Source organism: Streptomyces flaveolus (assembly GCF_014648815.1).
Classification (GTDB): domain Bacteria; phylum Actinomycetota; class Actinomycetes; order Streptomycetales; family Streptomycetaceae; genus Streptomyces; species Streptomyces flaveolus.
This window is the reverse complement of the sequence record NZ_BMRV01000009.1, coordinates 1-57,055: the sequence shown is the minus strand read 5'-3', so window position 1 is coordinate 57,055 and position 57,055 is coordinate 1. Positions and strand designations below refer to the sequence as shown.

49 protein-coding genes, 1 tRNA gene, 1 rRNA gene and 1 pseudogene (1 of these 52 cut by a window edge) are annotated in these 57,055 nt (G+C 71.8%); 19 read left to right on the top strand and 33 right to left on the bottom strand.

Annotation, left to right across the window (positions count from 1 at the left end; translation table 11 throughout):
* The 5 genes from IEZ05_RS21385 to miaA all read right to left on the bottom strand — a co-directional run.
* On the bottom strand, positions 1–483 hold the 5' end (the start) of the coding sequence (locus tag IEZ05_RS21385) for a M1 family metallopeptidase (RefSeq protein ID WP_189231800.1). The gene continues 1,044 nt to the left of window position 1, outside the view; the window shows 483 of its 1,527 coding nt (coding positions 1–483); the start codon lies at positions 481–483; its stop codon lies off the left edge, out of view.
* A gap of 115 nt (positions 484–598) precedes the next feature.
* Complete coding sequence (locus tag IEZ05_RS21380) at positions 599–2,770, bottom strand: RelA/SpoT family protein (RefSeq protein ID WP_189231799.1); 2,172 nt, start codon at positions 2,768–2,770, stop codon at positions 599–601.
* A 216-nt stretch (positions 2,771–2,986) separates the two neighbouring features.
* Positions 2,987–3,856, bottom strand: a complete 870-nt coding sequence (gene dapF, locus IEZ05_RS21375) for a diaminopimelate epimerase (RefSeq protein WP_189231798.1) — start codon at positions 3,854–3,856, stop codon at positions 2,987–2,989.
* Between the two features lie 143 nt (positions 3,857–3,999).
* Positions 4,000–4,500 (bottom strand): hypothetical protein, encoded by a 501-nt coding sequence (locus tag IEZ05_RS21370; RefSeq protein WP_189231993.1) that lies wholly within the window; start codon positions 4,498–4,500, stop codon positions 4,000–4,002.
* Positions 4,501–4,607: 107 nt separating this feature from the next.
* A complete protein-coding gene (gene miaA / locus IEZ05_RS21365; protein WP_189231797.1) occupies positions 4,608–5,546 on the bottom strand; it encodes a tRNA (adenosine(37)-N6)-dimethylallyltransferase MiaA in 939 nt (312 codons plus the stop codon).
* 182 nt (positions 5,547–5,728) lie between these two features.
* On the opposite strand from miaA, the gene IEZ05_RS21360 reads away from it, so the two are divergent.
* Positions 5,729–5,998, top strand: a complete 270-nt coding sequence (locus IEZ05_RS21360; RefSeq protein WP_189231796.1) for a hypothetical protein — start codon at positions 5,729–5,731, stop codon at positions 5,996–5,998.
* A 24-nt stretch (positions 5,999–6,022) separates the two neighbouring features.
* Positions 6,023–6,313, top strand: coding sequence for an antitoxin (locus tag IEZ05_RS21355; protein WP_189231795.1), 291 nt, complete (start codon positions 6,023–6,025; stop codon positions 6,311–6,313).
* Between the two features lie 219 nt (positions 6,314–6,532).
* On the opposite strand, the gene IEZ05_RS21350 is transcribed toward IEZ05_RS21355, so the two are convergent.
* The 4 genes from IEZ05_RS21350 to IEZ05_RS21335 form a co-directional block, all read right to left on the bottom strand.
* The gene (locus IEZ05_RS21350; RefSeq protein WP_189231794.1) at positions 6,533–7,258 is read right to left on the bottom strand and encodes a class III extradiol dioxygenase subunit B-like domain-containing protein; all 726 of its coding nucleotides are present in this window, start codon (positions 7,256–7,258) and stop codon (positions 6,533–6,535) included.
* A 50-nt stretch (positions 7,259–7,308) separates the two neighbouring features.
* The gene (gene miaB / locus IEZ05_RS21345; RefSeq protein WP_189231793.1) at positions 7,309–8,826 is read right to left on the bottom strand and encodes a tRNA (N6-isopentenyl adenosine(37)-C2)-methylthiotransferase MiaB; all 1,518 of its coding nucleotides are present in this window, start codon (positions 8,824–8,826) and stop codon (positions 7,309–7,311) included.
* A 77-nt stretch (positions 8,827–8,903) separates the two neighbouring features.
* A complete protein-coding gene (locus tag IEZ05_RS21340) occupies positions 8,904–9,563 on the bottom strand; it encodes a response regulator (RefSeq protein WP_189231792.1) in 660 nt (219 codons plus the stop codon).
* Positions 9,563–10,780, bottom strand: coding sequence for a HAMP domain-containing sensor histidine kinase (locus IEZ05_RS21335; RefSeq protein ID WP_373298819.1), 1,218 nt, complete (start codon positions 10,778–10,780; stop codon positions 9,563–9,565). The genes IEZ05_RS21340 and IEZ05_RS21335 overlap by 1 nt, the downstream gene beginning before the upstream one ends.
* Positions 10,781–10,892: 112 nt before the next feature.
* On the opposite strand from IEZ05_RS21335, the gene IEZ05_RS21330 reads away from it, so the two are divergent.
* The gene (locus IEZ05_RS21330) at positions 10,893–11,378 is read left to right on the top strand and encodes a cation:proton antiporter regulatory subunit (protein WP_189231791.1); all 486 of its coding nucleotides are present in this window, start codon (positions 10,893–10,895) and stop codon (positions 11,376–11,378) included.
* A 4-nt stretch (positions 11,379–11,382) separates the two neighbouring features.
* Positions 11,383–12,615 (top strand): cation:proton antiporter, encoded by a 1,233-nt coding sequence (locus tag IEZ05_RS21325; RefSeq protein ID WP_189231790.1) that lies wholly within the window; start codon positions 11,383–11,385, stop codon positions 12,613–12,615.
* Between the two features lie 13 nt (positions 12,616–12,628).
* Here IEZ05_RS21325 and IEZ05_RS21320 read toward each other — a convergent pair whose 3' ends face one another.
* On the bottom strand, positions 12,629–13,042 hold the full coding sequence (locus IEZ05_RS21320) for a pyrophosphohydrolase domain-containing protein (RefSeq protein ID WP_189231789.1): 414 nt from the start codon (positions 13,040–13,042) through the stop codon (positions 12,629–12,631).
* A 108-nt stretch (positions 13,043–13,150) separates the two neighbouring features.
* On the opposite strand from IEZ05_RS21320, the gene IEZ05_RS21315 reads away from it, so the two are divergent.
* On the top strand, positions 13,151–14,146 hold the full coding sequence (locus IEZ05_RS21315) for a TAXI family TRAP transporter solute-binding subunit (RefSeq protein ID WP_189231788.1): 996 nt from the start codon (positions 13,151–13,153) through the stop codon (positions 14,144–14,146).
* Here IEZ05_RS21315 and IEZ05_RS21310 read toward each other — a convergent pair.
* A complete protein-coding gene (locus IEZ05_RS21310; RefSeq protein ID WP_189231787.1) occupies positions 14,143–15,567 on the bottom strand; it encodes a HAMP domain-containing sensor histidine kinase in 1,425 nt (474 codons plus the stop codon). The two genes, IEZ05_RS21315 and IEZ05_RS21310, sit on opposite strands and share 4 nt — an antisense overlap.
* Positions 15,568–15,576: 9 nt before the next feature.
* Positions 15,577–16,263 carry a response regulator transcription factor gene (locus IEZ05_RS21305; RefSeq protein ID WP_189231786.1) on the bottom strand — a complete coding sequence of 229 codons (687 nt, stop codon included), beginning with the start codon at positions 16,261–16,263 and terminating at the stop codon, positions 15,577–15,579.
* Positions 16,264–16,588: 325 nt separating this feature from the next.
* Between IEZ05_RS21305 and IEZ05_RS21300 the strand changes: the two genes are divergently transcribed.
* From IEZ05_RS21300 to IEZ05_RS21270, 8 genes are all read left to right on the top strand, one after another.
* Complete coding sequence (locus IEZ05_RS21300; protein WP_189231785.1) at positions 16,589–17,365, top strand: amino acid ABC transporter ATP-binding protein; 777 nt, start codon at positions 16,589–16,591, stop codon at positions 17,363–17,365.
* Between the two features lie 97 nt (positions 17,366–17,462).
* On the top strand, positions 17,463–18,299 hold the full coding sequence (locus tag IEZ05_RS21295; RefSeq protein WP_189231992.1) for a glutamate ABC transporter substrate-binding protein: 837 nt from the start codon (positions 17,463–17,465) through the stop codon (positions 18,297–18,299).
* An 84-nt stretch (positions 18,300–18,383) separates the two neighbouring features.
* Positions 18,384–19,049, top strand: coding sequence for an amino acid ABC transporter permease (locus IEZ05_RS21290; RefSeq protein WP_189231784.1), 666 nt, complete (start codon positions 18,384–18,386; stop codon positions 19,047–19,049).
* A complete protein-coding gene (locus IEZ05_RS21285; protein ID WP_189231783.1) occupies positions 19,046–19,951 on the top strand; it encodes an amino acid ABC transporter permease in 906 nt (301 codons plus the stop codon). The genes IEZ05_RS21290 and IEZ05_RS21285 overlap by 4 nt, the downstream gene beginning before the upstream one ends.
* Positions 19,952–20,126: 175 nt before the next feature.
* On the top strand, positions 20,127–21,758 hold the full coding sequence (locus tag IEZ05_RS21280) for an FAD-dependent monooxygenase (protein WP_189231782.1): 1,632 nt from the start codon (positions 20,127–20,129) through the stop codon (positions 21,756–21,758).
* A gap of 178 nt (positions 21,759–21,936) precedes the next feature.
* Complete coding sequence (locus IEZ05_RS37095; protein ID WP_309506048.1) at positions 21,937–21,984, top strand: hypothetical protein; 48 nt, start codon at positions 21,937–21,939, stop codon at positions 21,982–21,984.
* A gap of 77 nt (positions 21,985–22,061) precedes the next feature.
* Positions 22,062–22,607, top strand: a complete 546-nt coding sequence (locus tag IEZ05_RS21275) for a cupin domain-containing protein (RefSeq protein WP_189231781.1) — start codon at positions 22,062–22,064, stop codon at positions 22,605–22,607.
* A complete protein-coding gene (locus IEZ05_RS21270; RefSeq protein ID WP_189231780.1) occupies positions 22,604–22,996 on the top strand; it encodes a rhodanese-like domain-containing protein in 393 nt (130 codons plus the stop codon). The genes IEZ05_RS21275 and IEZ05_RS21270 overlap by 4 nt, the downstream gene beginning before the upstream one ends.
* 97 nt (positions 22,997–23,093) lie before the next feature.
* On the opposite strand, the gene recX is transcribed toward IEZ05_RS21270, so the two are convergent.
* Both recX and recA read right to left on the bottom strand, forming a co-directional pair.
* A complete protein-coding gene (recX, locus tag IEZ05_RS21265; protein WP_189231779.1) occupies positions 23,094–24,002 on the bottom strand; it encodes a recombination regulator RecX in 909 nt (302 codons plus the stop codon).
* A 3-nt stretch (positions 24,003–24,005) separates the two neighbouring features.
* Positions 24,006–25,133 (bottom strand): recombinase RecA, encoded by a 1,128-nt coding sequence (recA, locus tag IEZ05_RS21260; RefSeq protein ID WP_189231778.1) that lies wholly within the window; start codon positions 25,131–25,133, stop codon positions 24,006–24,008.
* A gap of 282 nt (positions 25,134–25,415) precedes the next feature.
* Between recA and IEZ05_RS21255 the strand changes: the two genes are divergently transcribed.
* A complete protein-coding gene (locus IEZ05_RS21255; protein ID WP_189231777.1) occupies positions 25,416–25,616 on the top strand; it encodes a DUF2191 domain-containing protein in 201 nt (66 codons plus the stop codon).
* 112 nt (positions 25,617–25,728) lie between these two features.
* Entirely contained in the window at positions 25,729–26,553 is an 825-nt protein-coding gene (locus IEZ05_RS21250) for a hypothetical protein (protein ID WP_229869791.1), read from the top strand.
* Between the two features lie 4 nt (positions 26,554–26,557).
* Here the strand turns inward: IEZ05_RS21250 and IEZ05_RS21245 are convergent, their stop codons facing one another.
* Both IEZ05_RS21245 and IEZ05_RS21240 read right to left on the bottom strand, forming a co-directional pair.
* Entirely contained in the window at positions 26,558–27,862 is a 1,305-nt protein-coding gene (locus IEZ05_RS21245) for an AI-2E family transporter (protein WP_189231776.1), read from the bottom strand.
* A gap of 60 nt (positions 27,863–27,922) precedes the next feature.
* Positions 27,923–28,117 (bottom strand): DUF3046 domain-containing protein, encoded by a 195-nt coding sequence (locus IEZ05_RS21240; protein ID WP_189231775.1) that lies wholly within the window; start codon positions 28,115–28,117, stop codon positions 27,923–27,925.
* An 81-nt stretch (positions 28,118–28,198) separates the two neighbouring features.
* On the opposite strand from IEZ05_RS21240, the gene IEZ05_RS21235 reads away from it, so the two are divergent.
* Entirely contained in the window at positions 28,199–29,143 is a 945-nt protein-coding gene (locus IEZ05_RS21235) for a hypothetical protein (RefSeq protein WP_189231774.1), read from the top strand.
* 9 nt (positions 29,144–29,152) lie between these two features.
* Here the strand turns inward: IEZ05_RS21235 and IEZ05_RS21230 are convergent, their stop codons facing one another.
* From IEZ05_RS21230 to IEZ05_RS21220, 3 genes are read right to left on the bottom strand one after another with little or no spacing between them, the layout of a single operon-like run.
* Positions 29,153–29,461, bottom strand: a complete 309-nt coding sequence (locus tag IEZ05_RS21230; RefSeq protein WP_189231773.1) for an AzlD domain-containing protein — start codon at positions 29,459–29,461, stop codon at positions 29,153–29,155.
* Entirely contained in the window at positions 29,458–30,261 is an 804-nt protein-coding gene (locus IEZ05_RS21225; RefSeq protein ID WP_189231772.1) for an AzlC family ABC transporter permease, read from the bottom strand. Before IEZ05_RS21225 ends, IEZ05_RS21230 begins: the two co-directional genes overlap by 4 nt.
* Entirely contained in the window at positions 30,258–31,124 is an 867-nt protein-coding gene (locus tag IEZ05_RS21220; protein WP_189231771.1) for an AraC family transcriptional regulator, read from the bottom strand. Before IEZ05_RS21220 ends, IEZ05_RS21225 begins: the two co-directional genes overlap by 4 nt.
* Before the next feature lie 133 nt (positions 31,125–31,257).
* Here IEZ05_RS21220 and IEZ05_RS21215 point away from each other — a divergent pair, with 133 nt between their 5' ends.
* Together IEZ05_RS21215 and IEZ05_RS21210 are read left to right on the top strand one after the other, a co-directional pair.
* On the top strand, positions 31,258–36,228 hold the full coding sequence (locus IEZ05_RS21215) for an ATP-dependent helicase (protein WP_189231770.1): 4,971 nt from the start codon (positions 31,258–31,260) through the stop codon (positions 36,226–36,228).
* An 18-nt stretch (positions 36,229–36,246) separates the two neighbouring features.
* Positions 36,247–37,083, top strand: coding sequence for an Fpg/Nei family DNA glycosylase (locus tag IEZ05_RS21210; protein WP_189231769.1), 837 nt, complete (start codon positions 36,247–36,249; stop codon positions 37,081–37,083).
* A 25-nt stretch (positions 37,084–37,108) separates the two neighbouring features.
* Here IEZ05_RS21210 and IEZ05_RS21205 read toward each other — a convergent pair whose 3' ends face one another.
* The 11 genes from IEZ05_RS21205 to IEZ05_RS21155 form a co-directional block, all read right to left on the bottom strand.
* Positions 37,109–37,594, bottom strand: coding sequence for an SRPBCC family protein (locus tag IEZ05_RS21205; RefSeq protein WP_189231768.1), 486 nt, complete (start codon positions 37,592–37,594; stop codon positions 37,109–37,111).
* Positions 37,591–37,965: an ArsR/SmtB family transcription factor gene (locus IEZ05_RS21200; RefSeq protein ID WP_189231767.1), complete on the bottom strand. Its 375-nt coding sequence runs from the start codon at positions 37,963–37,965 to the stop codon at positions 37,591–37,593. The genes IEZ05_RS21205 and IEZ05_RS21200 overlap by 4 nt, the downstream gene beginning before the upstream one ends.
* A gap of 364 nt (positions 37,966–38,329) precedes the next feature.
* On the bottom strand, positions 38,330–38,800 hold the full coding sequence (locus IEZ05_RS21195; protein WP_161164859.1) for a Dps family protein: 471 nt from the start codon (positions 38,798–38,800) through the stop codon (positions 38,330–38,332).
* A gap of 185 nt (positions 38,801–38,985) precedes the next feature.
* Complete coding sequence (locus tag IEZ05_RS21190; protein ID WP_161164858.1) at positions 38,986–39,366, bottom strand: helix-turn-helix domain-containing protein; 381 nt, start codon at positions 39,364–39,366, stop codon at positions 38,986–38,988.
* 109 nt (positions 39,367–39,475) lie between these two features.
* Entirely contained in the window at positions 39,476–40,021 is a 546-nt protein-coding gene (locus IEZ05_RS21185; protein ID WP_189231766.1) for a CinA family protein, read from the bottom strand.
* A complete protein-coding gene (gene pgsA / locus IEZ05_RS21180; protein WP_189231765.1) occupies positions 40,018–40,791 on the bottom strand; it encodes a CDP-diacylglycerol--glycerol-3-phosphate 3-phosphatidyltransferase in 774 nt (257 codons plus the stop codon). The genes IEZ05_RS21185 and pgsA overlap by 4 nt, the downstream gene beginning before the upstream one ends.
* Positions 40,788–42,257, bottom strand: coding sequence for a 30S ribosomal protein S12 methylthiotransferase RimO (gene rimO, locus IEZ05_RS21175; RefSeq protein WP_189231764.1), 1,470 nt, complete (start codon positions 42,255–42,257; stop codon positions 40,788–40,790). The genes pgsA and rimO overlap by 4 nt, the downstream gene beginning before the upstream one ends.
* Positions 42,258–42,349: 92 nt before the next feature.
* Positions 42,350–43,201 carry a helix-turn-helix domain-containing protein gene (locus IEZ05_RS21170; RefSeq protein WP_189231763.1) on the bottom strand — a complete coding sequence of 284 codons (852 nt, stop codon included), beginning with the start codon at positions 43,199–43,201 and terminating at the stop codon, positions 42,350–42,352.
* A gap of 262 nt (positions 43,202–43,463) precedes the next feature.
* Positions 43,464–46,205 (bottom strand): DNA translocase FtsK, encoded by a 2,742-nt coding sequence (locus tag IEZ05_RS21165; protein WP_189231762.1) that lies wholly within the window; start codon positions 46,203–46,205, stop codon positions 43,464–43,466.
* A gap of 141 nt (positions 46,206–46,346) precedes the next feature.
* Positions 46,347–47,021: a response regulator gene (locus IEZ05_RS21160; RefSeq protein WP_189231761.1), complete on the bottom strand. Its 675-nt coding sequence runs from the start codon at positions 47,019–47,021 to the stop codon at positions 46,347–46,349.
* Between the two features lie 325 nt (positions 47,022–47,346).
* Entirely contained in the window at positions 47,347–52,821 is a 5,475-nt protein-coding gene (locus tag IEZ05_RS21155; protein WP_189231760.1) for a HAMP domain-containing protein, read from the bottom strand.
* Positions 52,822–53,213: 392 nt separating this feature from the next.
* Here IEZ05_RS21155 and IEZ05_RS21150 point away from each other — a divergent pair.
* A pseudogene (locus IEZ05_RS21150) lies at positions 53,214–55,965 on the top strand (SpoIIE family protein phosphatase).
* Positions 55,966–56,021: 56 nt separating this feature from the next.
* Here IEZ05_RS21150 and IEZ05_RS21145 read toward each other — a convergent pair.
* The 3 genes from IEZ05_RS21145 to rrf all read right to left on the bottom strand — a co-directional run.
* Positions 56,022–56,097 (bottom strand) — tRNA-Thr (locus tag IEZ05_RS21145).
* 78 nt (positions 56,098–56,175) lie between these two features.
* Positions 56,176–56,838, bottom strand: a complete 663-nt coding sequence (locus IEZ05_RS21140) for a DegT/DnrJ/EryC1/StrS family aminotransferase (RefSeq protein WP_189231990.1) — start codon at positions 56,836–56,838, stop codon at positions 56,176–56,178.
* A 115-nt stretch (positions 56,839–56,953) separates the two neighbouring features.
* Positions 56,954–57,055, bottom strand: a 5S ribosomal RNA gene (rrf, locus tag IEZ05_RS21135); the annotation flags it as partial.

Here is a 57,055-nt window from a genome sequence, read left to right as displayed (position 1 = left end):
GGCCGTGCGCACCCAGCCGCCCTGCCGGTCCTCGGGGTACACGGGGTCGCTGCTGTGCCGCACGGTGATCCGCGTCCGCTCGCCCGCGTCGAGGGGCTCCCCGGGCGTGACCACGAGATCCTCGCCGGCCGTGGCGAAGCCGGCGGGCTCGCCGTCGACCTCGACCGACTCGACCTTTCCGTGGGCGAAGTCGAGGTTGACCCGGTCCAGGCCGGCCGTCGTCCGGGCGTCGATGGTGGTGACAGCCTTCAGCGGCTTGCCGTTGCTTCCGGAGTAGATGAAGGACAGGTCGTAGGCGGTCACGTCGTACCCGGGATTGCCCAGGTGCGGGAAGAGCCGGTCGCCGACGCCCAGCGGGACCGGCGGCGCGCTCGCGGCGACCAGGGAGACGGAGACGGCCGAGGCGAGCAGCGCCGCGGCCCTGAGCCGGCGGCGGGCATGCGCGCGGGGGCGGGAAGCCGGGGTGTGAGGGGTGTACAGCATCCCCCACGGCTATCAGCGCGCACGCGGGCCGCGGCGACGGCGCGCGCCCGGAGCACCCGAATGGACACGCCGTACCGGCACCGCACCCTGACGGCCGGTCCGGCAACGCTGCGGCTCAGGCGCCCGTCGGCTGCGGTTGCGCCCTGCTCACGTCGTAGACGCCGGCCACGTCGCGCATCGCGCGCATGAGGGCGGGCAGCCGGGCGGCGTCCGGCAGCAGCACGGTGTAGCTGTGGCGGACCCGCTGCCGGTCGGGGGGTTCGACGGTGGCGGAGACGATCTCGGCGCCTTCGAGGGCCATGGCCTCGGTGAGGTCGGCCAGGAGATGCGGCCGGCCGAACGATTCGGCGAGCAGCGTGACCCGGCACTCGGTGGTCTCACCCCAGCGCACTCCGACCTCCGGGCGCCCCCCGCTCTTCATGCGCGCCACCACGGCACACTCCGCGCGGTGCACGGTCACCACTCCCCCGCGCACCGCGAAGCCGGTGATCTCGTCGGGCGGTACGGGGGTGCAGCAGCGGGCCAGCCGCACGGTCGCGCCGGGCCGGTCGACGAGCACGTCGGCGGGCGCGGGGCGGGTCGCCGGTCCGCCCGCGGTCGGACGCGGGGCGGGCGTCTCCGGTGCCGGCGGGGAGGGCCGACCGCGGGTCGTTTCCTCGGTGTCGGCCGGTGCCGGACGGGCCGCGAGCCGACGCTGGATGGCGATCCGGGCGGCGGGTGTGTGGGCGTGCTCCAGCCACTCCCGGGAGGGCTCGGAGGCGGGGTCCTGCCCCATCAGGAGCTGCACGGTGTCGCCGTCCCGGAGCACCGTGCTCATCGTGGCCAGGCGGCCGTTGACGTAGGCGCCCATGGCCGCGTGCGCGTCCTCGCCGTACTGGGCGTACGCGGCGTCCACGCAGGTCGCGCCCTCGGGCAGGCCGAGGGTGCCGCCGTCGGGGCGGAAGACGGTGATCTCCCGGTCCTGGGCGAGGTCCTCGCGCAGGGTGGACCAGAAGGTGTCGGGGTCGGGTGCGCCCCGCTGCCAGTCGAGCAGCCGGGAGAGCCAGCCGGGCCGGGTGGGGTCGACGCGCTCCTCGTCGCCCGTGCCCTGCTCCTCCGCCGGTGTGGCGTAGGGGTTGCCGAGCGCGACGACTCCGGCCTCGGCGACCTTGTGCATCTGGTGGGTGCGGATGAGGACTTCGACGACCTGGCCGTCCTGCGCGCGGGCCACGGCGGTGTGCAGCGACTGGTACAGGTTGAACTTGGGTACGGCGATGAAGTCCTTGAACTCGGAGACGACGGGCGTCATGCAGGTGTGCAGTTCGCCGAGGACGGCGTAGCAGTCGGCGTCCTCCTGGACGAGGACCAGCAGACGGCCGAAGTCGGCGCCGGAGAGCGGGCCGCGCTTGCGGGAGACGCGGTGCACGGAGACGAAGTGCCGGGGCCGGATGAGGACCTCGGCGGTGATGTCGGCCTCGCGGAGCACCTTGCGCACCTCGTCGGCGACGGCGGCGAGCGGGTCGTCCGTGCGGGCCGCGTTCTCGGCGATCAGCTCCCGGGTGTGCGCGTGCTCCTCGGGGTGCAGCACCGCGAAGACGAGGTCCTCCAGCTCCGACTTGAGCGCCTGGACGCCGAGCCGTTCGGCGAGCGGGATGAGGACGTCCCGGGTGACCTTGGCGATGCGCTCCTGTTTCTCCTGGCGCATGACGCCGAGGGTGCGCATGTTGTGCAGCCGGTCGGCGAGTTTGATCGACATCACGCGGACGTCGTTGCCGGTGGCGACGAGCATCTTGCGGAAGGTCTCGGGCTCGGCGGCGGCGCCGTAGTCGACCTTCTCCAGTTTGGTGACGCCGTCGACGAGATAGCGGACCTCGGCGCCGAACTGCTCGCCGACCTGATCCAGCGTCACGTCCGTGTCCTCGACGGTGTCGTGGAGGAGGGAGGCGGTCAGGGTCGTGGTCTCCGCGCCGAGTTCGGCGAGGATCAGGGTCACGGCGAGCGGGTGGGTGATGTACGGCTCGCCGCTCTTGCGCATCTGGCCGCGGTGCGAGGACTCGGCGAGCAGATAGGCACGGCGCAGGGGGTCGAGGTCGGCGTCGGGGTGGTGGGCACGGTGGGCCTCGACGACGTGGCCGATCGCGTCGGGCAGCCGGTCGCGGGCGGCGGTGCCGAGGAGCGCAGCGCGGCCGAGACGGCGCAGGTCGATACGGGCCCGGGCCTTCCTGCGGGGCGCCGCCGGTGTGGCGGCACCGGCGACCGGCGGCGTCACAGGGCCTGGGCTCGCGGGATTCACGGCCTCCGCATTCATGGGCACCTCCGGCTGCACGGACCGGCGGACGGGGTGCCCCAGGGCGGACACGGCTCAGGGGATGGCATCGATCCCCCGTCCGGGCCGGTGCTTGATGCTATCGAGCCCATCACGTACCGCCGACCGCCTCTCGCCGAGCGTGAAACGGATCACCCATTCGAGCGAAGGCCCGAGGGTTTACGTTTTCGCACTGAGTGTCATGGACCGGGCTGTGGTTCAGCTCAGGACCTCCTCCAGCCATGTCGTGTCGATCTCGCCCTCGGCCACGATCACCGCGGGGCCGGTCATCTCGATCTCGCCGTCGGGTCGTTCGGTGATCACCAGGGTGCCGCCGGGCACGTCGACGGTGTACGTCACCGGGGTGCCGGTGACGGCCGGGTCGACGCCGTCCCTGCGGGCGGCGGCGACGGCGACGGCGCATGCGCCGGTGCCGCACGAACGGGTCTCACCGGAACCGCGCTCGTGCACGCGCATCGCCACGTGACGGGGGCCCCGGTCGACCACGAACTCGACGTTCACCCCGTCGGGGTAGGCCGCGGCCGGGCGGTACGGAGGCGGGTCGTACAGCAGTCCCGCGTGCTCCAGGTCGGCGACGAACGCCACGGCGTGCGGATTGCCCATGTTCACGTTCCGTGCGGGCCAGCTGCGCTCGCCGACGCTCACCTCGACGTCGCCCTCGGGGAGCAGTGCCCGGCCCATGCCGACGGTGACGTCGCCGTCCTTGGAGAGGTGCACCCGCTTCACGCCCCCGCGGGTGGCGACGGCGAGGTCGCCGGCGGTGACGTGGCCGGCGTGCTGGAGGTAGCGCGCGAAGACCCGCACGCCATTGCCGCACATCTCGGCGACCGAGCCGTCACCGTTGCGGTAGTCCATGAACCACTCCGCCTCGGCCGCCATGTCCTTGGCCTCGGGGTGCGCCGCGGACCGCACCACGTGCAGCAGTCCGTCACCGCCGATGCCCGCGCGGCGGTCGCACAGGGCGGCGACGGCGGCGGGCGGCAGGTCGACGGCGTTCTCCGGGTCCGGGACGATCACGAAGTCGTTCTCGGTGCCGTGACCCTTGAGGAAGGCGATCCGCGTGCTCATTCCTCGATCGTACGGCGTACCGGCGGCACGACGACGAGCGCTCCGTTCCTCGGGACGGCAGCCGCCCGCACGCGGGCCCCGACCGGCACCGGCGGCAGGGCCGCGCAGGGGTGTCGGGGGACGGTGCCGGCGGGGCGGGGGCGTCAGCCGCGCAGGCGGGCCACCCGCCACACGGCCAGGACGACGACGGCGGCGACCGCGACGGCGTACGCGAGGATCACCCGCCAGTCGGCACGGCGTCCCGAACCGCGCTGCGGCAGGCCCGGCCAGGTGTGGCCGACCCGGCGGGCGGCCATCATGCCCCAGCCTGCGGCGCAGGAGCAGATCAGCAGCCCCAGCATCGCGATCACGGCCCCGCTGTCGCCGAAGTCGAAGGCGAGCGGGAAGGCGAACATCAGGGAGCCGAGCGAGGCCAGGCACACGATGGGCGCGAGCTGCCAGATCCGCAGCCGCCGCTGCGGGCGCAGCTCCACCTCGACCTCGTCCCCGTACATCTCGTCGGGCTCGGGGCCGTCGGTGACCACACCGTCCGGCGTCTCGTCGGGACCGTCGGGGCTCAGGCGGGCTCCGTCCGGCTCCGCCTCGCCGGGGTCGGCGGTGCCGTGCTCGGTGCTCGGTGCGGTGTCACGAGGGCCGGCCTCCATCGCCACGCGCCCTCCCAACTAGGACTCACTCGGTCGATCGAAGCTCGATGATGGCACGGCGCCGAAGGCCGCGATGACGGCCGGGGCGTCCCGATGCCATCACGTGATCAGGCTGTAACCGGTCGTTCGACCAACGACAGCGCGAGGCGCGGAAGTTCCGTGCGATCCGCCACAGCCCCACTCAACCAGTGCACCCGCGGATCGCGCCTGAACCACGAATCCTGACGGCGCGCGAAGCGCTTGGTGGCACGGACGGTCTCGGCCCGCGCCTCCTCCAGCGTGCACTCGCCGGCGAGCGCCCCGAGCACCTGCTGGTAACCCAGCGCGCGCGACGCCGTACGCCCCTCGCGCAACCCCTGTGCCTCCAGCGCCCGCACCTCGTCCACCAGGCCTGCCTCCCACATCCGGTCGACCCGGCGCGCGATGCGCTCGTCCAGTTCGGGGCGGGCCACGTCTACGCCGATCTGCACGGTGTCGTAGACCGAGTCGTGGCCGGGGAGGTTCGCGGTGAAGGGCTTGCCGGTGATCTCGATCACCTCCAGGGCCCGCACGATCCGGCGCCCGTTGCTCGGCAGGATCGCCCGCGCGGCGCCGGGGTCGGCGGCGGCGAGGCGCGCGTGCAGCGCCCCCGAGCCGCGCAGCGCGAGCTCTTCCTCCAGCCGGGCCCTGACCTCGGGGTCGGTGCCGGGGAACTCCAGGTTGTCGACGGCGCCGCGGACGTAGAGACCCGAGCCGCCGACCAGGATCGGCCAGCGTCCCTCGGCGAGCAGCGCGTCGATCCGCTCCCGCGCGAGGCGCTGGTACGCGGCGACCGAGGCCGTGACGGACACGTCCCAGATGTCGAGCAGGTGGTGCGGGACACCGTCGCGTTCCTCGGGCGTCAGTTTGGCGGTGCCGATGTCCATCCCTCGGTACAGCTGCATGGAGTCGGCGTTGACGACCTCGCCGCCGAGTCGCTGGGCCAGGAAGACGCCCAGATCGGACTTTCCGGCCGCGGTGGGACCGACGACGGCGATGACGCGGGGGGCGGGGGGTGCGCTGCTCACCGCCCCAGTCTCCCAAACCTCGCGCCCCGCTCTCGAACGAGTTACGTGACGGTGCCGGACGGGACTCGTTGCCCGTTGCGGGGTTCTCACCCCCGACGCACCGGGGCGCCGGCCGCGACCGCGCGAGCGGACGCACCGGATGCCGCGGGATTTCGCCCGCACGAGTAACGTATGGAGTTGATATGGGCGTTTTTGCACGGCTTTTTCGGAGGTCGAAGACCACGGAGGAAGCGTCGGCCGCCGAGACGCGGGCCGAGACACCGGCCCCCGGGAGCACGGCGGACGAGAAGGTGGCCGAGGCGAACGGACCGGCCGACACCGGCGTCGGGGAGACGGCACCGGCGGTGACGGACACCGCGGAGGACGCCGACTCCGAGAGCGTCGGGATCCCCAAGCAGCAGTCCGCGGGGGAGGCCGTCGACAACGAGGCCGACAAGGGCGCCCGCACCTGACCGCCCCGTGAGGGAAGGCGAACCATGGGTCTGCTGGACAACTTGAAGGCCAAGCTGGGACCGGCGAAGGGCAAGGTCTCCGACCTCGCGCAACAGCACGGGGACAAGATCGACCGCGGTCTCGACAAGATGGCGAAGACCGTCGACGAGAGGACCAAGGGCAAGTACAGCGACCGGATCCAGTCGGGTACGGGCAAGGCCAAAGGTGCCATGGACCGCCTCGCCCACAAGGACGACGGAGGTGCTCCGGGCACCCCGCCCGGTGGCACGCCTCCGGCCGGGCCACCGCCGGCGGGCCCGCCGCCGGCTTCCTGACGCGCCCGCGCGCCTCGGCACGAACGGGACGCGCATCGGCGTGAACGGGCCGACCACCGGGACGCCGACCGGCACACTGACGGACGGCCGCGGAGCGGATCAGCTTCGCGGCCGTCCGCCGTCGCGTTCCCGGCACGCTCGGGGTCTCTTCCCCGCTTCGTACGGCGACCCGTTCGCGGTCCGTCCGGCCGGTCCGTCCCCACGGTTCGGTACCCGTGCCTACGTCCAGGCGGCCGCCACGTATCCCACTCCGTACGGCGCGTCCTCGTACAGCAGCGCGCCGGTGAGGGCCGTACCCTCTGCCGCGCCCGCGAGGACCTGCCAGGGGGCCCGCCCGGACACCTTCAGCTCGCGGGCCAGTCCGGCGTCCAGCGCCGCGAGGGCGGCCACGTCGGCCGTCCCCAGGGCACGCCCGGCCGCCGCGTCGAAGGGCGCCGCCCGCTCGTCCAGGTATCCGGGGGCCTTGAGGGTGCGGCACGCGCTGGCGTCTCCCAGCACCAGCAGCGCCACCCGCGGTGCCCGCGTGGCGATGTCGCGGCCGAGGGCGGCACACCGCTCGGCCGGGAGGTGCTCGCCGACGCCGAGTCCCTCGACGGGGGCGTCGGCCCATCCGGTCCGCCGCAGCAGCCAGGCGCCCACGGCGAGTCCGTACGGCAGCTCGATCCCGGGCCGCGGGTCCTCGCGCGGAGTCTCGTCCGGGCCGAGGCGCACGTCCAGCTCCACACCGAAGCCCCGGAACGAGCCGCGCGTGCCCGCCGGATAGACCTCGGGCCCGGCGTCCGGCGCGGGTCCGACGACCACGAGCCGGTCGGGCCGGGCCGCGGCGAGCACGCCCAGCGCGTCCGTGCACGCGGCGCGCGCGGCGTCCAGCTCGGGGGCGGCACCCGCGGCGACCTCCGGCACGAGGAGCGGCGGACAGGGGCAGACAGCGGCGGCGACAAGCATGATCGGCAGCGTAACCCCGTCCGGCCGGGGCCGGGCACCGCGCCCTGCGGTCAGTCGCAGCCGCAGCCGCTCGCCACGGCGGGCTGGGGCTCGGGCACGCCGATCTTGGGCAGGCCCAGCATGACGCCGGCCGGCTTGGCCTGCTCGGCGGCGTTGCGCTTCTCCCAGGCGTCGCCCGCACGCGTACGGCGCACGTCGAGCACCGCGCCCTCGGCGAGGAGGTGGTGCGGGGCGGCGTAGGTGATCTCCACGGTCACCACGTCGCCGGGGCGGACCTCCTGCTCGGGCTTGGTGAAGTGCACGAGGCGGTTGTCGGGGGCACGGCCGGAGAGGCGGTGGGTGGTGCCGTCCTTGCGGCCCTCGCCCTCGGCGACCATCAGCTCCAGCGTGCGGCCGACCTGCTTCTTGTTCTCCTCCCAGGAGATCTCCTCCTGGAGGGCGACGAGACGCTCGTACCGCTCCTGCACGACCGCCTTGGGGATCTGGTCGTCCATCTCGGCGGCCGGGGTGCCGGGGCGCTTCGAGTACTGGAAGGTGTAGGCCTGCGCGAACCGGGCCTCGCGCACCACGTGCAGGGTCTGCTGGAAGTCCTCCTCGGTCTCGCCGGGGAAGCCCACGATGATGTCGGTGGTGATCGCCGCGTGCGGGATGGCGGCCCGCACCTTCTCGATGATCCCCAGGTAGCGCTCCTGCCGGTAGGAACGGCGCATCGCCTTCAGGACCGGGTCCGAGCCGGACTGGAGCGGCATGTGCAGCTGCGGCATCACGTTCGGCGTCTCGGCCATGGCGGCGATGACGTCGTCGGTGAAGTCGCGCGGGTGCGGGGAGGTGAAGCGGACGCGCTCCAGGCCCTCGATGTTCCCGCAGGCGCGCAGCAGCTTGCTGAAGGCCTCGCGGTCGCCGATGTCGGAGCCGTAGGCGTTCACGTTCTGCCCGAGGAGGGTGATCTCGCTGACGCCCTCGGCGACCAGGGCCTCGACCTCGGCGAGGATGTCGCCGGGGCGACGGTCCTTCTCCTTGCCGCGCAGCGCGGGGACGATGCAGAAGGTGCAGGTGTTGTTGCAGCCGACCGAGATGGAGACCCAGGCCGCGTAGGCGCTCTCGCGCCGGGTGGGCAGCGTGGACGGGAACGCCTCCAGGGACTCGGCGATCTCGACCTGCGCCTCCTCCTGCACGCGGGCGCGCTCCAGGAGCACGGGGAGCTTGCCGATGTTGTGCGTGCCGAAGACGACGTCGACCCACGGCGCGCGCTTCACGATGGTGTCGCGGTCCTTCTGCGCCAGGCAGCCGCCGACCGCGATCTGCATCCCGGGCCGGCTCGCCTTCTTCGGGGCGAGGTGGCCGAGGTTGCCGTACAGCTTGTTGTCGGCGTTCTCCCGCACGGCGCAGGTGTTGAAGACGACGACGTCCGCGTCGCCGTCGGCGCCCTCGGGGGCGCGGACGTAGCCCGCGTCCTCCAGCAGCCCGGACAACCGCTCGGAGTCGTGGACGTTCATCTGGCACCCGTAGGTGCGTACTTCGTAGGTGCGCGTGCCGCCCACTGACTGGCTCCGGTCGATGCTGCTCATGGCAATAAGGGTAGGCGGTCCGCGACGGTGGCCCGGGCCGCCTGTGGACAACCGGGGTCACGGCAGGTCAGGGCTGGTCAGGGCTCGATGAGGCCCGCGCGGATCGCGTACCGGGTGAGTTCCAGGCGGTCGCGGACGCCCAGTTTCTGCAGGAGGTTGGCGCGGTGGCGTTCGACGGTCTTGGCGCTGATGAACAGCAGCTCCCCGATCTCCTTGGAGGTGTGGCCCTCGGCGACGAGCTTGAGGATCTCCTCCTCGCGTTCGGTGATGGGCCGCTCGGGCAGCCCGCCGCCGCCGTGCAGGCGGTCCAGGTAGGAGCGGACGAGCGCCCGCTCCGCGCCCGGGTAGATGAACGGCTCGTCGCGCACGGCCGCGCGGCACGCCTCGACCAGGTCGCGGTCGGCGACGGACTTGAGGACGTATCCGCAGGCCCCGGCCTTGAGGGCCTCGAAGAAATACTGCTCGTTGTCGTACATGGTCAGGATGAGGATGCGCAGCCGTGGCAGGCGGCGGGAGAGTTCGCGGGCCGCCTGGAGGCCGGTCATGCGGGGCATGGCGACGTCCAGGACGGCGAGGTCGACCTCGGTGGCCCGGGCCGCCGCGACGGCCTCGGCGCCGTCCCCGGCCTCGGCGACGACCGTGAGGTCCGGTTCGCCGTCCAGGATGAGGCGCACTCCGCGGCGGACGAGGGTGTGGTCGTCGGCGAGCAGGACGCGGATCGGGGGCCGTGCGGACATCAGGTGCGGTCTCCGGGGCGGTCTGCGGCTGGGTCCGTGGCCGGGGCTGCGGTTCGGTCCGTGGCCGGGGCTGCGGCTGGGTCCGTGGCCGGGGCTGCGGTTCGGTCCGTGGCCGGGGCTGCGGCTGGGTCCGTGGCCGGGTTCGCGTCCCCGGGCAGGTGCGGGGACGGAACGTGCGGCTCCCCGGCCGGGACCGGGATGCGCAGGCGTACGGCGGTGCCCCGGCCGGGGGCGGGTTCGAGGTGGATCTCGGCTCCGATCAGCAGGGCCCGTTCGCGCATCCCACGGATGCCGGCGCCCTCGGGGGCCTCGCCGAGGCCGGCGCCGTTGTCGCGGACGAGCAGTTCGATGCCGCCCGGCAGCGGCCGCAGGGTGAGGTCGGCGCGGCCGGCGGCGGAATGGCGGGCGGTGTTGGTCAGGCTCTCCTGGGCGACCCGGTAGATCACGAGTTCGGCCTCCGGGGTGAGCGGGGGGAGGTCGCCAGGGACGTGGTGGGCGACGGTGAGCCCGTGGTGCGTGAACTCGGCGGCGAGCGCGCGCAGGGCGCTGGCGAGGCCGAGCTCCTCCAGGACGCCGGGGCGCAGCCGGCGCGCGATGCGGCGGATCTCGTCCAGACCGGCGCGGGTGGCCTCCTGGGCGAGGGACACCTCCTCGCGCAGCTCGCCGGGCACCCGGTCGGCGACGCGCTTGAGCTGGAGCAGGACGGCGGTGAGGGTCTGGCCGACCTCGTCGTGCAGCTCGCGGGCGATGCGGTGGCGCTCGCGCTCCTGGGCGTGCAGCGCGCGGCCGGCGCCGGCGGCGCGTTCGGCCTGGAGCCGGTCGAGCATCGTGTTGTACGTCGCGATCAGCTCGGCGGCCTCGGCCGGCCCGGCGACCTCCGGGCGGGTGCCGGGCACCAGAAGGTCGGCAGTGCTCATGGCGCGGCCCAGCCGGTGCAGCGGGGTGAGTCCCAGGCGCAGGACGACCGCGTTGCCGGCCAGCAGGGCGGTGAGGCCGGCGAGCAGGATCAGGGCCTCGTGCGGCAGGACCGGCGTCGAGACGGTGACCGGTCCCAGCAGCAGCGCGGTGGCCACGACCAGGCCCACGGCGTTGAGCGAGAAGATCCGCCAGAACAGCGACACGGTCCGCTTTCCGCTCCTCCCGGCCCTCGCACGCAACACGGCCGGAACCAGTCTCGCCGCCCACGACCGGCCGCGTATATCCGTCACGACACCCATACCGCCACCGTACGTGCGGGTGACAGCATGGCGAGGTCGCGCGCACGTCCCGGACGTGCGGAAACGCGCAGCAAGACACGCAAGACATGCAGGACGACTGAGGGGAAGACTCGTGTCCGCTCCACGCCTGAGGGCGACGCCGCTACCGGGTATCGGGGTCCAGTACGACCTGGTGACCCGGGAACACCGCCATCTCTCGGTGGTGGCGCACCGCGACGGCGCCCGCACGGTGAACGTGTACCGGGCCGACGACCCCGACTCCTGCGCCCACTCGCTCCGGCTCACCGGGCAGGAGGCGGGTGCGCTGATCGACACGCTGAAGCCGTCCCACCACAGCGCGAGCCTGCTGTACACCACCGATCTGGGGCTGGTCGCCGAGCGGATCGAGGTGTCCGCCACGTCCCGCTGGAACGGGCGGGTGCTGGGCGACACCCGGATGCGCACCGACACGGGCGCGTCCATCGTGGCGGTGCTGCGCCGGGCCGAGGCGATTCCGTCGCCCGCGCCGGACTTCCGGCTGTCCGGTGGTGACATCCTGATCGTCATCGGCACCCGTGAGGGCGTCGACTCGGCCGCGGCGATACTCGGGCAGGAGTGAGCCGGTGCACTCCGCGGTTCTGCTGATCGAGTTCGGTTCCATCATCCTGGGGCTCGGGCTGCTCGGCCGGTTCGCCGGCCGCTACCGCCTCTCCCCCATCCCGCTGTACCTGCTGGCCGGCCTGGCCTTCGGCGAGGGCGGGCTGCTGCCGCTCGGAGCGAGCGAGGAGTTCGTGGCGACCGGCGCCGAGATCGGCGTCATCCTCCTGCTGCTGATGCTCGGCCTGGAGTACACGGCCGGTGACCTGGTCACCAACCTGAAGTCGCACTATCCCGCCGGTCTGGTCGACTGCGCGCTCAACGCGGTGCCCGGTGCGGTGGCCGCGCTGCTGCTGGGCTGGGGTCCGGTGGCCGCCGTCGTCCTGGCCGGCGTCACATGGATCTCATCGTCCGGTGTGATCGCGAAGGTCCTCGGTGACCTGGGCCGGGTCGGCAACCGGGAGACCCCGGTGATCCTCAGCGTGCTGGTCCTGGAGGACCTGGCGATGGCGGTGTACCTGCCGATCGTCACCGCGCTGGTGGCCGGCGCCGGGCTGATGACCGGCAGCATCACGCTGGCGGTCGCGCTGGCCGCCGCCGGGCTGGTCCTGTTCGTGGCGGTCCGCTACGGCCGGCTGATCTCCCGGTTCGTCTCCAGCGACGACCCGGAGAAGCTGCTGCTGGTGGTGCTGGGCCTGACGATCCTGGTCGCCGGCGTCGCCCAGCAGCTCCAGGTGTCGGCCGCGGTCGGGGCGTTCCTGGTGGGCATCGCGCTGTCCGGTGAGGTGGCAGAGGGCGCGCACACGCTGCTGAGCCCGCTGCGGGATCTGTTCGCCGCCGTCTTCTTCGTCTTCTTCGGACTGCACACCGATCCGGCCAGCATCCCGCCGGTCCTGCTGCCCGCGCTGGCGCTGGCCCTGCTGACCGCCGTGACGAAGATCGCGACGGGGTACTGGGCGGCGCGGCGTGCCGGGATCTCCGTCAAGGGCCGCTGGCGCGCGGGCGGTGCGCTGGTGGCGCGCGGCGAGTTCTCCATCGTCATCGCCGGACTGGCGGTGTCGGCCGGGATCGAACCGTCCCTGGGCCCGCTGGCCACGGCCTACGTGCTCATCCTGGTCGTCCTCGGCCCGCTCACCGCCCGCTTCACCGAGCCGCTGGCGATGCGCCTGTTCCGCCGCCGCGACAACCCCGACCGGCCCGCGGACGTGTCCGACGGGACGCCTCGGCCCGCGGAGGCGGAGGCGTCGGTGGGCGACTGAAGCAGATCGGGCGTCAGGCGTCCGGCGCCCCGGAATCCCACCCCTGCCGGCGCAGTACGCCCGTGACGTCCGGGGCCTCGTAGTGGTCGCCCTTGAGCACCTTGCCGTCGGTTCTGCGGCTCACCCGGCCGTCGGGGCCGAGCTTGGTCATGTTGGAGCGGTGGACCTCGGCGATCACCGCGTCCAGGTCGATGCCGTGGACGAGGGCCGTGCCGTAGGCGACGTAGACCACGTCGGCCAGTTCGTGCGCGAGCCGGTCGAGCGGGCCGGTCACCGACACCTCGGCGACCTCCGCGGCCTCCTCGGCGAGCAGCGCGCCCCGCTGGGCGGCCAGGGCCGGCTCGACCTCCGTCGGCGTGCTGCGGGCGTCCAGGCCGAAGGCCAGGTGGAAGGCGCGGACCAGGTCGGCGGGCGAGGAGCTGCTCATGCCGACGACTGTAGCGAGCGGCACTGACACCGCCGCTCGCGCCCGCCCGGCCCCGCCGTGTGAGCCCGGCCCTGGTCAGCGGGGATGCGGACTGGCAGGATCGCGCGCATGTCCACCATGTTCTCCCGCGCCGGCAGCCGCCGGGCCCTCACCGGCGCGGCCGCCGGTGTCGTCGCCCTGGGGCTGTTGCTGTGGTGGCTGCTGCCCCTGGGCGAGAAGCCGCCGAGCGGGACGATCACGTTCAGCACGGGCACGCGCGCCGGGGTCTACCAGAAGTACGGCGAGCTGCTGCGCACCGAGCTGCGCAAGGACATGCCGGGCCTGAAGGTGCGGCTGATGACCAGTGCGGGGTCGCAGGAGAACGTCGAGCGCGTGGCGTCCGGGGAGGCCGACTTCACGATCGCCGCGGCCGACGCGGTGGAGACGTACAAGATCGCCGACCGCGCCGGGGCCGACCGGCTGCGCGGTGTCACCCGGCTCTACGACGACTACGTGCAGCTCGTCGTCCCGACCGGCTCGGACATCCAGTCCGTCGCCGATCTGCGGGGCAAGCGGGTGGCCATCGGGCTGCCGAACTCCGGCGTGCGGCTGATCGCCACCCGGCTGCTGCGGGCCGCCGGCATCGATCCCGAGCACGACATCACGCCACGGTCGGACGGCATCGACACCGGTCCCGGGCGGCTGGGCCACGAGATCGACGCGTTCTTCTGGTCGGGCGGACTGCCGACGGACGGACTCAAGCAGATAGCCGAGATGTCCGCCTTCCGGTTCGTGCCAATAGGTGACGACCTCGTCGCCAAGCTGCACGAATCCGGCGGCGCGACCCGGTACTACCGCTCCACCAACATCCCGGAGTCGGCGTATCCCACCGTCCAGAACGGTGCCGTGGTGCCGACGATGGCGGTGTCGAACCTGCTGATCACGCGCGCCGACATGGATCCGCGGCTCACCGAGTGGCTGACCAGGGCGGTCCTCGACAGCCGCGACGGCATCGGCGCGCACGTGCACTCCGCCCAGCTGGTGGACGTGCGGACGGCGATCTACACCGACCCGCTGGAGCTGCACGAGGGCGCCCGGCGGTACTACCGGTCGGTGAAGCCCTAGGGCTGTCCGGGCCTCTTGCGCGCCCCCGTCCTCGGCACCGTGACCGTCACGGTCAGCCCGTGCGGTTCGTGGTGGCCGAAGGAGATCGAGCCGTCGCCCGCCGCGAGCAGCGCCCGGCAGATGGACAGGCCGAGCCCCGAGCCCTTGATGTTCTGGTGCCGGCCGCTGCGCCAGAAGCGGTCGCCGACACGCGCGAGCTCCTCGTCGGTCAGACCGGGCCCGTTGTCGGTGACCTCGACGGTGGCGGTGGTCCCGGTGGAGGTGACCGTGACCCGGACGGTCTCGTCGGGCGGCGTGAACTTCACCGCGTTGTCGATGACCGCGTCCAGGGCGCTGGAGAGCGTCACCGGGTCGGCCCAGCCCGTGGTCGGCGGGCAGTCCCCGACCAGCCGTACGCCCTTGGCCTCTGCGGTCGGTGACCAGGCGGCCAGCCGTTCGGCGGCCAGCGCGCCGATGTCGGTGACCTTGAGGTCGGCCTCGCTGTGCTCGGCCAGCGCCAGGTCGAGCAGGTCGTCCAGGACCCGGGCGAGGCGTTTGCCCTCGGTCTGGACGGAGGCGATCTCCTCGTTGCCCTCGGGCAGTTCGAGCGCGAGCAGTTCGATGCGCAGCAGCAGTGCGGACAGGGGGTTGCGCAGCTGGTGCGACGCGTCGGCGACGAAGGCGCGCTGCTGCTCCAGCACGTCCTCGACGTGGTCCGCCATCTCGTTGAACGATCTGGCCAGGCGCCTGAGTTCCGGTGGTCCCCCGGACGGTGCGACCCGGGACTTCAGTCGTCCGGTGGCGATGTCGTGGGTGGTGGCGTCGAGGACGCGTACCGGCTTGAGCACCCAGCCGGTCAGCCGGAGCGCGGCTCCCACGGCGAGCAGCATGGCGGCGATCTCACCGGCTCCGATGACGAGCCAGCCGCGCAGGGTCCGGGAACGCATCGCGCCGGTGGGCGAGTCGGTGACCACCACCGCGACGACGTCTCCGTCCCGGATGACCGGCGAGGCGACCACCAGCCGGCCGTCCTCCCACGGCCACACCTGCTGCGGATCGTGGCTGCGGCGGCTGAGCAACGCCTCGTCGAAGGCGGCGCGCACCTCACCGGTCTGGGGGAGGAACCAGGTCGTCGGCGCGTTGGCCATGGGGATCTGGTTGCGGTAGAAGACGCCCGCCCGGATGTCGTAGACCTCGTAGTAGCTGGTGAGCTCGGCCTGGAGGGTCTCCAGGCGCTCGTCCGTCGTGACCGGTCGGGAGCCGCCCGGCGCGGACTCGGTGACGAACTGGGCGAGCGCCGCGAAGCGTGCCGTGTCGTCGATGCGGTCGACGACGACCTGCTGCTGTTCGGCGCGGGCGACGCTGATGGCGAGCGGAACGCCGAGGGCGAGCAGCACGGCCGCCATCAGCACGATGAGCAGCGGAAGCAGGCGTGTGCGCACCCGGACCCGCTACGCGGTGGGGGCGACGAGGCGGTAGCCGACGCCTCGTACGGTCTCGATGAGTGCCGGCATCCGCAGCTTGGCGCGCAGGGAGGCGACGTGCACCTCCAGGGTGCGCCCGGTCCCCTCCCAGCTCGTGCGCCAGACCTCGCTGATGATCTGCTCCCGGCGGAAGACCACGCCGGGACGCTGCGCGAGCAGGGCGAGGAGGTCGAACTCCTTGCGGGTGAGCTGGACGGCCGCGCCGTCGACGGTGACCTGGCGCGTCGGCAGGTCGATGAGCACGGTTCCGAGGCGCACCACGGTCTCGGCGGTGCCCGGGGCGTCCTCGTGGGCGGTGCGCCGGCTGACGGCGTGGATCCGGGCGAGCAGCTCGCCGGTGTCGTACGGCTTGACCACGTAGTCGTCGGCGCCGAGGTTGAGGCCGTGGATGCGGGAGCGGACGTCGGAGCGGGCGGTGACCATGATCACCGGGGTGCTGGTGCGCTTGCGGATCTTGCCGCAGACCTCGTATCCGTCCTGGTCGGGCAGGCCGAGGTCGAGCAGGACGACGCCGAAGCAGTCGCCCTCGGGGACGAGCGCCTGGAGCGCCTCCTCGCCGTTGCGCGCGTGGGTGACGTCGAAGCCGTGCCGGGCAAGGACCGCGGACAGGGCGGCGGCGACGTGGTTGTCGTCCTCGACGAGCAGCAGTCTCATCCGGGCCTCCTTCGGTTCATCGGCCGTACGATCGGGACGGGTACAACGGGGCGGTACGACAGGACGGGTGCACGGCGTGTGCAGGGCGTGTGCACGCGCGCGCGTGCCCTGTGCAGTGACGCCGATGGAGGGGGACGGCGTCAAGAGGGTTCCGGTTGCGGATGCTCGAAGTTATCCGGCCGATATGCTCCCTGCTCATCCGAGCTACGACCCGTGTCCGATTGCTATCGGATCGTGATGCTCAGATTCCCCTCAGATGTAGAGACGCAGGTCGTCAGGCGTTACTACTGTCCTCCGAAACCGAGGAGGACGGAGCCCGAAAGCGATGACCGAAGTATCGGTGGCCAAGGAAGACGTGGCCGCGACCGGCGAACTGGTCGTGCTGAGGAATGTCAACAAGCACTTCGGCGCGTTGCACGTGCTCCAGGACATCGACCTGACGATCACCCGCGGCGAGGTCGTCGTGGTCATCGGGCCCTCCGGGTCCGGTAAGTCCACCCTGTGCCGCACCATCAACCGCCTGGAGACCATCGACTCCGGCACGATCGCGATCGACGGCAAGCCGCTTCCCGCCGAAGGCCGTGAACTGGCCCGGCTGCGCGCCGACGTCGGCATGGTCTTCCAGTCCTTCAACCTGTTCGCGCACAAGACCGTGCTCGAGAACGTCACCCTGGGCCAGGTCAAGGTCCGCAAGGTCGACGCCAAGAAGGCCGAGGAGAAGGCCCGGGCCCTGCTCGACCGGGTCGGCGTGGGCGCCCAGGCGGACAAGTACCCGGCCCAGCTCTCCGGTGGTCAGCAGCAGCGTGTCGCTATCGCGCGTGCGCTGGCCATGGACCCGAAGGTCATGCTCTTCGACGAGCCGACGTCGGCTCTCGACCCCGAGATGATCAACGAGGTCCTGGAGGTCATGCGGCAGCTCGCCCAGGACGGCATGACCATGATCGTGGTCACCCACGAGATGGGGTTCGCCCGGTCCGCCGCCAACCGCGTGGTGTTCATGGCGGACGGCCGCATCGTCGAAGAGGCCGCGCCGGACCAGTTCTTCAGCAATCCGCGCAGCGACCGTGCCAAGGACTTCCTGTCGAAGATCCTCCACCACTGACGCAGTACGGCTCCGACGTCCGCGTCGCCGCTCGGGCTCCAGCCGGCCGGGCGCCTCTCGCATCTGATCGTCTGATCACAGTCAAAGGATGTTCACCATGAAGCTCCTCAAGGTCACCGCCGCCTCGGCCACCGTCCTCGCCCTCGCCCTGACCGCCACCGCGTGCGGTGGCGACGACGACAGCGGCGACAGCGGTTCCGGTGGTGGCAAGAAGATCACCATCGGCATCAAGTTCGACCAGCCGGGCCTCGGCCAGAAGACGCCTGACGGCTACTCCGGCTTCGACGTCGACGTCGCCACGTACGTCGCGAAGAAGCTCGGCTACACCGAGGACCAGATCGAGTGGAAGGAGTCGAAGAGCGCCGACCGCGAGACCATGCTGCAGCGCGGTGACGTCGACTTCATCGCCGCCACCTACTCGATCACGCCCAAGCGTGAGGACAAGGTCGACTTCGCCGGCCCGTACCTGCTCGCCCACCAGGACGTGCTGCTCCGCGCCGACGACGACAAGATCAAGGCGCCGGAGGACCTGAACGACGCGAAGCTCTGCTCGGTCACCGGCTCGACCTCGGCCCAGAACGTCAAGGACAAGCTGGCTCCCAAGGCCCAGCTGCAGAACCTCCCGACGTACTCCGCCTGCCTGAACGGTCTGCAGACCGGAGCCCTGGACGCACTGACCACGGACGACTCGATCCTCGCCGGTTACGCCTCGCAGTCGCAGTTCAAGGGCAAGTTCAAGCTCGGCGGCTTCAAGATGACCAACGAGAACTACGGCATCGGCGTCAAGAAGGGCAGCGACCTCAAGGCGAAGATCAACGACGCGCTGGAGGCCATGGTCGCCGACGGCTCGTGGCAGAAGGCCGTGGACGCGAACCTCGGTCCGGCCAACTACAAGAACGAGCCCGCGCCGAAGATCGGCGACGTCAAGAGCTGAGGCAGCGCCTGACAGGGTGCGCCGCCCTCCGGAAGGGGCGGCGCACCGGGGCGGGCTTCCCTACACGCGAAAGCGCGGGAGATCGTGTTCGACTTTCTTGAGGATTACGACCTGCTGGGAGCCTTCTGGACGACGGTGCAGCTCGCTGCGCTCTCGGCCGTCGGCTCCCTGATCTGGGGCACCTTGCTGGCCGCCATGCGGGTGAGCCCGGTGCCGCTGATGCGCGGCTTCGGGACCGCGTACGTGAACATCGTGCGGAACATCCCGCTGACCGTGATCATCCTGTTCGCGTCGCTGGGCCTGAACCAGACCCTGGGCATCAGCCTCGGCTCCGACGACATCGATACGATCAACTTCCGGCTCGCTGTCCTCGGCCTGATCCTCTACACTTCTTCCTTCGTGTGCGAGGCGCTGCGCTCCGGCATCAACACGGTGCCGGTCGGTCAGGCGGAGGCGGCCCGGGCGATCGGACTCAGCTTCGGCCAGGTGCTCCGGCTCGTCGTGCTGCCGCAGGCGTTCCGCTCGTCCGTCGTCCCGCTGGCGAACGTACTGATCGCCCTCATCAAGAACACCACGGTGGCCGCCGCCATCGGTGTCGCCGAGGCGGCGTTGCTGATGAAGGAGATGATCGAGAACGAGGCGCAGCTGCTGCTGATCTCCGCGGTCATCGCCGTCGGGTTCGTGATTCTGACGCTGCCGACCGGCCTGATCCTGGGCTGGGTCGGCAAGAAGGTGGCGGTGAAGCGATGAGCTCCGTTCTCTACGACGCCCAGGGCCCCCGCGCCAAGCGTCGCAACATCCTGTTCAACGTCGTCTTCGTCGTCGTCCTTGCGGCGCTGCTCTGGTGGGTGTTCAGCACGCTCGCCGACAAGGACCAGCTCGAGTGGGCGAAGTGGAAGCCGTTCTTCTCCGGTTCCGAGGCCTGGTCCACGTACATCTGGCCCGGTCTGGAGAACACGCTGAAGGCCGCCGCGCTCGCAGTGGTCATCGCGCTGCCGCTCGGTGCGGTCCTGGGCATCGCCCGTCTGTCGGACCACGTCTGGGTCCGCGTTCCGGCCGCGATCATCGTGGAGTTCTTCCGGTCCATCCCCGTGCTGGTCCTGATGATCTTCGGTCTGGCCCTGTTCGCCGAGTACACCAACGTCAGCTCGGACGACCGTCCGCTGTACGCGGTCGTCACGGGTCTCGTGCTGTACAACGCCTCGGTCCTCGCCGAGATCGTCCGCTCCGGCATCCTGGCCCTGCCCAAGGGCCAGGCCGAGGGCGCCATGGCGATCGGTCTGCGCAAGGGTCAGGTGATGCGGCTGGTCCTCCTGCCGCAGGCGGTCACCGCGATGCTGCCGGCCATCGTCAGCCAGCTGGTCGTGATCGTGAAGGACACCGCCCTCGGCGGCGCGGTGCTCACCTTCCCCGAGCTGCTCTCCTCCGCCAACACGATGAGCGCCTACTACGGCGCCAACACCATCGCCAGCTTCACCGTGGTGGCCCTCATCTACATCGCGCTCAACTTCGCCCTCACCACGTTCGCGAGCTGGCTGGAGCGGCGACTGCGGCGGGCCAAGAAGTCGACCGGTGCGGTGCTCAAGGTGGACGACGCCGGTACGCCCGGACCGCCGGCGGCCGGCACGGGAATCGGCGTGGCCAAGACCTGACGCTCAGTCAAAGTGTGCGACCATCACGGAGGCAGTGGCATGATCGCCACTGCCTCCGTCGCTTGACGCAAGCAGCGGCAATAGGTTGCATACGTTCTGTGACCGTGCACCCTGCTCCAACTTCCTGTTCACCTACGTCCCCCGGGACGCCGTCACAGGCAGGGGGCATCGCACCGTGGACCCGGTGATCATCGCCGGAGCGGGGCCCGTCGGGCTCGCGCTCGCCCTGGCGCTGGCCCGTCAGGAAGTGCCCTGTGTCGTCCTCGACGAGGGCCCGGGCAAGGACGAGCCGCGCCCCGCGCGCACCGTCGTCCTGCGCGAGGACGTCGTCGCCCTCGTCGAGAGACTGACCGGCACCTCCCTGGACGAGGCGGGTTTCCCTTGGGCCGGATGGCGGTCGATGCGGCGCAAGCAGGTGACGCGCGAGGTCGCGTTCGACGACGCCGACCCGGCGCCGCTGCACATCGCCCAGCACGTGCTCACCGGTGCTCTGCGCACCGCCCTGGCCCACGAGCCCCTCGTGAAGGTCGCGGTGGACAGCCGGCTGGACGGCGTCGAACAGGAGACGTCCGGCGTCACCGCCCACACCCGCGGCCCCAAGGGCACCTGGTGGCGCGGCAGTTACCTGGTCGGCTGCGACGGTCCCCGCTCGACCGTGCGCAAGCTCCAGGACATCCGCTTTCCCGGCCGTACGGCGGTGGAACGATACGCCGTCGCCGCCCTGCGCACCGAACTCCCCTGGACCGACGAGGCACTGCTCCACCGGGCGCCGCCCTGGCGGACGACCGGCCCGTCGGGCGGCGAGATCGTCGGCCGTCCCCTGCCGGACGGCGTGTGGCGCCTGGACTGGCTGCTGCCGCCCGGCAAGGACCTGGTCACGCCCGAGCTGCTGGTGAACCGGGTCCGGGAGACCCTCACGGGCTGGCGGGCCGGGGCCACTCCGTCGTACGAACTGCTCGACACCGGCGTCCACACGGTCCACCACCGGCTGGCCCGTCGCTGGCGGGTGGGCCGCGTGTTCCTCGCCGGGGACGCGGCGCATCTGCTCGGCGCGCTGGGCACGCAGGGTCTCGACGAAGGGCTGCGGGACGCCGACAACCTGGCCTGGAAACTCGCCCTGGCCTGGCACCACGGGCCCCACGAGGCGCTGCTCGACAGCTACCAGAAGGAGCGGCGCACGGCCGTCGCGGGGCGGTTGCGCGCCGCCGACCAGGTACTGCCGCTGCTGCGCGGCGGCGGGGGCCTGCGGTCCTACGTCCCCGGCTCGGCCCGCGGTCACGACGCGCTGCTCGCCGACGGTCACCTGGGGCGTGGGGCCCTGGGGGCGCCGGGGGCGTACGTCGATTCGCCGCTCATGCCCGCGCCCCTCGACGGCGAGGTGGCCGTCGGTACGGCGCCGGGAACTCCTGTCACCGACGTGCGGGTCACGGCGGAGGACGGCACGTTCGTGCGGCTGCGGGACCGGCTGGGGCGCGGTGCGCTGCTGGTGGTGCTGATCGCGCCGGGCACGGGTGTGTGGGACCGCAAGCACTGGGTGACCGCCGGCGTCATGCCGCGGCTGGCGGCGGCGGTGACGGCGCTGCCGCACCATGCCGAGCTGCTGGTCGCCGAGAGTTACCCGGGGGCCGCGGCACACACGGTGCTGCTGGTCCGCCCCGACGGCGATCTGGTCACGGCGCTGAACGGGGTGCGCCCGGCCGACCTGTACACGGCGGCGGAGGCGGCGCTGGGCGGGGCGAGGAAGGCGGCCGCGGAGGCGGGAGCCGGGGCGGAAGCCGGGGCCGGAGCTGCTGCCGGGGCCCGTTGAACGGCCGCCCGGTGGGGATCGCCCTCGGCCGGAGCGGGCGGTGGTTCGGTGGGCGGTTCCGCGATCGTCGGCCGCTGTCCGCCGTCCGCATGGTGACGGTGAGTTGACCGGCCCCCGCCCTCATGGTCTACTCCGGAACGTGACCGACACCGACGTGCGCCTGTGGCGGAGGGTCCATATGGACCTCGTCCGCTATGCGGGCTGCGTGTGTCGTCCGTCCTGCTGACTTCGCCTCCCTCCCTTCGCGCGCCCCGCTTCGCCGTGCCGCCGCGCGCCTCCTCGCGAACTTCCAGGACGGTACCCGTGTCTGTGTCCTCCCCTGCCCCCACCCCCTCCTCGACGGCCACGAGCGCGCCCGCGCCGACTCAGGCCGACCTCCTCGACTTCGTCCAGCGCATCGCCGACGACGCCGCACTGATCGCATCGCTTCCCCTCGACCCCGAGGGCCGTACCTGGGTGCGGCTGGAGGGGCCCGGCGGGAGCGAGGCCTGGCTGATCGGCTGGCCGCCCGGCACGGGCACCGGCTGGCACGACCACGCCGAATCGGTGGGCGCCTTCGTGACCGCGGCCGGCGAGCTCAAGGAGAACGCGCTCGCCGCCCGGCTGCCCACCGACGGCTGGAAGACGCTGGAACTCACCGACGGTGTGGACCGGGAGCGTCGTCTGCCCGCCGGGAAGGGGCGCGCCTTCGGGCAGCATCACGTCCACGAGGTGCTCAACGAGTCTCCCGACCGACACGCGATCTCCGTCCACGCCTACTACCCGCCCCTGCCGCGGATCCGTCGCTACAGTCGCAGCGGCCAGGTCCTGCGCCTGGAGGAGGTCGAGCGCCCGGAGGACTGGCAGTGAGCGAGCCGATCGGAATCGACACGGTGCTGGAACGGGTGCGCCAGGGCTACACGCGCATCGAGCCGCGCGCGGCGTACGACGCTGCCGAGGCCGGTGAGGCCTTGCTGGTCGACATCCGGTACGCCGCCCTGCGGGACGCGGACGGTCTGATCCCGGGCGCCCTGGTGATCGAGCGCAACGAACTCGAGTGGCGCCTGGACCCGCAGGGGAGCCACCGCGTTCCCGAGGCCACGGGCCACGATCTGCGTGTCGTGGTGGTGTGCAACGAGGGCTACGCCTCCAGCCTTGCCGCGGAGTCCCTGCACCGCCTGGGCCTGCACCGAGCCACCGACCTGGTCGGCGGCTTCCAGGCGTGGCGGACGGCGGGACTGCCGGTGGCCGTGCCGTAGCCCGTCCGGAGTCAGAGGCCGGAGGGGCGGTACAGCGGTGCCGTGTCCGCGTTGCCCCGGACGACGCCCCCACCCCCGCGGGCGGCGTCGTGTCCGGTCAGAAGCCCTCGTCGCCGAGGAACTCCGTGTCCTCGCCCTCCTCTTCCAGCGCCTGCCGGACCACCCGCAGGGCCATGCCCTCGGGGTAGCCCTTGCGGGCCAGCATGCCGGCGAGGCGGCGCAGTCTCTTGTCGCGGTCGAGGCCGCGGGTGGCGCGCAGCTTGCGGGCGACGAGGTCCCGTGCGGTCTCCTCCTCCTGCTCGGAGTCCAACTGGGAGACCGCCGCGTCGATGAGGGTGGAGTCGACGCCCTTGGTCCGCAGTTCCCGGGCGAGAGCGCGCCGGGCCAGTCCGCGGCCGTGATGCCGGGATTCCACCCAGGCGTCGGCGAAGGCGCTGTCGTTGATCAGGCCGACCTCCTCGAACCTGGACAGCACCTCCTCCGCGGCCTCGTCCGGGATCTCCCGTTTGCGCAGGGCGTCGGCGAGTTGCTTGCGGGTGCGCGGGGTCCCGGTGAGCAGGCGCAGGCAGATCGCCCGTGCCTGCTCCACCGGGTCCCGCGGAGGCTCCCCCTTCTCGGCCCTCGACGAGGAAGTGGCACCTCCGTCCTCGGTGAACGGCTCCTCGCCCTCGCGCCGACGGCGCCCGCGGGAGCCGCCCGCCCCACGAGCCCGGCCGCCGCCTCGACGTGCCCCGTCGCCGCGGCGTGAACCGTCACCGCGGTACGGCTCGCCGGTGTCGTGCGGCCCGGAAAGGCCGCCCCTGCCGTCCATGCCGTCCATGCCGTCCACGGCGAAGCGTGTGTCCGTCCCGTACGGAGCCGCCGCCGCTCCGTACGCGTCGTCGTCCGCCCCGTGTCCGTCGCCGTCCGCCCGGGCGGGGCCCGCGTCACCCGGTCTCCGCCGCTCACGCTCCCGCGCGGCGGCGTCCGGGTAGGCGTACTCGGCCCAGTCGGTTCGTCGTGTCACGGGTCAGCTCTTGGCTGCCGCGGCCTTGGACTTGGTGGCCTTGGCCGTCGCGGGGGCGGGCACCGCCGGTGCGGCGTCGGCCGGGGCGGCGGAGACCGCGGCGTCCGTGCCCGGCTCGGTGGCCGGCTCCTCGGGACGCACGCCGACGCCCAGCTTCTCCTTGATCTTCTTCTCGATCTCGTTGGCCAGGTCGGGGTTGTCCTTCAGGAAGTTGCGCGCGTTCTCCTTGCCCTGGCCGAGCTGGTCGCCCTCGTACGTGTACCAGGCGCCGGCCTTGCGGACGAAGCCGTGCTCCACGCCCATGTCGATCAGGCCGCCCTCGCGGCTGATGCCATGGCCGTAGAGGATGTCGAACTCGGCCTGCTTGAAGGGCGGCGCGACCTTGTTCTTGACGACCTTGCAGCGGGTGCGGTTGCCGACCGCCTCCGTGCCGTCCTTCAGCGTCTCGATGCGGCGGATGTCGATGCGCACGGAGGCGTAGAACTTCAGCGCCCGGCCACCGGTCGTGGTCTCCGGGGAGCCGAACATCACACCGATCTTCTCGCGGAGCTGGTTGATGAAGATCGCGGTGGTCTTGGACTGGTTGAGCGCGCTGGTGATCTTCCGCAGCGCCTGGCTCATCAGCCGGGCCTGGAGACCCACGTGGCTGTCGCCCATCTCGCCCTCGATCTCCGCGCGCGGGACGAGCGCGGCGACGGAGTCGATGACGATGAGGTCGAGGGCGCCGGAGCGGACCAGCATGTCCACGATCTCCAGGGCCTGCTCGCCGTTGTCCGGCTGGGAGAGGATCAGGTTGTCGATGTCGACGCCGAGCTTCTTCGCGTACTCGGGGTCGAGGGCGTGCTCCGCGTCCACGAACGCGACCTGGCCGCCGGCCTTCTGCGCGTTCGCCACGGCGTGCAGGGTCAGGGTCGTCTTGCCCGAGGACTCGGGGCCGTAGACCTCCACGACCCGGCCGCGGGGGAGGCCGCCGACGCCGAGGGCCACGTCGAGCGCGGTCGATCCGGTCGGGATGACCTCGATGGGCTCGTTCGGCCGCTCGCCCATGCGCATGACCGCGCCCTTGCCGAATTGCCGTTCAATCTGTGCGAGCGCGGCGTCCAGGGCCTTCTCGCGGTCGGTTCCTGCCATGGGTTCCACCCGGTTTGCTTGATTCGATCGCTTCACGTCAAAGACGCTAATGCCTGCCACTGACAATGCGCCTCGGTGCGGGTCCGGCCTGTGGATAACTCGGGCACTTCTCCGTCCAAACCCAGTCGAATCACCCGTCACGAGCCTCGCCGGAGCCTCCATAAGAATGGATGTTCGATTTTCGTGTCAAGCGCACCACGCGGCACCTCCGAGCGTACGTCTCCGGTGCCGAGGGCCCGGCCGACGGCTAGAGTGCGCGCACGCGATGCGAGGAGGGGACCCATGGCCAAGGTCAGCATCAGTCTCGACGCCGAACTGGTGGTGGAGGTCATGGTCCTGGCCGGCATCGGCTCGCCCCAGGACGCCGTCGAGGCGGTGGTCCGGGACTACATCGCCCGCGGTCACCGCACGGAGACCCGTACCGAGGCGAGAGACCGGAACCTGCGTGAGGTCGACGCCGAGCCGCAGGAACCGCAGGGCTGACCCCCTGGGGGCTTTCCGTCAGCCGGACCGAGGTCCCCTGCTCCCCCGGGCGTACGGCAGGTGTCTCCGGACGGACGACGACCGGGCGGCGGGTCCGCGACAGGGTCGTCCCATGCAGCACGAGGGGACCGCCCGCACCGCCGCCGGAACCGCCCACCAGGCCGCACCGGACCCACCGCCCGCGCACCCCCTGCCGCCCGGCCGGTCCCCGGTGACGCGCGCGTGCCGCACGACCGGCCTCCTCCTGATCCTCTCGGGCCTCGTGCACCTGGTGGTGTTCGCCGTGGACGGCGGCCCCTGGGACGGGCCCGTCTCCTGGCGCAAGCCGGTGACGTTCGGGCTGTCCTTCGGCATCACGCTGATCGCGGTCGCCTGGATCACCTCGTACCTGCGCGTCCGGCCGGGGCCGCGCGCCGCGCTGCTCGCCGTGTTCGCGGCCGACTGTGTCCTCGAGGTCGCCGGCATCACCCTTCAGGCGTGGCGCGGAGTGCCCTCGCACCTCGACATGGAGACGTCGTTCGACACGGCCGTGTCGATGTCCCTCGCGGTGGGCGGTGGCGTGCTGGTGGTGCTGCTGACCGTGTTCGCGGTCGCGTCGTTCCGCCACCGTCCCACGGGGCCGGCGGGCATGGCCCTCGCCGTGCGGTCCGGGTTCGCGCTGCTGCTGGTCGGGCTCGCTTCGGGTGCCGCGATGATCGCGCGTGGCGTGGTCCTCACCCGGACCGGCCACCAGGAGGCGGCGTACCACTCCACGGCGCCGCTCAAGCCGCTGCACGGGGTGAGCCTGCACGCCGTCCTGGTGCTGCCGGTACTGGCCTGGCTGCTGTCCCTGACCTCGTGGGACGCGACGCCACGGCGGCGGACCGTGGCCGTGGCGGTGGGCTGCTACGCGGCCGCCGTCGTCGCCGCCGGAGTGTGGGCCGCCCTGACGTACTGACCCCTCAGGCGGTGCCACCGCCACCGGAGCCATGGTGCCCGGGTCCGCCGTCCCCGGGGCCGTCCGCCCCGGAGGGCGCCGTGTCCGGTCGCCGGGCCCACAGCTTCCGTATGCGCGTGAATGCCCCGGCCCCCGCCCCGCGGCGGTCGCGGTGCCCGTGGACGCGGGGATCGTCCGTGACGTCGTACCGCTTGACGTACGCCCCGAGGAACGCCTGCAGCGTGGCGACCGCCGGGATGGCGATCAGCGCGCCGACGGCGCCCAGTAGGGCGGTGCCCGCGATGACCGAGCCGAAGGCGACCGCGGGGTGGATGTCCACGGTCTTCGACGTCAGCTTGGGCTGCAGCACGTAGTTCTCGAACTGCTGGTAGACCACCACGAAGCCCAGCACCCACAGCGCGTACCAGGGGTTGACGGTGAACGCGATCAGCATGGGCAGGGCGCCCGCGAGATAGGTGCCGATGGTGGGGATGAACTGCGACACCAGGCCCACCCACACGGCCAGCGCGGGCGCGTAGGGCACCTCCAGGATCTCCAGCAGGACGTAGTGCGCGACGCCGGAGATCAACGCCATCAGACCGCGCGAGTACAGGTAACCGCCGGTCTTGTCCACGGCGATCTCCCACGCGCGCAGGACCTCGGCCTGCCGCGCGGGCGGCAGGACGGAACACAGCCCGCGCCGCAGCCGGGGGCCGTCGGCGGCGAAGTAGAACGAGAACAGCAGGATCGTCAGCAGCTGGAAGAGGCCCCCGAGGACCTGCGCGGACACGTCCAGGACGCCGGAGGCGCTGTTCTGCACGTAGTTGCGCAGCCAGTCGGAGCGGAGCAGGCCCTCCTGGACGTCCACCCTCCTGAGCTCGGTGTGGAAGTGGCCGTTGACCCAGTTGATCACTGAGTCGAGGTAGTCGGGGAAGTCCTCGACCATCTTGACGATCTGGCCCGCGAGCATGGAGCCGAGCAGCGTCACGAACCCCGCGGCGGCGACCAGCACGGCGAGGAAGACGACGAAGGTGGCCAGCCCCCGGCGCATGCCGCGCCCGGCCATCCAGCTCACCGCGGGCTCGATGGCGAGCGCCAGGAAGAACGCGATGAGGATGTTGATCAGCAGGCCGGTGAGCTGGTGGAAGGCCCAGCTGCCCAGCTGGAAGACGGCGATCAGCGACAGGGCCAGCACCATGGCCCGCGGCAGCCAGCGCGGCATACGGGCGCCCGGTCCCGCGCTGCCGCCGGCGGGGGGCGGGGCGGGCGGCGTCGTGCCGGACAGAGGGGTGTGCCGGGTCGCCTGCCCGGTCTCGTCAGTGGATGCCACGGACCAAGTCTCGCCCACGCCACCGACAGCGAACGCACGGTCCGCGATCTTCGTGACCGATCAGCGCTGCTCCTGTGGCACGTTCATGACGGTGCAGACCACTCGCCACACGTCCTTGGCGTCCCAGCCGGCGTCCAGCGCCTCGTGCACCGTACGACCGCCGAGCTCCGTCATCACGTGATCGCGCGCGAAGGTGTCGGCGTACCCCGGACCGAAGTGCTCCGTCATCCGCTCCCAGAAGACCGTCAACCGCATGACCCCAGTATCCCGCCCCTGAGGGTGGGCCCTGAGCCGGGACCGGGTGCTGGGACCGCTTTCCGCCCTACGGTCTGACGCATGGCCGAAAACGGAGCTTCCCCACTCCCCCCGTCGCCCCCTGCGCGCTCCCCGCTCGCGCGCGCGGAGCACTTCGTCTGGCTCACCGCGCGCGTGCTGGAGCAACGCCTGTTCGCCTACCACTTCCGCGACGGCGACGCCGCGCCGGTGGAGACGGCGCTGGACGCCTACCGCAACGAGGACGGCGGGTACGGTCACGCCCTGGAGCCCGATCTGCGCGGCCCCGTCAGCCAGCCGCTGCACGCCGCCCACGCCCTGCGTGTCCTGGACGCCGTCGGGCGCTGCGGCGGGCAGCGCGTGGAACGGGTGTGCCGCTATCTGACCTCCGTCTCCACCGCCGACGGAGCCCTGCCCGCGATCCATCCCAGCCAGCGCGGTTACCCGGCCGCCCCCTTCGTACCCGTGGTGGACGACCCTCCCGGGGAGCTGCTCGCCACCGGTCCGGTGGTCGGTCTGCTGCACCGCAACGAGGTCTGGCACGCCTGGCTGTTCCGGGCCACGGACTTCTGCTGGCGGGCGGTCGAGTCGGTGCGGACCTCCCACCCGTACGAGGTCGAGGCCGCCGTGGCCTTCCTGGACGCCGCCCCCGACCGCCCGCGTGCGCGTGCGGCGGCCGAGAGGCTGGGCCGCCTGGTGCGCGAACAGCGCCTCGCGGTGCTCGATCCGGACGCCCGCGACACCTACCCGGTCTCCCCGGGCTACGCCCCGGGCGAGCACCACTTCCCCCACGACTACGCGAGGGAGCCGCACTCCCTCGCACGCGCGTGGTTCACGGACGACGAGATGGCCCGCTCCCTCGACTTCCTCGCGGCGGAACAGGACGAGGACGGCGGCTGGCCCGTCCGCTGGCGCCACTGGGCACCCGCCCCCGCGCTGGAGGCACGCCCCCGGGTGACGCTCGACGCCCTGCGCACGCTCCGGGCGTACGGCCGCCCCATCGGCTGACCGGCGCCCTCAACCGCCCATGGCGCGCACACCCGCGGTGACCACCACGGCCGCCGCGACGACCAGCAGGAACGGAGCCCGCAGCACCAGGGCCACGGCGGCCGCGGCGACCCCCGCGGCCCGCGCGTCCAGGACGAGCGCCTGCCCGTCGGCGAAGGTCTGCTGGGCGGTCAGCGCGGCGAGGAGGGCGACGGGCAGCAGGGCGGCGAGACGCCTGACCAGGGGCCGCTCCAGGGCGCCCGCGGGCACCAGCAGCCCGAGGAGTTTGACGGCGTAGCAGCCGAGTGCGGTCACGCCGATCGCTATCCAGATGCTCAACGCTCTCCCTCCGTCCCGGAGCCCCGGCCGGGGCTCCGTGCGCTGTCTGGTGCACGGTCCTGTGGGTCGTCGTCCTCGCCGTGCCGTGGGGAAGCCCGGCGGCGTCCCTCCGCCCACAGGACGGCCGGCGCGGCCAGCGCCGCCACCAGGACGGGCACACCGGCGGGCAGGACGGGCAGCAGACCGAGCCCCAGCAGGACGGCCAGGGCGGCGACCACACGCTCGGTGGTGGTCTTCAGCATCGGCGCGAGCAGCGCCAGGAACACCGCGGGGCCGGCCGCGTCGAGGCCCCAGACGTCGGTGTCGCCGATGGCCTCCGCGCCCAGTGCGCCGAGCAGGGTGGTGAGGTTCCACAGCACGTACAGGGTGAGACCGGTGACGGTGAACCCGATCCGTACGCTGCGTCGCGTCGGCTGCGCCAGTGCCACGGCCGTCGTCTCGTCGATGACCCAGTGGGCGGCGAACGGCCGCACCGCGCGCGGGAGGGCCAGCAACTGCGACAGCCGCAGCCCGTAGAAGGCGTTGCGCACGCCCAGGAAGAAGGCCCCCGCCGCGGCCGTGAGCGGGTTGCCGCCGGCCGCGAGCGCTCCCACGAGCGCGAACTGGGAGGCCCCGGTGAAGACCAGCAGGCTGAGCGCGCACGTCTGCGGCAACGTCAGCCCACTGCCCGCCGAGGTCACCCCGAAGGCGAACCCGGACAGTCCGACGGCGACTCCTACCCCGAGGGCGTCCCGTACGACGGCGGCGTCCGGCTTGCCTTCGACGGCGCTCGTGTCGGGTACGGCTGTCTGTTCTGTCACGCCTCGGACGGTAGGAGCAGTCGCCGCCGCGCGTCTTGTACGTTCTTGCGCTCGCGCTGGTAGGCGCCGGGCGGCACGCCCACGATCCGTGCGAAGTGCCGGTTCAGGTGCGGCTGGTCGGTGAAGCCCACGGCGACGGCGGCCTCGGCCGGTGTGGTCCCGGCGTCCAGCATCCGCCGCGCCCGGCGCACCCGGGCGTCCGTCAGCCAGGTGTGGGGCGGCATCCCGTACGCGCTCCGGAAGGCCCGCAGCAAGGCGAACGGGCTGCTCCCGAGCTCCGCGGCGAGCGTCTCCAGGCTGGGGGGATCGGCCATCCGCTCCTCCAGCACGGCACGCGCGCGTGCCGCCACCCGGGCCCCGGCGGTCCGCACCTCCCGCCGTGGCAGCGGGCCGCCGTTCAGCCGCAGCAGCCGGGTCACGGCCACCCGCAGCAGGGTGTCGGCGGCGAGCGCGTTCCCCTCGTCGGCGGCCCGCAGCACCCGGTGCACCAGCTCGACGGTGTACGGGTCGTCGAGCACCGGCCGGACGAATCCCGGCGTACCGCGCAGGGTGGTCGTCTCCGCCGCGATCGCGGCCACCAGCTCGGGCGCCGGATAGACCGCCCCGTACCGCCAGCCCTCCGGCACCCCGGCCCGTCCCGTGTGCGGGGTGTCGGGATTGACCAGCGCGAGCGACCCGGCACCGGCGTACTGGTCGCTCCCGCCGTGGTGGAAGACCTCCACGCCGTCGGCGATGGCGGCGATGACGAAGTGCTCGTGGGTGTGCCGGACGAAGGTCTTCCGTATGTACTGGGCGCGCAGCAGATCGACGCCGGGCAATTCGGCGTACTGCCAGTGCCGCGCCCGCTCTCCCGATCCCGCCATGGGTCCATTCTGCGCCACCCGGGCGGCCCGGCACCGCCGGCGTGACCCGGCCGGGCCGCCGCACGAGCGCCGCGTCCGGGGATCATCCGCCCAGCTCAGGCCGTTTGTCAGTGCCGGGGTGCACGATGGATCCATGGTCAGCTCCGCACACCGAGCCCTGGACGGCTTCTCCCCCGCGACCCGCGGCTGGTTCACGGGGGCCTTCTCCGCGCCCACCGCCGCCCAGGCGGGTGCGTGGCAGGCCATCTCGGAGGGCTCGGACGTGCTGGTGGTCGCGCCCACCGGTTCCGGCAAGACGCTGGCCGCCTTCCTCGCCGCCCTGGACCAGCTGGCCTCCACGCCCCCGCCGGCCGACCCGAAGAAGCGCTGCCGGGTGCTGTACGTCTCTCCGCTCAAGGCCCTGGCCGTCGACGTCGAGCGCAATCTGCGCAGCCCCCTGACCGGCATCCGCCAGGAGTCCGTCCGGCTCGGTCTGCCCGAGCCCGAGGTGAAGGTCGGCATCCGTTCGGGAGACACCCCGGCCGCCGAGCGCCGGGCTCTGGCCACCCGCCCGCCGGACATCCTGATCACGACCCCGGAGTCCCTGTTCCTGATGCTGACGTCGGCCACGCGCGACGCGCTGACCGGCGTGGAGACGGTGATCCTGGACGAGGTGCACGCGGTGGCGGGCACCAAGCGCGGCGCCCATCTCGCGCTCACCCTGGAGAGGCTGGACGAGCTGCTGCCGAAGCCGGCCCGCCGGATCGGCCTGTCGGCGACGGTCCGCCCGGTGGACGAGGTCGCCCGGTTCCTCGCCCCCCGCGGCAAGGTGGAGATCGTCCAGCCGGACTCGGGCAAGGAGTTCGACCTCTCCGTCGTCGTCCCGGTCGAGGACCTGGGGGAGCTCGGCGGCTCCCCGGTCACCGAGGGCAAGGAGGGCGCCGAACGCCCGTCGATCTGGCCGCACGTCGAGGAGCGGATCGCCGATCTCGTCCAGTCGCACCGCTCCACCATCGTCTTCGCCAACTCCCGCCGCCTGGCCGAGCGCCTGTGCAACAGGCTCAACGAGATCGCGTACGAACGGGCGACCGGCGAGCCCCTGGACGAGCACCACTCCCCCGCCGAGCTCATGGGCGGCTCGGGTGCGGCCCAGGGCGCCCCGCCCGTGATCGCCCGCGCCCACCACGGCTCCGTCTCCAAGGAGCAGCGCGCCCTCGTCGAGGAGGACCTCAAGGCGGGCCGCCTGCCCGCTGTGGTCGCCACCTCCAGCCTGGAGCTGGGCATCGACATGGGCGCCGTGGACCTCGTGGTCCAGGTGGAGTCACCGCCCTCCGTCGCCTCCGGCCTCCAGCGCGTCGGCCGTGCGGGCCATCAGGTCGGCGCGGTCTCCACGGGCGTGGTCTTCCCCAAGTACCGCGGTGACCTGGTGCAGGCCGCCGTGGTCACCGAGCGGATGCGCAGCGGCGCCATCGAGGCCCTGAGGGTCCCCGCCAATCCGCTGGACGTCCTGGCCCAGCAGCTGGTCGCGATGACCGCGCTGGACACCTGGCAGGTCGACGACCTGCTCACCACCGTCCGCCGCGCCGCCCCCTTCGCCTCCCTCCCGGAGTCGGCCTTCACGGCCGTCCTGGACATGCTCGCGGGCCGCTATCCCTCCGACGCCTTCGCCGAGCTGCGCCCGCGCGTGGTGTGGGACCGGGTCGCGGGGACCGTCACCGGCCGCCCGGGCGCACAGCGCCTCGCCGTCACCTCCGGGGGGACGATCCCCGACCGCGGGCTCTTCGGGGTGTTCCTCGCCGGCGCCGATCCCAAGAAGGGCGGCGGCCGGGTCGGCGAGCTCGACGAGGAGATGGTGTACGAGTCCCGGGTCGGGGACGTCTTCACGCTCGGCACGAGCTCCTGGCGCATCGAGGACATCACGCGCGACCGGGTGCTGGTCTCCCCCGCTCCGGGCGTACCGGGCCGGCTGCCGTTCTGGAAGGGCGACCAGCTGGGCCGCCCCCTCGAACTGGGCCGCGCGCTGGGCGCGTTCCTGCGGGAGGTCGGCTCCCTCACCAAGGAGGACGCCCGGCTGCGCCTGGTCACCGCGGGCCTGGACGCCTGGGCGGCGGACAACGTTCTGGCGTACCTCGACGAGCAGCGCGAGGCCTGCGGTCACGTACCCAACGACCGCACCATCGTCGTGGAGCGCTTCCGGGACGAGCTGGGCGACTGGCGCGTCGTGGTCCACTCGCCCTTCGGCGCCCAGGTCCACGCCCCCTGGGCACTCGCGCTCGGCGCCCGCCTGTCCGAGCGGTACGGCATGGACGCCCAGGTCATGCACGCCGACGACGGCATCGTGCTGCGCCTGCCCGACGCCGATCTGATGGGCCTGGACCTGCTCGACCAGGAACCGTCGAAGCCCGGCCTGGAGTACGACGCCGAGCAGGCGCCCGTCGGCGCGGCCGACGTCGTCTTCGACAAGGGTGACGTCGACCGGGTCGTCACCGACCAGGTGGGCGGGTCGGCCCTGTTCGCGTCCCGTTTCCGGGAGTGCGCCGCCCGCGCGCTGCTGCTGCCGCGCCGCAATCCGGGCAAGCGCACCCCGTTGTGGCAGCAGCGCCAGCGCGCCGCGCAGCTGCTCGAGGTGGCGAGCGAGTACGGCTCGTTCCCGATCGTCCTGGAAGCGGTCCGCGAGTGCCTCCAGGACGTCTTCGACGTGCCCGGCCTGGTCGAGCTGATGGGCGACGTGGAGACACGCAAGGTGCGCCTGGTCGAGGTCACCACTCCGGAGCCGTCCCCCTTCGCCCGCTCCCTGCTGTTCGGCTACGTCGCCCAGTTCCTGTACGAGGGCGACTCCCCGCTCGCCGAGCGCCGGGCCGCCGCCCTGTCGCTGGACTCGCGGCTGCTGGCCGAACTGCTCGGCCAGGCGGAGCTGCGCGAGCTGCTCGACGCGGACGTGCTCGGCGAGCTGGAGCGCGAGCTGCAGTGGCTCACCGAGGACCGGCGCGTCAAGGATCCGGAGGGTGTCGCGGACCTGCTGCGGATGCTGGGCCCGCTCACGGACACGGAGCTGGCCGAGCGGGGCGCCGAGCCGCAGTGGGCCCGGGAGCTGGCCGCCGCCCGCCGCGCGATCAAGGTACGGATCGCCGGCGCCGATCACTGGGCGGCGATCGAGGACGCGGGCCGGCTGCGCGACGCGTTGGGCACGGCCCTGCCCGTGGGCGTGCCCGAGGCCTTCACCGAGCCGGTCAAGGACCCGCTCGGCGACCTCCTCGCCCGCCACGCCCGCACTCACGGCCCGTTCACGTCGGTCACCGCCGCCGCCCGCTTCGGTCTGGGCGTCGCGGTGACCGAGGGCGCCCTGCAGCGGCTCGCGGCGGCGGGCCGGGTCGTGCAGGGCGAGTTCCATCCGGCCGGGATCGGTCAGGAGTGGTGCGACGCGACGGTGCTGCGCCGGTTGCGCCGCCGTTCCCTGGCCGCGCTGCGGCACGAGCTGGAGCCGGTGTCGCCGGCCGCGCTCGGCCAGTTCCTGCCCCAGTGGCAGCACATCGGCAAGGGGCACGCCCTGCGCGGCATCGACGGCCTGGTGCGGGCCGTCGAGCAGTTGCAGGGCGCGTCCGTGCCCGCGTCCGCGCTGGAGAAGCTCGTCCTGCCGTCCCGGGTGGCGGACTACACGCCCGCGATGCTGGACGAACTCACGGCCGCCGGCGAGGTGGTGTGGGCGGGTGCGGGCTCCCTCCCCGGCAAGGACGGCTGGGTCTCGCTCTACCTCGCGGACGCGGCCCCGGTGCTCCTGCCGCCCGCGCACCCCCTGGAGACGACCGCTCTCCACCAGTCCGTCCTGGACAGCCTCTCCGGCGGGTACGGCCTGTTCTTCCGGCAGATCGCCGACCAGGTCCGCGCCACGACGCACCCGGACGTCACCGATCCGCAGCTGGCCGATGCCCTGTGGGACCTGGCCTGGTCCGGACGACTGACGAACGACACGCTCTCGCCCCTGCGCGCCCTGCTGGGCTCGGGCCGTACCGCGGGCGCCACCGCTCACCGTGCCAAGCGCGCGGTGCCGCGAGGACGCTACGGCTCGCTCACGGCCGCCGCCCGTGCCACGTCCCGCACCGGCCCGCCGACGGTCGCGGGCCGGTGGTCGCTGCTCCCGGCCCGCGAGGGCGACGCCACGGTGCGCGCCCACGCCCTGGCCCGCACGCTGCTGGACCGGCATGGCGTGGTGACCCGCGGCGCCGTCGCCGCCGAGGGCGTCGAGGGCGGTTTCTCGGCGGTGTACCGCATCCTGGCCGCCTTCGAGGAGAGCGGACAGGCCCGGCGCGGCTACGTCGTGGAGGGGCTCGGCGCCGCTCAGTTCGCCATGGAGGGCGCCGTGGACCGGTTGCGAGCGGTCGCCAACGCCCGTGAGCGCGGCGACGGTCCGCCCGGCCGGGCGGGCTTCGGCAACGGCGGCGCCGGCGGGCACCCCTCACCCGACGGGTCCGCCCCGGACTGGTCCTCCGGCGATTCGCCCTTCGACGACTTCGTGGTGGGCGGTGACGGATCTCCCGGCACCCTGGGCGGCCCCGCCGACGTCTTCGCATCCGCCCAGCCACTCCCCCGTTCCCGGGGCGACCAGGTCTCCCCGCGCGACTACGCGGAACCGGGTGCCGGTGGCCCGCGGGGCGGTGGCGCGCAGGGCGGCTTCGGTCTCCCGCACGGCTCGTACGACGCCGGTTTCCCCGACCGTCGCGGCCGCCCCTCGCCCGCGTCCCGGGCCGTCGTCCTGGCCGCCGCCGATCCGGCGAACGCCTACGGTGCGGCCCTGGGCTGGCCCGAACCCCCGGCCGGAGCCACGCACAAACCGGGCCGCAAGGCGGGCTCCCTGGTGGTGCTGGTGGAGGGGGAGCCGGCGCTCTACATGGAGCGCGGCGGCAAGACCCTGCTGCTGTGGCCCTCCGACCCGGACGGTCAGCCGGCCGAGGACCCGGCGCTGCGCGCGGCCACGGAGGCCCTCGCCGCCGCCGCCCGCGCGGGTTCCCTCGGCACGGTCACGGTGGAACGGATCAACGGCGCCACAGCCCTGACATCGCCCTTCGGCGCCCTGCTGGAGGAGGCGGGCTTCATCGCCACCCCCCGCGGCCTGCGCATCCGGGCGTGAGCCTGTCACCCTTGACCCATGCCCGAGGGAGACACGGTCTGGCAGGCCGCGCAGAGGCTGCACGCCGCACTGGCGGGCAGGACGCTGACCCGCAGCGACTTCCGCGTGCCCCGCTACGCGACGGTCGACCTCACCGGCCGTACCGTGCTGGACGTCACCCCGCGCGGCAAGCACCTGCTCACCCGCATCGAGGGCGGCCTGACGCTGCACTCGCACCTCAGGATGGACGGTGCCTGGAAGGTGTTCTCCGCCGGTCAGCGCTGGAGCGGCGGCCCGGCGCACCAGATCCGGGTCGTCCTCGGCACCGCCGACCGTACGGCCGTCGGCTACCGCCTGCCGGTGCTGGAGCTCCTGCGCACCGCCGACGAGCAGCGCGCGGTCGGCCACCTCGGCCCCGACCTGCTGGGCCCGGACTGGGACCCGGAGCAGGCCCTGGCCAACCTCCGCGAGGACCCGGCCCGCCCCCTCGGTGAGGCCCTGCTCGACCAGCGCAATCTCGCCGGGATCGGCAACGTCTACAAGTGCGAGCTGTGTTTCCTGCTCGGCGTCACCCCGTGGCTCCCGGTCGGCGAGCTGCCCGCCGACCGGGCCGCGAAGCTGCCCGCGCTCGCCAAGCGGCTCCTGGAGGCCAACCGCGACCGTCCGGTCCGTCGCACGACGGGCCTGCGCGGCCAGGACCTGTTCGTCTACGGCCGTGCGCCCCGCCCGTGCCTGCGGTGCGGCACGTCCGTCCGCCTGGCTGACCAGGGCGACGGTTCCCGTGAGCGCCCGACGTACTGGTGCCCCGCCTGCCAGGCGGGCCCCGCCCCGCGACCGGGTGGCTTCACCGGTGCCGGGCGGCGGAAGGGGACGTGACCCCGTCCGCCGCCGGGCCCGTGCCTCAGTCGGCCAGGAGCCCGTCCATCTGGCCGACCGCCTGCCGCAGGCCCTCGACCATGCCCATGTCGGCCAGTTGCTCCATCTGCTCCGCGGAGTCGAAGACCGAGCGCATCTCCATCCGGGTGCCGCCCCCGTGCTCGCTGAGCCGCACGTGGACGGCCATGGTCGGCATGGTGGTGCTCGGCGCACCGTCCTGGTCGGCGAAGCCGTCGGTGAACTCCAGCGACGTCGGGGCGTCGACCGAGGTGATCCGCCACCAGCCGCGGTACTTGTCGCCGTCCGGGCCGGTCATGAAGTAGGTGACGTCGCCGCCAGGGGTCAGATCGTGCTCCTCCACGGTCGCGGGGTAGGACGGCGGACCCCACCAGCGCTCCAGCTGCCGCGGGTCGGCCCACAGCTGCCACACCCGTTCGACGGGCGCGGTGAAGTCGGCAACGAGGGTGAGGGTCAGATGTGCGACGTCCTTGTCCAGGCTGGTAATGGTCATCGGTCCTGTCCTTCCGTCGGATGATGCCCACCGGTGTCGGTGTCCTGGGCGAGCAGGTGGGACATGCGCTCCACCCTGCCGCGCCAGGCCGTCTCCAGCCCGTCGAGGGCCTGCCGGGCCCGGTCCAGGGCCTCGGGATCGGTCCGTACGAGCTGTTCCCGCCCCCGGCGCTGTTTGGTCACCAGGCCGGCCCCTTCCAGTACCGCGACGTGCTTCTGCACCGCGGCGAAACTCATCGGGTAGGCCTCGGCGAGCCGTGACACCGACAGGTCGTCCCGCACGCAGCGGCGCAGGATGTCACGGCGGGTCGTGTCGGCCAGGGCGTGGAACAGGCGGTCCACGCGTTCTTCGCCCATCTCATCTACAACCATTTGGTTGTACGTTAGCTCGGTCGACGCCCGCTGTAAAGCGTCTGCGCCCGCTGTAAAGCGTCTGCCACCGCGGCCCGCTATTGCTCACCGGAGCCCGCCAGGCCCCGCGCACCCCTCCCGGAACGCGACGCGGCCGGGGCCCCCCGCACCACCGCCCGCAGGACCCGGCGCCACCGCCCCGCACCCACAGCCCCCACCGCCTGACTCCGGGGGACACAGTGCACCGGCAGCACGCTCAGCCCCCATCCGCCGACCGCGACCGCCCCTTCGACCACACCGGCACCAGGCACCAGCACCACACGCACTACGGCCCAGCACCACAGCGCGCCGAGCCCCAGCGCGGCCGCCCGACGCACGGTCGATGTCATCCGTTTTCGGCTTGGAACATCCAATGCTGCTTCTCGAGATCGGCGGTGACCTGGATGAAGATGTCCTGGCTCACGGGGTCCGGCTCCCCGGTCGCCGTGATCCGTTCCCGCATCCGTGTGATCACCGCGCCCAGCGCCTCGACGATCGTTCCCACCGCGGTGGTGTCGTCCACCCAGCCCTCGGGCGTCACCCCGATGCCGCTGCCGACGGCCACCGTCGCGGCCCGTCCGTCCGGAGACACACCGAGCGCCGAGGCACGCTCGGCCACGGTGTCGGAGTGCGTGCGCGCGGTACCGACGACCTCGTCCAGCTGGAGATGCACGGAGCGGAAACGCGGCCCGACGACGTTCCAGTGGATCTGCTTCGCGACCAGGGCCAGGTCCACCAGGTCGACGAGGGCACCCTGAAGCGCCTCGGAGACGATCTTGAGATTCGCGTCGGACAAAGGGCTCTTGACGACGTACATCCGCACCTCCGTCGGTTCTCCCCCGGGCATGTCCTTCCACGATGACCGCAGCATCAGGGACCGGCAAACCGGCGGACGCGCCCTCGGCCGGCGCCTACCGCCCGGACACGCAAAAACCCCGACCGCACCCCTCCGGTCTCCCGGAGAGGCCCTGGCCGGGGCCTCGGGCTCAGACGCGCAGACGCTCAGGCGGCGACGACGTCCACCGCTTCCGCGGGCGCCTTGATGGTCACCCGTTCCGGTGGCACACCGGCCACCGACACGGAACCCAGCATCGGACGAACCGGCGCGGGCACGGACTCGCTCGACGTGGCCGCGGCGGACTGGGCCAGCTCCGCGAGGGCGAGTTCGTCGCTCACTTCTCGCATGAGTTCGGACATCCGTACGTCCAACGCGTCGCAGATGGCGGACAGCAGCTCGGAGGACGCCTCCTTCTGCCCCCGCTCCACCTCGGAGAGATAGCCGAGTGAGACTCGGGCGGACGAGGAGACTTCGCGCAGAGTACGGCCCTGGCGCTGGCGCTGCCGACGCAGCACGTCACCCAGCAGGCGACGGAGCAGAATCATCGGTGGCTCCCTCCTCGGACCGCGTAGCCGCATCCTTCACGCCCCACCGTACCGCCTCGCGCCGCGGCCGTGCGGGGAGCGATGTCGTGTTCACTCAGGGCTGCAAACATCAAAACCCCCCGTTCCGTTCCGTATCCTGTGCCCGCTCATTCCCGGTCTGTTCGCTCGCAAGCTCCCTCAGAAGAAGCGCGAGTACGCTCCGTACACTCTCCATACGAATTTCCGCGCGGTCGCCGTTCAACCGCAGCGCCTCCACTTTTCCGCCAGGGGCGGAACCGTCACATGGTGCGAAAGGTCCGTGCACGGCCACGTAGACCGTTCCGACCGGCTGTCCGTCCTGTGGATCGGGGCCCGCGACACCCGTCGTCGCGATACCCCAGTCGGCTCCCAGCGCCTTGCGCACGCCGGCCGCCATCTCCGCGGCCACCTGCGGATCCACCGCGCCTCGAGCCGCCAGCAAGTCGGCGTCGACGCCGAGCAGATCCCGCTTCAGTTCCGTGGCGTAGGCGGTCACCGAACCCCGGAAGACCTTCGACGCCCCCGGGACCGCGGTGATCCCGGCCGCCACCAGACCACCGGTCAGCGACTCGGCGATCGCGAGGGTCTCGCCCCTCACCGTGAGTAGTCGCACCACGTCGGTGGCCGTGGAACTCAACCTTCAGTCTCCTTCAACGCCGCCCTGCGCTCGGCGATTCCCCGCCGGCGCAGGACAATGGCCTGCTTCACATAGTCCAGTCCGGTCACCACGGTCAGGACGACCGCCGCAGCCATCACCCAGAACCTCAGGGTGGCCAGGGGCCCCGTCAGTGCCAGGACGTACATGCCGACGGCCACGCCCTGGGTGAGGGTCTTCAGCTTGCCGCCGCGGCTCGCCGGGATGACGCCGTACCGAATGACCAGGAAACGCAGCAGGGTGATCCCGAGTTCCCGGCCCAGGATGACGGCCGTGACCCACCAGGGCAGGTCGCCGAGCGCGGAGAGACAGATCAGCGCCGCACCCATGATCGCCTTGTCGGCGATGGGGTCGGCGATCTTCCCGAAGTCCGTGACGAGGTTGTAGGTGCGCGCCAGATGGCCGTCGAAGATGTCGGTGAACATGGCGACGGCGAAGGCCGCCCAGGCGAAGGATCGCCAGGCCGGGTCGTAGCCGCCGTTGCCCAGCATCAGCACCACGAAGACCGGCACGAGGACCAGCCGGAACATCGTCAGCAGATTGGCGACGTTCCAGACGCTCGCCTGGTTGACGGCGGCGGCCGCGATCTTGCCGCCGCGCCCGCCGGCACCGCCCTCGGTCGCACCCCGCTCCACGGCGCCCCCCGAAGTCTTGCGCTCGGCCGGTTCCTGCGCCGCGCCCGAGGCACCGCGCGGGCCGGTCCTGCGCGCACTGGAGGAGCCGCCCGCCGCGGACGCCGGGACTCCGGTCATCTGGCCGCCTCCTCGCTCCACGCGGGCGAGCCCGGCAGCGGCTCGGCCACCAGGTCGACACCCTCCGTACCGACCACCTTCGCGTCGACCATACGACCGGCACTCAGACCTTCGCCGCCCGTGAGCAGCACCTGGCCGTCCGTCTCCGGGGCCTGGTGGGCCGCACGCCCGTACACGCCGTCCTCGTCCACGGACTCCACGAGCACCCGCACGGTCGAGCCGACCCGCTCCTCGGCCCGCTGCGAGACGAGTTCCTCGGCCAGCCGGGACACGCGCGCCAGCCGCTCGGCGACGACGTCCTCGTCGACCTTGTTCTCGTAGGTCGCCGCCTCGGTGCCCTCCTCGTCGGAGTAGCCGAAGACGCCGATGGCGTCCAGCCGCGCGTGGTTCAGGAACCGCTCGAGCTCGGCGAGGTCGGCCTCGGTCTCGCCGGGGAAGCCGACGATGAAGTTGGAGCGCACGCCGGCCTCGGGGGCCTTGCTCCGGATGGTGTCCAGCAGCTCCAGGAAACGGTCGGTGTCGCCGAAGCGGCGCATGGCGCGCAGCACGTTCGGCGCGGAGTGCTGGAAGGACAGGTCGAAGTAGGGCATGACCTTCGGCGTCGAGGTCAGCACGTCGATCAGGCCCGGGCGCATCTCGGCCGGCTGGAGGTAGCTGACGCGCACCCGCTCGATGCCGTCGACGTCGGCCAGGTTCGGCAGCAGGGACTCCAGCAGGCGGATGTCGCCGAGGTCCTTGCCGTAGGAGGTGTTGTTCTCGGAGACCAGCATGACCTCCTTGACGCCCTGCTCGGCCAGCCACCGCGTCTCGTTCAGCACGTCGCTCGGGCGGCGCGAGATGAAGGAGCCCCGGAAGGACGGGATGGCGCAGAAGGAGCAGCGCCGGTCGCAGCCGGAGGCCAGCTTCACGGAGGCGACCGGGGAGCCGTCCAGGCGGCGGCGCAGGGGCGCGCGGGGGCCGGAGGCGGGGGCGACGCCCTCCGGGAGGTCGGCCGGTCCGTGCCCGGGCAGTGCGACGGCGGCGCCGGCCTCCTGCCGCTCGGCGGGGCTGATCGGCAGCAGCTTGCGCCGGTCGCGGGGGGTGTGGGCGGCGTGGACGCCGCCGCTGAGGATGGTCTGCAGCCGGTCGGAGATGTCGGCGTAGTCGTCGAAGCCGAGGACGCCGTCGGCCTCGGGCAGGGCCTCGGCGAGCTCCTTGCCGTACCGCTCGGCCATGCAGCCCACGGCCACCACGGCCTGGGTTCTGCCGTGACCCTTGAGGTCGTTGGCCTCCAGGAGGGCGTCGACGGAGTCCTTCTTGGCGGCCTCGACGAAGCCGCACGTGTTCACGACGGCGACGTCCGCTTCCTCGGCGTCCTCGACGAGCTTCCAGCCGTCCGCCTCCAGACGGCCGGCGAGCTCCTCCGAGTCCACCTCGTTACGGGCGCAGCCAAGGGTGACGAGTGCGACGGTACGGCTTTCAGGCATGGGCTCAAGACTACTTCGTCCCGCCGACAGCCCACGTCGACGGGGTTGGCCGATCTTGGCCAACCCCGTCGCGACTCGTCCCGTCGGTCCGTTTATCCGACCTGCGGGTCGCCCTTCGTGTACGTCAGGCGCTGCACGGAGCCGGGCTGGAAGTCGTCCTCGATCTTCTTGCCGTTCACGTACAGCTGGATCGCGCCGGCGTCGCCGAGGACCAGCTTGATCTTCTCGTTGTCCTGGAAGGTCTTGGAGTCACCCTGCTTGAGCAGGCCGTCGAACAGCTGCCGGCCGTTGTGGTCGTGGGCGGAGATCCAGCTGCGGCCCTCGTCGGCGCTGACCTTGACGGTCACCTTGTCGTGGGGCGCGGCGGCGATCGCGCTCTCGGACGGGTCCGGCTTCGGGTCGGCCGGCTTCTTCGGCTTGGCGCTCGGGGAGGCGGACCCGCCGGCCGTCGGCTGGGCCCCCTCGGCGACGCTCGCCTCGGAGCCGCCGTCGTCGCCGCCCTTGACGAAGGTGAAGCCGACGAAGCCGATCACGGCGACGATCGCGGCGACCATCGCCGCGGTCCAGTTGGGTCCGCGCCGTTCCGGGCGGATGCGTTCCGCCTCGAACAGGGGCGCGGCGGGGGTCGGGGCCGGGCGTCCGCCGTGATCGGCGTCGTACTGCGCGAGCAGCTCGGCCGGGTCGAGCCGGACGGCCTTGGCCAGGGTCCTGATGTGGCCGCGGGCGTAGACGTCGCCGCCGCACGGCGCGAAGTCGTCCGCCTCGATGGCGTGCACGATGGCGATACGGACGCGGGTGGCGCTGCTGATGTCGTCGACGGTCAACCCGGCGGCGATGCGCGCCTGTTGCAGGGCACGGCCGACAGAGGGGCGGGCTTCCTCAGAGATGTCTTCGGACACGCCTTCGATCGGACGCTCGTCTTCAGGGGAGTTGCCGATGGACACGGGGGCGCCTTTCGAGCGTTTAGCCGCCTGTGCTGGACGTTCAGTCTAGGGGGGGTACAAACGGGTGGGGCAACCGGACGGCGGGACTTGTACGCCATCGGTATGGCTTCGTGTCCCGATGGCGGTGTACCTCTTTGTCGCTTCCCTCAACTTGACGTACGCCATGGGGAAACGGTTGCTCAATGATCCCTAACGGGTGAGTCACGATCGGCCGGTCGGCCGTCCCGATCCGCCACGCGAGGTGATCCGCGCGTACCGTTCCCTACCCCTCAGACTCCCCCCGGATCACCGCGAGCACGCCGTCCAGCTCGTCAGCCTTCACAAGAACGTCACGAGCCTTCGAACCCTCGCTCGGTCCGACGATGTTCCGCGACTCCATGAGGTCCATCAGGCGTCCGGCCTTGGCGAAGCCGACGCGCAGCTTGCGCTGGAGCATGGAGGTCGATCCGAACTGGGTGGAGACGACCAGCTCGGCCGCCTGGCACAGCAGGTCGAGGTCGTCGCCGATGTCCTCGTCGATCTCCTTCTTCTGCTTGGTGCCGACGACGACGTCGTCCCGGAAGACGGGCGCCATCTGGTCCTTGCAGTGCTGGACGACGACCGCGACCTCCTCCTCGGTCACGAACGCGCCCTGCATACGGGTCGGCTTGTTCGCGCCCATCGGCAGGAAGAGGCCGTCGCCCTTGCCGATCAGCTTCTCCGCGCCGGGCTGGTCGAGGATGACCCGCGAGTCCGCCAGCGAGGAGGTGGCGAAGGCCAGCCGGGAGGGCACGTTCGCCTTGATCAGACCGGTGACGACGTCCACCGACGGCCGCTGTGTGGCGAGGACCAGGTGGATGCCGGCCGCACGCGCGAGCTGCGTGATGCGCACGATGGCGTCCTCGACGTCCCGGGGAGCAACCATCATCAGGTCGGCCAGCTCGTCGACGATCACCAGCAGGTACGGATAGGGCTGGAGCTCGCGCTCGCTGCCCTCGGGCGGCTTGACCTTGCCCTCGCGCACGGCACGGTTGAAGTCGTCGATGTGCCGGTAGCCGTAGGCCGCGAGGTCGTCGTAGCGCAGGTCCATCTCGCGCACCACCCACTGGAGCGCCTCGGCGGCCCGCTTCGGGTTGGTGATGATCGGCGTGATCAGGTGCGGGATGCCCTCGTACGCGGTCAGCTCGACGCGCTTGGGGTCGACCAGGATCATCCGGACGTCCTCCGGGGTCGCCCGCATCATGATCGAGGTGATCAGGCAGTTGATGCAGGACGACTTGCCGGATCCGGTGGCGCCGGCGACCAGCATGTGCGGCATCTTCGCCAGGGAGTGCATGACGTAACCGCCCTCGACGTCCTTGCCGAAGGCGACCAGCATCGGGTCGTCGTCCTCGGCGGACTCCGCGAGCCGCAGCACGTCGCCGAGATTGACCATCTCCCGGTCGGTGTTGGGGATCTCGATGCCGACCGCGGACTTGCCGGGGATCGGGCTGATGATCCGCACGTCGGGGCTGGCGACGGCGTACGCGATGTTCTTGGTCAGCGCGGTGATCCGCTCCACCTTCACGGCGGGCCCGAGCTCGACCTCGTACCGCGTGACCGTCGGGCCGCGGGTGAAGCCGGTGACGGCCGCGTCGACCTTGAACTCGGTGAAGACCGTGGTGAGCGAGGCCACGATGGCGTCGTTGGCGGCGCTGCGCGACTTACCGGGGCCGCCGCGCGTGAGGAGGTCGAGGGCCGGCAGGGAGTAGGTGATGTCACCGGAGAGCTGGAGCTGCTCGGCACGCGGCGGCAGCTCCCGCTCCTGCGGCAGCGGGGTCTTGGTGAGGTCGGGGACCTCCACCTTGGCCGGGTCCTGCCCGGTCGGGTCCTTCTTGAGCTTCCCGGGCTGCGGGCGCGCGGCCGGGACCGGCGTGGGCGTCGGTGTCGTCGGCTCGCGCTCCCCCGTGCTCACGCCCTGGGTGAGGTCGGCGACCAGCGGGGACGGTGGCATCCCGTGCAGGACGGCACCGTCGAGCGCGGCGGCGGCCGCGGCGGCGACGTCCACGGCGTCCATCGGCCGGTTCGCGTCGGGCTGCGGAACGGCGGACCGGCGGGGCCGCCCGCGGCGGCGGGCGAGCGCCTCCTGCTCGACACCGTCGGGGTCGTACGGCTCGGCGGGCGGTCCCCCGCGCCTGCGGGGACGCGCGGGCAGCGACTCGCGCCACTGGTCGTCGTACCGCTCGTCGTCGTCGCTGAACCGGTCCGTTTCCAGGTCGCGGACGAGCCCCAGCCGCTCGCCGAGCAACCGCAGCCGCTGCGGGATGGCGTTGACGGGGGTGGCCGTGACGACCAGCAGCCCGAAGACGGTGAGCAGCACGAGCAGCGGCACGGCGAGTACGTCGGTCATCGTGTACGACAGCGGGGTCGCCGCGCCCCAGCCGATCAGGCCGCCGGCGTCCCTTATGGCCTGCATGCCGGCGCTGCGGGCCGGTGAGCCGCAGGCGATGTGCACCTGGCCGAGCACGCCGACGACCAGGGCGGACAGGCCGATCACGATCCGGCCGTTGGCCTCGGGCTTCTCCGGATGCCGGATCAGACGCACGGCGACGGCGCCGAGCAGGATCGGCACGAGCAGGTCGAGCCGGCCGAAGGCTCCGGTCACCAGGATCTCGACGAGGTCGCCGACGGGGCCCTTCAGGTCGGCCCAGGTACCGGCGGCGACGATCAGCGCCATGCCGAGCAGCAGCAGCGCGACGCCGTCCTTGCGGTGCGCCGGGTCGAGGTTTTTCGCGCCCTGGCCTATGCCGCGGAAGACGGCGCCGACGGCGTGCGCGATGCCGAGCCAGAGGGCCCGGACGAGCCGGTAGACGCCGCCCGTGGGGCTGGGCACCGGGGCGGGCGCGGGCTTCTTCGCCGCGGCCTTCCGGGCGGGCGCCTTCTTCGCGGGTGCCTTTTTCGCGGCGGCCTTCCTCGCCGGAGCCTTCGCGGGAGCCGCCGCCTTCTTGGCGGGCTGCTTCTTGGCTGCGGAGGGACGTGAGGCCATAGGTGTGAGGTTACCGGTGGAGGCGGCGGTCGACACGCGTGCCTACCGCTTCACCCGTTCGTGTCGTCCGCGCGCGAGTCCGGAACTGACGCGGTGGGTACGGACGCTGACATGCCTTCACGGACCGCCCCACCGACAGCCTCAGTTCACCGCGGCCTGGCCTCCGGAGGAACCCGGTTCGAGGGCGTCCAGGGCTCGGCGCAGGCCCGTGAGCTTGCGCTCCAGATGGGCCGCGGTCGCCACCGCCGCCGCGTCGGTCGACTCGTCACCGAGCTGCTTGGAGAGCGCTTCGGCCTGCTCCTCGACGGCCGCCAGCCGCGCCGACAGCTCGGCGAGCAGTCCCGCCGGCTCCTTGGTCTCGACACCGGCGGACTTGCCGCCGCCCTCCAACTGCAGGCGCAGCAGTGCCGCCTGCTCGCGCAGCTGGCAGTTCTTCATGTAGAGCTCGACGAAGACGGAGACCTTCGCGCGCAGCACCCACGGGTCGAACGGCTTGGAGATGTAGTCCACCGCACCGGCCGCGTACCCGCGGAAGGTGTGGTGCGGCCCGTGGTTGATCGCGGTGAGGAAGATGATCGGGATGTCCCGGGTCCGCTCCCGCCGCTTGATGTGCGCGGCTGTCTCGAAACCGTCCATGCCCGGCATCTGGACGTCCAGCAGAATGACCGCGAAGTCATCCGTGAGCAGTGCTTTGAGCGCTTCCTCCCCGGACGATGCCCGCACCAGCGTCTGATCGAGCGCCGAGAGGATCGCCTCCAGCGCCAGCAGATTCTCCGGCCGGTCATCGACCAGGAGGATCTTGGCCTTCTGCACCATGGCCCGCCCTCCTCGCCCCGGCGTGGGGCCTCCCCTGTCCGCAGGACTTGGGGCAGCACCGGCGGGCGCCGCCCCAGGGGGCGACTCCCTTGCGTCGCCCGTCCTTGTGCCGGTCATCGTAGCCGCACCCCGCCTGTCGCCACACCCTGTCACCGCGATGTCACTGTGTACGTAGCACAAACGCGGCGGGAGACCAGAAGGTTCCCCGAATCCCGTACTTCTACACGACTTCGAGCACACTGAGTCAGCAACTCCGCGTGAACGCCGAAGTGCCACGCCACACCCACGGACACCACGTTCGCACACTGCCGCCCGGACGTGCCGCTCACTCCTCCCGCATCCACTGCTCCATCACCGTCAGCAGGTGGTCGGGGTCGACCGGCTTCGTGACGTAGTCGGAGGCGCCCGACTCGATCGCCTTCTCCCGGTCACCCTTCATCGCCTTGGCGGTCAGCGCGATGATCGGGAGCCCGGCGAACTGGGGCATCCGACGGATCGCCGTGGTCGTCGCATACCCGTCCATCTCGGGCATCATGATGTCCATCAGGACGACCGCGACATCCTCGTGCTGCTCCAGCACCTCGATGCCCTCCCGGCCGTTCTCGGCGTACAGCACGGACAGGCCGTGCTGCTCCAGGACGCTGGTGAGCGCGAAGACGTTGCGGATGTCGTCGTCGACGATCAGCACCTTCTGGCCGCCGAACCTGATGCTCCGGTGCGGCTGCGACACCGTGTCCTGCCCGCCGGCCGGCCGCCGCTCCTGCGGGGCCACCTGCTCGTCGGCCTCCGGCACGGCCCTGCGGCGGCGCCGGAACAGCGCCGCGGCACCGTTCTGCACGTCCTGGTACGACTTCACCTCGGCCGGCGTCTCGACCTGGGTCTCCGGCAGCTCGGCCGGGGCGCTCGAGGAGGCCGACGACTCGCCCGTCTCCAGGGACGGCATGGCCTGCGGGTAACCCTGCGGCGGCAGCTCGCTCGGGTGCAACGGCAGGTAGAGCGTGAACGTGGACCCGCGTCCCGGCTCGCTCTGCGCGTGGATCTCGCCGCCCAGCAGCTGCGCGATCTCCCGCGAGATGGACAGCCCCAGTCCCGTGCCGCCGTACTTGCGGCTGGTGGTGCCGTCGGCCTGCTTGAACGCCTCGAAGATCACCCGCATCTTGCTGGCCGCGATCCCGATGCCGGTGTCGCTCACCGAGAACGCGATCAGCTCGGCGCCCGGGTCGGTCATCGAGCCGGCCTCCAGCAGCTGTTCCCGGATGCCCTGCGGAACGTCGTCCCGGGCCGGCCGGATGACCAGCTCGACGGCTCCGGAGTCGGTGAACTTCACCGCGTTGGACAGCAGGTTGCGCAGCACCTGGAGCAGCCGCTGCTCGTCGGTGTGCAGGGTGGCGGGCAGCTCCGGCGACACCCGCACCGACAGGTCCAGGCCCTTCTCCGCGGTCAGCGGCCGGAAGGTGGCCTCCACGTAGTCGACGAGCTGGACGAGCGCGATCCGCGTCGGCGAGACGTCCATCTTGCCCGCCTCGACCTTCGACAGGTCCAGGATGTCGTTGATGAGCTGGAGCAGGTCGGAACCGGCACCGTGAATGGTCTCGGCGAACTCGACCTGCTTCGGGGACAGGTTCGCGTCGGCGTTGTCGGCGAGCAACTTGGCCAGAATCAGCAGGGAATTGAGCGGCGTACGCAGCTCGTGCGACATGTTGGCCAGGAACTCGCTCTTGTAGCGCATGGAGACCGCGAGCTGTTCGGCGCGCTCCTCCAGGACCTGCCGCGCCTCCTCGATCTCGGTGTTCTTCACCTCGATGTCGCGGTTCTGCTGCGCCAACAGCTCGGCCTTCTCCTCGAGTTCGGCGTTGGACGACTGGAGCGCCTTCTGCCGCTGCTCCAACTCCGCGGACCGCTCCCGCAGTTGCTCGGTCAGCTCCTGCGACTGCTTGAGCAGCACCTCCGTCTTGGTGTTGACGGAGATGGTGTTGACGCTGGTCGCGATCATCTCGGCGATCTGGTTGAGGAAGTCCTTCTGGATCTGCGTGAACGGGGTGAAGGACGCCAGCTCGATGACGCCGAGCACCTGCCCCTCGAACAGCACCGGCAGGACGATCACCTGGGCGGGCGGGGCCTCCCCGAGCCCGGAGGAGATCTTCAGGTAGCCGCTCGGCGCGTTCTCCACCAGGATGGTCCGCTTCTCCTGGGCGGCGGTTCCGACCAGCGCCTCCCCCGGCCGGAACGAGGTGGGCATGGACCCCATCGAGTAGCCGTACGACCCGAGCATGCGCAGCTCGTACTGGTCGTCGTCGGCACCGGCCTGCTCCTGGCCGTCGACCAGCGGCATGGCCAGGAAGAACGCGCCGTGCTGTGCGGAGACCACCGGGGTCAGTTCGCTCATGATCAGCGAGGCCACGTCCTGGAGGTCCCGGCGGCCCTGCATCAGCGCGGAGATGCGGGCGAGATTGCCCTTCAGCCAGTCCTGCTCCTTGTTGGCGATCGTGGTGTCGCGCAGGTTGGCGATCATCTTGTTGATGTAGTCCTGGAGCTCGGAGATCTCCCCGGAGGCGTCCACGTCGATCTTCAGGTTCAGGTCACCGCGGGTCACCGCGGTCGCCACGCGCGCGATGGCACGGACCTGCCGGGTCAGGTTCCCGGCCATCTCGTTCACGGACTCCGTCAGGTCCCGCCAGGTGCCGTCCACGTCCCGCACCCGTGCCTGCCCGCCGAGCTGGCCCTCCGTACCCACCTCGCGGGCCACGCGGGTCACCTCCTCGGCGAAGGAGGACAGCTGGTCGACCATCGTGTTGATCGTGGTCTTCAGCTCGAGGATCTCACCGCGCGCGTCGATGTCGATCTTCTTCGTCAGGTCGCCCTTGGCGATGGCGGTCGTGACCATGGCGATGTTGCGCACCTGACCGGTCAGGTTGGACGCCATCTGGTTCACCGACTCGGTGAGGTCCTTCCACGTACCGGACACGCCCGGCACGTGCGCCTGCCCGCCGAGGATGCCGTCCGTACCCACCTCGCGGGCCACCTTGGTGACCTGGTCCGCGAACGAACTCAGCGTCTTCACCATGGTGTTGAAGGTCTCGGCGAGCTGCGCGACCTCACCGCGCGCCTCGATCGTCACCGTCCGCGTCAGGTCGCCGTTGGCGACGGCGGCGGCCACCTGGGAAATGTTCCTCACCTGAACGGTGAGGTTCTTCGCCATCAGGTTGACGTTGTCGCTGAGGTCCTTCCAGATGCCCACGACACCCGGCACGTGCGCCTGGCCGCCGAGGATGCCCTCGGTGCCCACCTCGCGCGCCACCCGCGTGACCTGCTCGGCGAAGGACGACAACTGGTCGACCATGGTGTTCACGGTGGTGACGAGCTCGAGGATCTCGCCCTTGGCGTCGACGGTGATCTTCTTGGACAGGTCGCCCTTGGCCACGGCGGTCGTGACCTCGGCGATGTTGCGGACCTGCATGGTCAGGTTGTTGGCCATGCCGTTCACGGACTGCGTGAGGTCCTTCCAGGTGCCGGAGACCCCCTGCACCTCGGCCTGGCCGCCGAGGATGCCCTCGGTACCGACCTCCCGCGCGACGCGCGTGACCTCCTGGGCGAACGACGACAGCTGGTCCACCATCGTGTTCAGCGTGTTCTTGAGCTCCAGGATCTCCCCGCGCGCGTCCACGGTGATCTTCTGGGACAGGTCACCGCGGGCCACCGCCGTCGCGACCTGCGCGATGTTGCGGACCTGCGCGGTGAGGTTGCCGGCCATGCCGTTCACCGAGTCGGTCAGGTCGCGCCACACACCGGCGACCCCGGGCACCTGCGCCTGACCGCCGAGACGGCCCTCCGTGCCCACCTCGCGGGCCACGCGCGTGACCTGCTCGGCGAACGACGACAACTGGTCCACCATCGTGTTGATGGTGTTCTTCAGCTCCAGGATCTCCCCGCGCGCGTCGACGTCGATCTTCTGGGAGAGGTCGCCGCGGGCCACCGCCGTCGTCACCTGCGCGATGTTGCGCACCTGGGAGGTCAGGTTCCCCGCCATCGAGTTGACGGAGTCCGTGAGCTCCTTCCAGGTGCCCGACACCCCGTCGACCCGGGCCTGACCGCCGAGGCGGCCCTCCGTGCCCACGTCCCGCGCCATCCGGGTCACCTGGTCGGCGAAGCTGGAGAGCTGGTCCACCATCGTGTTCACGGTGTTCTTCAGCTGGAGCATCTCGCCGGAGACGTCCACGGTGACCTTCTGCGACAGGTCACCGTTGGCCACGGCCGTCGTCACCTGGGCGATGTTCCTCACCTGACCGGTGAGGTTGCGGAACGCCGTGTTGACGGAGTCGGTGAGGTCCTTCCACGTGCCCGCCGCCCCCGGCACCTGCGCCTGGCCGCCCAGCTCACCCTCGACACCGACCTCCCGGGCCACGCGGGTGACCTCGGCCCCGAAGGAGGACAACTGGTCCACCATCGTGTTGACGGTGTTCTTCAGCTCCAGCATCTCGCCGGCCACGTCTACCGTGACCTTCTGCGACAGGTCCCCGTTGGCCACCGCCGTCGTCACCGCGGCGATGTCACGCACCTGAGTGGTCAGGTTCCGGAAGACGGTGTTGACGGAGTCGGTCAGGTCCTTCCAGATCCCCGCCGCACCCGGCACGTTCGCCTGACCGCCGAGCTGCCCCTCACCGCCGACCTCGTTGGCCACCCGCGTGACCTCGTCCGCGAAGATCCGCAGCGTCTCGGTCATCTGGTTGATCGTCTCGGCGAGCTGCGCGACCTCGCCGCGCGCCGGCACGGTCACCTTCAGCGACAGGTCACCGTTGGCGACCGCGGTCGTCACCTCGGAGATCCCCCGCACCTGGGCCGTCAGGTTCCCGGCCATGGTGTTGACGGAGTCCGTGAGCTCCTTCCACACACCCGCCACCCCGGGCACCTGCGCCTGACCGCCCAGCGCGCCCTCGGTACCCACCTCACGGGCGACACGCGTCACCTCGGAGGAGAACGCGGAGAGCTGGTCCACCATCGTGTTGACGGTGTTCTTCAGCTCCAGCATCTCGCCGGCCACGTGAACCGTGACCTTCCGGGACAGATCCCCCTTGGCCACGGCCGTCGTCACCAGTGCGATGTCCCGCACCTGCGCGGTCAGCCGGTACGCCATCGTGTTGACGGAGTCCGTGAGGTCCTTCCAGGACCCGGACATGCCGCGCACCTGGGCCTGCCCGCCGAGCTTGCCCTCGGTACCGACCTCACTGGCCACCCGCGTGACCTCGTCCGTGAACGTCGACAACTGGTCGACCAGGTTGTTCACGGTCCGTCCGACCTTCAGGAACTCCCCGCGCAGCGGATGCCCGGAGCCCTCCACCGTCTGCGTCCGCAGTTCCATGCGGGGCGACAGGTCGCCGTCCGCCACCGCCGACAGCACCCGGCTGACCTCGGAGACGGGCCGCACGAGGTCGTCCACGAGCGCGTTGGAGTTGTCGATCGCGGTCGCCCAGGACCCCTCGCAGGCCCCCGTCTCCAGCCGCTCCGTGAGCTTTCCTTCGCGTCCGACCATCCGCCGCACCCGGGCCAGCTCGCCCGTGAGATGCAGATTGCGGTCGGCCACCTCGTTGAAGACCGCCGCGATCTCCGACATCACGCCGTCCCCGGACACCGTGAGCCGCTTGCGGAAGTTCCCCTCCCGCATGGCCACGAGCGCCGTGAGCAGGCGGTTCAGCGCCGCCGTGTCGACCGTCGTCGTACCGCCTCGTGTCTTGCCCTGCTTACTCAGGGACTGTCCGCCTTTCGCGCGCGTCTTCGTGGCCCGCGTCGCTGCGCCAGACTCCACTGTGTCCCTCCCGCAGGGGTCGACCGTTACTGCTTGTGCCCGGCGCACCTCACGGTGACCGGTTACTGCCGCGCGCTTCCTGTGCCGCCGCGTGCTCCGGCCCGGCTGGCCGGGCCACTGCCAGGGCTGCTGCCCATGGAGCCCGCTCGGCATTCGGCCTGCCCGGACGCACACAGGAAGCCTGCCCAGTGTTTCACCCCGGCCGAACCAGGCCATAACAGTTCGGCAGCTTCGCACATCGTCCGCACACCCTCTGGGCGGAAACACTGCAGACCGGCATCCGCGGGGGCGGCGAAGGTAAGTAACCTTGCATGCGGCTGTCCAGCCATGCCGGTTCTGTCCGGCCTGGGCGGTGGCACGAGACGAGCGGGCACGGAGGGGCGGCCGGACACATGACCACCGGACTGATCCCGGGGGAGCAGCCCCCGGATCACGGGCCGACGGACGGCCTGCCGCAGCAGCGGCACGAGCCGGTCGGCCATGAGGCCGTGCACGTGCACGTGGACGTGGAGAGAGGGTCGAGGAGTTCTGTGATCACCGCGCGCGCGGCCGCCAGTTTCGAGCCCGTCGGACGATCGGTGGCGAGCGCACGTTCCTTCGTCCGCGACACCCTCCAGGGCTGGGGCCATGCCGACATCGTCGACGACGCCGTGGTGCTCACCAGCGAACTGGTGACCAACGCCGTCGTGCACGCCGGCACCGCCGCCGACGTGGTGTGCCTGCGCAGTGACGACGGCGTGCGCATCGAGGTGGGCGACCGCTACCCCGAGCGCGAGGTGCCGATCCAGGGCTCGGCCGTCAACATGGGCAGCCCCGACCGCGAGGGCGGACGCGGCCTCCAGCTCTGCGCGGCCCTCGCCGGCCACTGGGGCGTCGAGTACACACCCACGCACAAGAACGTCTGGTTCCAGCTGGACTTGCCCGCACGCGCGGTCGGTACCCGTTCCGCGGGCCCGGCCCTCCCGGCCGAGCTGCTGCCCGTCGCCGACGGCCGCGTCCGTGTCGCCGTCGTCCAGATCGACCGCACCGGCGCCATCACCGCCTGGAACGAGGACGCCGAGGAGCTCTTCGGCTACCCGGCCGAGCAGGTCACCGGCAAGCCGCTGACCGACCTCGCCGCCTGGCCGCACACCCCGGGCACCAGCACCGGCATCGTCGAGGCACTCCAGCTCTCCCGCTGGGAGGGCAGCTACGGCATAAGGGGCGCCAACGGCCGCGTCACCCCGGTCTACGCCTCCCACCTGCGCGTCCGTGACGCCGGTGGGGAACCCTCCACGGTCTGCCTCCTCGTGCGGGACGACGAGCGCGCCGTGCTGCAGACACCGCTGCGCGTGCCCGCCTCCGACTCCGGCGGCTCCTCCGACGGCCAGAGCACCGACCCCTTCGAGGTGTTCATCGGCTCCCCCGCCCCGGACGACCTCGACGGCCTCCTCCAGCGCACGGTCGAACGCGCCCGCGACATGCTGGACGCCGACGCCGCCTTCCTGCTGCTAGCCACCGACGACGAGACGGAGCTGGAGGTCCGCGCCTCCACCGGCCTGCCCTCCGCCCGCCAGCGCTTCGCCCGCGTCCCCGTCGAGGCGGGCCCCGGCCGCTACGGCTCCGCGCGCATGCCCGCCGTCCACGACGACCTCGCCGTGGTCCCCGGTGCCGTCCCGCTGCTGAACGGCACCGGCATGCGCTCGGTCGTCACCGTCCCCCTCAAGGTCGAGGGCCGCCTCACCGGCTCCCTCGGCGTCGCGGCCGAATCCGCCGGCCGGTACTCCAACGAGGAGGCCCTGCGTCTCCAGTTCGCCGCCGACCGCATCGCCCTCGCCGTCGAGTCGGCCCGCCTGGGCGAGCTGGAGCGGCTGCGCCGCGGCTCGCTCAGCTTCCTCGTCGAGGCCTCCGACCTCCTCGCCGGCACCCTGGACCGTGACCAGACCCTGGCCCTCATGGCACAGATGACGGTCCCGACCCTGGCCACCTGGTGCGCCGTCTACACGATCGCCGACCAGGCCTCGGACCCGTACCTGTCGTACGTCCTGCACGAGGACGAGGAACTGATCGACGGCATCAAGTCCCTGCTCTCCAAGATCGACCCGCCCGACCCGGTGCCCACCCCGGGCGCCCGCGTCTGGACGGCTCCCGCGGAGGTCGCGCACCAGGCGGCGCTGCGCAGCTCCATGCGCAGCCTCGGCCTGAGCGGCGGCCCCACCCAGAAGGTCAGCTCCGGCATCGGCCCGACGCTGGCCACGGCCTCCGCCGTCGGCGGCGAGACCGTCGTCCTGCCCCTGGTCGCCCGCAACCGCGTCATCGGCATGCTGACCCTCGGCAAGCCCACCGACGAGCACTTCCGCCAGGAGATCCTGGAACTCGCCGAGGACCTGTCCCGCCGAGCCGCCCTGGCCCTGGACAACGCCCGCCTGTACTCGGAGCGCACGGCCATCAGCCAGTCCCTCCAGCGCAGCCTGCTGCCGCCGGAGCTCCCCCTGATCGACGGCGTCGAGGTCGAGGTCATCTACCGCGCGGCCGGCGAGGGCAACGAGGTCGGCGGCGACTTCTACGACCTCTTCCCCATCAGCGACGGCGCCTACGGCTTCGCCATCGGCGACGTCTGCGGTACGGGCCCGAACGCGGCGGCGGTCACGGGCCTGGCCCGGCACGCCCTGCGCCTGCTGGCCCGCGAGGGACTGAGCGGGCCAGCGGTGCTGGAGCGCCTCAACTCCGCCATCCTCGACGAGGGCGCCCGCAGCCGCTTCCTCACCCTCCTTTACGGCGAGATGCGCCCGCAGGAGGACGGCAGCGCCGAGCTGAAGGTCGTCTGCGCCGGCCATCCCCTTCCCCTGCGCCTGCGCCAGGACGGCACGGTGGAACCGGCTGCCGAACCGCAGCCGCTGCTCGGCGTCCTGGAGGACCTGGAGCTCTACGAGCAGACGGTCACCCTGGATGCTCTGCGTCACGGACGGCGTCACGGAGCGCCGCGAGGGCACGCGCATGCTGGGTGACGACGGCCTCGCCGACGTCCTGACCACCTGCACGGGCCTGACGGCGGGCGCGGTGGCGGCCCGCATCATGCGCGCCGTGGAGCGCTTCGCGTCGGACGCGCCGTCCGACGACATGGCCATCCTGGCGATGCGGGTGCCGGAGCCGCACGCGGACTGACACACCGGACCAGGGCATGCGAAAGGCCCCGCCCGATGGGCGGGGCCTTTCTGCTGTGGAGCCCCCAAACGGAATCGAACCGTTGACCTTCTCCTTACCATGGAGACGCTCTACCGACTGAGCTATAGGGGCCTGTCGCCTTTTCGAGGTTTCCCCCGCGGCAACGGAATAGATCATACCCCGAACAGACGGGTGCTCCCAACACGGCTTTCAGTGCGCGGGTTGCAGCAGCCCGCCCAGTGCATTGCAGGCGGACACGATCCGCTGCATGTCCCGCTTCGTCAGCGAGGCGTCCACCGGCAGCGCGAGGGTCTCGTCGGCGGCCCGCTCCGTCTCCGGCAAGGACACGCAACGCCGGAACCCGGGCAGCCGGTGCACAGGTGTCTGCACCGGCACCCGGCAGTCGACTCCCCTGACCCGCACGGCCCGGGCGAATGCGTCCCGGTCGGGCCGGCCGTTGCCCGGCACCCGCACCACGTACTGCTGGTAGGTGTGCCCGTCGCCTCCGTCGGGGGTGCGCACGCCCTTCAACTTCCCGTCGAGGTAGGCCGCCCGCTCCCTGCGCTGCGCTATGTCGTCGTACGGCCCGTCGGACTCCCCCTGCTCCAGGACGAGCAGCCCGTACCGCTGCCCGACCTCGTGCAGCCGAGCCATGTCCGCCGGCCGCCCGAAGCGGTGTACGGCGACGACGGCCGCGGTCCGGGGTGTCAGCGCCGCCTCCACGGCGGACGTGTCCAGGCAGTACGTCGCCGGATCTATGTCGGCGAACACCGGCAACGCGCCGATGAGGGCCACGTGTTCAGCGACCTCCGCGTTCCCGAAGGCGGCCACGACGACCTCGTCACCGACGCCTACGCCGGCGGCCCTGAGCATGGCAGCAGTACTCATGCCGACGATGCTGGTCGCGCCACGTGAACGTCAAGTGACGCACAACAAAAAAGGGTTGGACCCGGAACCGAAGTTCGGGGTCCAACCCTTTTGAATGATTGTTCGGCGGCGTCCTACTCTCCCACAGGGTCCCCCCTGCAGTACCATCGGCGCTGAAAGGCTTAGCTTCCGGGTTCGGAATGTAACCGGGCGTTTCCCTAAC

Coding starts and splice junctions, on each gene's coding strand:
- IEZ05_RS21285 (WP_189231783.1), top strand. CDS start 19,046: ATGAGCTCCGTTCTCTACGACGCCCAGGGCCCCCGCGCCAAGCGTCGC.
- IEZ05_RS21190 (WP_161164858.1), bottom strand. CDS start 39,366: ATGATTCTGCTCCGTCGCCTGCTGGGTGACGTGCTGCGTCGGCAGCGC.
- IEZ05_RS21195 (WP_161164859.1), bottom strand. CDS start 38,800: ATGTACGTCGTCAAGAGCCCTTTGTCCGACGCGAATCTCAAGATCGTC.
- IEZ05_RS21360 (WP_189231796.1), top strand. CDS start 5,729: ATGGGCGTTTTTGCACGGCTTTTTCGGAGGTCGAAGACCACGGAGGAA.
- IEZ05_RS21295 (WP_189231992.1), top strand. CDS start 17,463: ATGAAGCTCCTCAAGGTCACCGCCGCCTCGGCCACCGTCCTCGCCCTC.
- IEZ05_RS21165 (WP_189231762.1), bottom strand. CDS start 46,205: ATGGCCTCACGTCCCTCCGCAGCCAAGAAGCAGCCCGCCAAGAAGGCG.
- rimO (WP_189231764.1), bottom strand. CDS start 42,257: ATGCCTGAAAGCCGTACCGTCGCACTCGTCACCCTTGGCTGCGCCCGT.
- IEZ05_RS21240 (WP_189231775.1), bottom strand. CDS start 28,117: ATGCGGTTGACGGTCTTCTGGGAGCGGATGACGGAGCACTTCGGTCCG.
- recA (WP_189231778.1), bottom strand. CDS start 25,133: ATGGCAGGAACCGACCGCGAGAAGGCCCTGGACGCCGCGCTCGCACAG.
- IEZ05_RS21160 (WP_189231761.1), bottom strand. CDS start 47,021: ATGGTGCAGAAGGCCAAGATCCTCCTGGTCGATGACCGGCCGGAGAAT.
- IEZ05_RS21340 (WP_189231792.1), bottom strand. CDS start 9,563: ATGTCCGCACGGCCCCCGATCCGCGTCCTGCTCGCCGACGACCACACC.
- IEZ05_RS21235 (WP_189231774.1), top strand. CDS start 28,199: ATGGCCGAAAACGGAGCTTCCCCACTCCCCCCGTCGCCCCCTGCGCGC.
- IEZ05_RS21210 (WP_189231769.1), top strand. CDS start 36,247: ATGCCCGAGGGAGACACGGTCTGGCAGGCCGCGCAGAGGCTGCACGCC.
- pgsA (WP_189231765.1), bottom strand. CDS start 40,791: ATGACCGGAGTCCCGGCGTCCGCGGCGGGCGGCTCCTCCAGTGCGCGC.
- miaB (WP_189231793.1), bottom strand. CDS start 8,826: ATGAGCAGCATCGACCGGAGCCAGTCAGTGGGCGGCACGCGCACCTAC.
- IEZ05_RS21205 (WP_189231768.1), bottom strand. CDS start 37,594: ATGACCATTACCAGCCTGGACAAGGACGTCGCACATCTGACCCTCACC.
- IEZ05_RS21305 (WP_189231786.1), bottom strand. CDS start 16,263: ATGAGACTGCTGCTCGTCGAGGACGACAACCACGTCGCCGCCGCCCTG.
- IEZ05_RS21255 (WP_189231777.1), top strand. CDS start 25,416: ATGGCCAAGGTCAGCATCAGTCTCGACGCCGAACTGGTGGTGGAGGTC.
- IEZ05_RS21355 (WP_189231795.1), top strand. CDS start 6,023: ATGGGTCTGCTGGACAACTTGAAGGCCAAGCTGGGACCGGCGAAGGGC.
- IEZ05_RS21250 (WP_229869791.1), top strand. CDS start 25,729: ATGCAGCACGAGGGGACCGCCCGCACCGCCGCCGGAACCGCCCACCAG.
- IEZ05_RS21220 (WP_189231771.1), bottom strand. CDS start 31,124: ATGGCGGGATCGGGAGAGCGGGCGCGGCACTGGCAGTACGCCGAATTG.
- IEZ05_RS21350 (WP_189231794.1), bottom strand. CDS start 7,258: ATGCTTGTCGCCGCCGCTGTCTGCCCCTGTCCGCCGCTCCTCGTGCCG.
- IEZ05_RS21315 (WP_189231788.1), top strand. CDS start 13,151: ATGTCCACCATGTTCTCCCGCGCCGGCAGCCGCCGGGCCCTCACCGGC.
- IEZ05_RS21300 (WP_189231785.1), top strand. CDS start 16,589: ATGACCGAAGTATCGGTGGCCAAGGAAGACGTGGCCGCGACCGGCGAA.
- IEZ05_RS21370 (WP_189231993.1), bottom strand. CDS start 4,500: ATGGAGGCCGGCCCTCGTGACACCGCACCGAGCACCGAGCACGGCACC.
- IEZ05_RS21200 (WP_189231767.1), bottom strand. CDS start 37,965: ATGGTTGTAGATGAGATGGGCGAAGAACGCGTGGACCGCCTGTTCCAC.
- IEZ05_RS21140 (WP_189231990.1), bottom strand. CDS start 56,838: ATGCTCAGGGCCGCCGGCGTAGGCGTCGGTGACGAGGTCGTCGTGGCC.
- IEZ05_RS21320 (WP_189231789.1), bottom strand. CDS start 13,042: ATGAGCAGCTCCTCGCCCGCCGACCTGGTCCGCGCCTTCCACCTGGCC.
- IEZ05_RS21380 (WP_189231799.1), bottom strand. CDS start 2,770: ATGAATGCGGAGGCCGTGAATCCCGCGAGCCCAGGCCCTGTGACGCCG.
- IEZ05_RS21215 (WP_189231770.1), top strand. CDS start 31,258: ATGGTCAGCTCCGCACACCGAGCCCTGGACGGCTTCTCCCCCGCGACC.
- dapF (WP_189231798.1), bottom strand. CDS start 3,856: ATGAGCACGCGGATCGCCTTCCTCAAGGGTCACGGCACCGAGAACGAC.
- IEZ05_RS21335 (WP_373298819.1), bottom strand. CDS start 10,780: ATGGGTGTCGTGACGGATATACGCGGCCGGTCGTGGGCGGCGAGACTG.